General features: G+C 51.7%; 43 protein-coding genes, 4 tRNA genes, 3 rRNA genes, 1 pseudogene and 1 riboswitch (2 of these 52 running past the window's edge). Of the genes and pseudogenes, 30 read left to right on the top strand and 21 right to left on the bottom strand.

Annotated elements, in window-relative coordinates; all coding sequences use genetic code 11:
* From glpX to MNO13_RS23815, 3 genes are all read right to left on the bottom strand, one after another.
* On the bottom strand, nt 1–899 hold the 5' portion of the coding sequence (gene glpX, locus MNO13_RS23825; protein ID WP_064541715.1) for a class II fructose-bisphosphatase. The gene continues 112 nt to the left of window position 1, outside the view; only the first 899 of its 1,011 coding nucleotides appear in the window; the start codon lies at nt 897–899; its stop codon lies off the left edge, out of view.
* Nucleotides 900–1,241: 342 nt separating this feature from the next.
* The gene (gene glpK / locus MNO13_RS23820) at nt 1,242–2,756 is read right to left on the bottom strand and encodes a glycerol kinase GlpK (protein WP_064541712.1); all 1,515 of its coding nucleotides are present in this window, start codon (nt 2,754–2,756) and stop codon (nt 1,242–1,244) included.
* 21 nt (nt 2,757–2,777) lie between these two features.
* The gene (locus MNO13_RS23815; RefSeq protein WP_064541709.1) at nt 2,778–3,629 is read right to left on the bottom strand and encodes an MIP/aquaporin family protein; all 852 of its coding nucleotides are present in this window, start codon (nt 3,627–3,629) and stop codon (nt 2,778–2,780) included.
* Between the two features lie 444 nt (nt 3,630–4,073).
* Between MNO13_RS23815 and zapB the strand changes: the two genes are divergently transcribed.
* Entirely contained in the window at nt 4,074–4,313 is a 240-nt protein-coding gene (gene zapB, locus MNO13_RS23810) for a septal ring assembly protein ZapB (RefSeq protein WP_064541705.1), read from the top strand.
* Between the two features lie 58 nt (nt 4,314–4,371).
* Here the strand turns inward: zapB and rraA are convergent, their stop codons facing one another.
* The 7 genes from rraA to priA form a co-directional block, all read right to left on the bottom strand.
* A complete protein-coding gene (gene rraA / locus MNO13_RS23805) occupies nt 4,372–4,857 on the bottom strand; it encodes a ribonuclease E activity regulator RraA (RefSeq protein WP_064541702.1) in 486 nt (161 codons plus the stop codon).
* A 92-nt stretch (nt 4,858–4,949) separates the two neighbouring features.
* The gene (menA, locus tag MNO13_RS23800) at nt 4,950–5,879 is read right to left on the bottom strand and encodes a 1,4-dihydroxy-2-naphthoate polyprenyltransferase (RefSeq protein ID WP_064541699.1); all 930 of its coding nucleotides are present in this window, start codon (nt 5,877–5,879) and stop codon (nt 4,950–4,952) included.
* A 75-nt stretch (nt 5,880–5,954) separates the two neighbouring features.
* Complete coding sequence (gene hslU / locus MNO13_RS23795; RefSeq protein WP_064541697.1) at nt 5,955–7,289, bottom strand: HslU--HslV peptidase ATPase subunit; 1,335 nt, start codon at nt 7,287–7,289, stop codon at nt 5,955–5,957.
* Between the two features lie 9 nt (nt 7,290–7,298).
* Entirely contained in the window at nt 7,299–7,829 is a 531-nt protein-coding gene (hslV, locus tag MNO13_RS23790) for an ATP-dependent protease subunit HslV (protein WP_064541694.1), read from the bottom strand.
* 215 nt (nt 7,830–8,044) lie between these two features.
* Nucleotides 8,045–9,013, bottom strand: coding sequence for a cell division protein FtsN (gene ftsN / locus MNO13_RS23785; RefSeq protein WP_121814601.1), 969 nt, complete (start codon nt 9,011–9,013; stop codon nt 8,045–8,047).
* A gap of 89 nt (nt 9,014–9,102) precedes the next feature.
* A complete protein-coding gene (gene cytR, locus MNO13_RS23780) occupies nt 9,103–10,137 on the bottom strand; it encodes a DNA-binding transcriptional regulator CytR (RefSeq protein ID WP_237931363.1) in 1,035 nt (344 codons plus the stop codon).
* 165 nt (nt 10,138–10,302) lie between these two features.
* On the bottom strand, nt 10,303–12,498 hold the full coding sequence (gene priA, locus MNO13_RS23775) for a primosomal protein N' (protein WP_133523060.1): 2,196 nt from the start codon (nt 12,496–12,498) through the stop codon (nt 10,303–10,305).
* Between the two features lie 208 nt (nt 12,499–12,706).
* Between priA and rpmE the strand changes: the two genes are divergently transcribed.
* Nucleotides 12,707–12,922 carry a 50S ribosomal protein L31 gene (gene rpmE, locus MNO13_RS23770; RefSeq protein ID WP_034500060.1) on the top strand — a complete coding sequence of 72 codons (216 nt, stop codon included), beginning with the start codon at nt 12,707–12,709 and terminating at the stop codon, nt 12,920–12,922.
* 187 nt (nt 12,923–13,109) lie between these two features.
* Here rpmE and metJ read toward each other — a convergent pair whose 3' ends face one another.
* The gene (gene metJ, locus MNO13_RS23765; RefSeq protein ID WP_034461414.1) at nt 13,110–13,427 is read right to left on the bottom strand and encodes a met regulon transcriptional regulator MetJ; all 318 of its coding nucleotides are present in this window, start codon (nt 13,425–13,427) and stop codon (nt 13,110–13,112) included.
* Between the two features lie 262 nt (nt 13,428–13,689).
* On the opposite strand from metJ, the gene metB reads away from it, so the two are divergent.
* From metB to katG, 4 genes are all read left to right on the top strand, one after another.
* Nucleotides 13,690–14,850, top strand: a complete 1,161-nt coding sequence (gene metB / locus MNO13_RS23760; protein ID WP_064541682.1) for a cystathionine gamma-synthase — start codon at nt 13,690–13,692, stop codon at nt 14,848–14,850.
* 2 nt (nt 14,851–14,852) lie between these two features.
* Nucleotides 14,853–17,285, top strand: coding sequence for a bifunctional aspartate kinase/homoserine dehydrogenase II (locus MNO13_RS23755; RefSeq protein WP_241939376.1), 2,433 nt, complete (start codon nt 14,853–14,855; stop codon nt 17,283–17,285).
* A gap of 227 nt (nt 17,286–17,512) precedes the next feature.
* On the top strand, nt 17,513–18,403 hold the full coding sequence (metF, locus tag MNO13_RS23750; RefSeq protein WP_064541676.1) for a methylenetetrahydrofolate reductase: 891 nt from the start codon (nt 17,513–17,515) through the stop codon (nt 18,401–18,403).
* A gap of 250 nt (nt 18,404–18,653) precedes the next feature.
* Nucleotides 18,654–20,834 (top strand): catalase/peroxidase HPI, encoded by a 2,181-nt coding sequence (gene katG, locus MNO13_RS23745; RefSeq protein WP_241939375.1) that lies wholly within the window; start codon nt 18,654–18,656, stop codon nt 20,832–20,834.
* A 53-nt stretch (nt 20,835–20,887) separates the two neighbouring features.
* On the opposite strand, the gene gldA is transcribed toward katG, so the two are convergent.
* From gldA to argE, 4 genes and pseudogenes are all read right to left on the bottom strand, one after another.
* Complete coding sequence (gene gldA, locus MNO13_RS23740; RefSeq protein ID WP_064541670.1) at nt 20,888–21,991, bottom strand: bifunctional L-1,2-propanediol dehydrogenase/glycerol dehydrogenase; 1,104 nt, start codon at nt 21,989–21,991, stop codon at nt 20,888–20,890.
* A gap of 12 nt (nt 21,992–22,003) precedes the next feature.
* Nucleotides 22,004–22,126 (bottom strand): annotated as a pseudogene (locus tag MNO13_RS23735) (fructose-6-phosphate aldolase); the annotation flags it as partial.
* 90 nt (nt 22,127–22,216) lie between these two features.
* A complete protein-coding gene (gene ppc / locus MNO13_RS23730) occupies nt 22,217–24,868 on the bottom strand; it encodes a phosphoenolpyruvate carboxylase (protein ID WP_064541666.1) in 2,652 nt (883 codons plus the stop codon).
* Nucleotides 24,869–25,106: 238 nt separating this feature from the next.
* Nucleotides 25,107–26,258, bottom strand: a complete 1,152-nt coding sequence (gene argE, locus MNO13_RS23725; RefSeq protein ID WP_064541663.1) for an acetylornithine deacetylase — start codon at nt 26,256–26,258, stop codon at nt 25,107–25,109.
* A gap of 183 nt (nt 26,259–26,441) precedes the next feature.
* On the opposite strand from argE, the gene argC reads away from it, so the two are divergent.
* The 5 genes from argC to oxyR all read left to right on the top strand — a co-directional run bounded on the left by argC (nt 26,442) and on the right by oxyR (nt 32,196).
* Entirely contained in the window at nt 26,442–27,446 is a 1,005-nt protein-coding gene (gene argC, locus MNO13_RS23720; RefSeq protein ID WP_121814597.1) for an N-acetyl-gamma-glutamyl-phosphate reductase, read from the top strand.
* 12 nt (nt 27,447–27,458) lie between these two features.
* Nucleotides 27,459–28,235, top strand: coding sequence for an acetylglutamate kinase (gene argB / locus MNO13_RS23715; RefSeq protein ID WP_241939374.1), 777 nt, complete (start codon nt 27,459–27,461; stop codon nt 28,233–28,235).
* Between the two features lie 18 nt (nt 28,236–28,253).
* Nucleotides 28,254–29,471, top strand: coding sequence for an argininosuccinate synthase (locus MNO13_RS23710; protein WP_064541654.1), 1,218 nt, complete (start codon nt 28,254–28,256; stop codon nt 29,469–29,471).
* A gap of 157 nt (nt 29,472–29,628) precedes the next feature.
* Nucleotides 29,629–31,002, top strand: coding sequence for an argininosuccinate lyase (argH, locus tag MNO13_RS23705; RefSeq protein WP_241939373.1), 1,374 nt, complete (start codon nt 29,629–29,631; stop codon nt 31,000–31,002).
* Between the two features lie 267 nt (nt 31,003–31,269).
* Nucleotides 31,270–32,196, top strand: a complete 927-nt coding sequence (oxyR, locus tag MNO13_RS23700) for a DNA-binding transcriptional regulator OxyR (RefSeq protein WP_241939372.1) — start codon at nt 31,270–31,272, stop codon at nt 32,194–32,196.
* On the opposite strand, the gene sthA is transcribed toward oxyR, so the two are convergent.
* The gene (sthA, locus tag MNO13_RS23695; protein WP_064541645.1) at nt 32,170–33,570 is read right to left on the bottom strand and encodes a Si-specific NAD(P)(+) transhydrogenase; all 1,401 of its coding nucleotides are present in this window, start codon (nt 33,568–33,570) and stop codon (nt 32,170–32,172) included. The two genes, oxyR and sthA, sit on opposite strands and share 27 nt — an antisense overlap.
* A gap of 193 nt (nt 33,571–33,763) precedes the next feature.
* Here sthA and fabR point away from each other — a divergent pair, with 193 nt between their 5' ends.
* Both fabR and MNO13_RS23685 read left to right on the top strand, forming a co-directional pair.
* Complete coding sequence (gene fabR, locus MNO13_RS23690) at nt 33,764–34,408, top strand: HTH-type transcriptional repressor FabR (RefSeq protein WP_074388501.1); 645 nt, start codon at nt 33,764–33,766, stop codon at nt 34,406–34,408.
* A 14-nt stretch (nt 34,409–34,422) separates the two neighbouring features.
* The gene (locus MNO13_RS23685) at nt 34,423–34,779 is read left to right on the top strand and encodes a YijD family membrane protein (protein WP_064541639.1); all 357 of its coding nucleotides are present in this window, start codon (nt 34,423–34,425) and stop codon (nt 34,777–34,779) included.
* A 44-nt stretch (nt 34,780–34,823) separates the two neighbouring features.
* Here MNO13_RS23685 and trmA read toward each other — a convergent pair whose 3' ends face one another.
* The gene (gene trmA, locus MNO13_RS23680) at nt 34,824–35,924 is read right to left on the bottom strand and encodes a tRNA (uridine(54)-C5)-methyltransferase TrmA (protein ID WP_241939371.1); all 1,101 of its coding nucleotides are present in this window, start codon (nt 35,922–35,924) and stop codon (nt 34,824–34,826) included.
* Between the two features lie 109 nt (nt 35,925–36,033).
* Nucleotides 36,034–36,224, top strand: a riboswitch (cobalamin riboswitch).
* 69 nt (nt 36,225–36,293) lie between these two features.
* Here trmA and btuB point away from each other — a divergent pair.
* From btuB to MNO13_RS23635, 9 genes are all read left to right on the top strand, one after another.
* Nucleotides 36,294–38,165: a TonB-dependent vitamin B12 receptor BtuB gene (gene btuB, locus MNO13_RS23675; RefSeq protein WP_241940098.1), complete on the top strand. Its 1,872-nt coding sequence runs from the start codon at nt 36,294–36,296 to the stop codon at nt 38,163–38,165.
* A complete protein-coding gene (gene murI, locus MNO13_RS23670) occupies nt 38,110–38,976 on the top strand; it encodes a glutamate racemase (protein WP_121814594.1) in 867 nt (288 codons plus the stop codon). Before btuB ends, murI begins: the two co-directional genes overlap by 56 nt.
* A 384-nt stretch (nt 38,977–39,360) precedes the next feature.
* A 16S ribosomal RNA gene (locus tag MNO13_RS23665) occupies nt 39,361–40,900 on the top strand.
* A gap of 69 nt (nt 40,901–40,969) precedes the next feature.
* Nucleotides 40,970–41,046, top strand: a tRNA-Ile gene (locus MNO13_RS23660).
* 114 nt (nt 41,047–41,160) lie between these two features.
* Nucleotides 41,161–41,236: transfer RNA gene (locus tag MNO13_RS23655), tRNA-Ala, on the top strand.
* Between the two features lie 206 nt (nt 41,237–41,442).
* A 23S ribosomal RNA gene (locus tag MNO13_RS23650) occupies nt 41,443–44,351 on the top strand.
* Between the two features lie 113 nt (nt 44,352–44,464).
* Nucleotides 44,465–44,580, top strand: a 5S ribosomal RNA gene (gene rrf / locus MNO13_RS23645).
* Together the 16S, 23S and 5S rRNA genes with 4 tRNA genes alongside form the textbook arrangement of a ribosomal RNA operon.
* A gap of 60 nt (nt 44,581–44,640) precedes the next feature.
* A tRNA-Asp gene (locus tag MNO13_RS23640) sits at nt 44,641–44,717 on the top strand.
* A gap of 55 nt (nt 44,718–44,772) precedes the next feature.
* A tRNA-Trp gene (locus MNO13_RS23635) sits at nt 44,773–44,848 on the top strand.
* Between the two features lie 80 nt (nt 44,849–44,928).
* Here MNO13_RS23635 and hdfR read toward each other — a convergent pair.
* Complete coding sequence (gene hdfR / locus MNO13_RS23630) at nt 44,929–45,753, bottom strand: HTH-type transcriptional regulator HdfR (RefSeq protein ID WP_064541629.1); 825 nt, start codon at nt 45,751–45,753, stop codon at nt 44,929–44,931.
* Between the two features lie 119 nt (nt 45,754–45,872).
* Here hdfR and MNO13_RS23625 point away from each other — a divergent pair, with 119 nt between their 5' ends.
* Entirely contained in the window at nt 45,873–46,211 is a 339-nt protein-coding gene (locus tag MNO13_RS23625) for a MaoP family protein (RefSeq protein WP_064541626.1), read from the top strand.
* 25 nt (nt 46,212–46,236) lie between these two features.
* Here MNO13_RS23625 and MNO13_RS23620 read toward each other — a convergent pair whose 3' ends face one another.
* Entirely contained in the window at nt 46,237–47,757 is a 1,521-nt protein-coding gene (locus MNO13_RS23620) for a YifB family Mg chelatase-like AAA ATPase (protein WP_133523151.1), read from the bottom strand.
* Between the two features lie 354 nt (nt 47,758–48,111).
* On the opposite strand from MNO13_RS23620, the gene ilvL reads away from it, so the two are divergent.
* The 6 genes from ilvL to ilvA all read left to right on the top strand — a co-directional run bounded on the left by ilvL (nt 48,112) and on the right by ilvA (nt 54,661).
* Nucleotides 48,112–48,210 (top strand): ilv operon leader peptide, encoded by a 99-nt coding sequence (ilvL, locus tag MNO13_RS23615; protein ID WP_072009493.1) that lies wholly within the window; start codon nt 48,112–48,114, stop codon nt 48,208–48,210.
* Nucleotides 48,211–48,349: 139 nt separating this feature from the next.
* Complete coding sequence (gene ilvG / locus MNO13_RS23610; RefSeq protein ID WP_121814590.1) at nt 48,350–49,996, top strand: acetolactate synthase 2 catalytic subunit; 1,647 nt, start codon at nt 48,350–48,352, stop codon at nt 49,994–49,996.
* A complete protein-coding gene (gene ilvM, locus MNO13_RS23605; protein WP_064515142.1) occupies nt 49,993–50,250 on the top strand; it encodes an acetolactate synthase 2 small subunit in 258 nt (85 codons plus the stop codon). Before ilvG ends, ilvM begins: the two co-directional genes overlap by 4 nt.
* Nucleotides 50,251–50,269: 19 nt before the next feature.
* Nucleotides 50,270–51,202 (top strand): branched-chain amino acid transaminase, encoded by a 933-nt coding sequence (locus MNO13_RS23600; protein ID WP_064541618.1) that lies wholly within the window; start codon nt 50,270–50,272, stop codon nt 51,200–51,202.
* Between the two features lie 61 nt (nt 51,203–51,263).
* The gene (gene ilvD, locus MNO13_RS23595; RefSeq protein WP_064541615.1) at nt 51,264–53,114 is read left to right on the top strand and encodes a dihydroxy-acid dehydratase; all 1,851 of its coding nucleotides are present in this window, start codon (nt 51,264–51,266) and stop codon (nt 53,112–53,114) included.
* Between the two features lie 2 nt (nt 53,115–53,116).
* Nucleotides 53,117–54,661 carry a threonine ammonia-lyase, biosynthetic gene (ilvA, locus tag MNO13_RS23590; protein WP_064541612.1) on the top strand — a complete coding sequence of 515 codons (1,545 nt, stop codon included), beginning with the start codon at nt 53,117–53,119 and terminating at the stop codon, nt 54,659–54,661.
* Here ilvA and ilvY read toward each other — a convergent pair.
* A complete protein-coding gene (ilvY, locus tag MNO13_RS23585; RefSeq protein ID WP_064541609.1) occupies nt 54,658–55,551 on the bottom strand; it encodes an HTH-type transcriptional activator IlvY in 894 nt (297 codons plus the stop codon). The two genes, ilvA and ilvY, sit on opposite strands and share 4 nt — an antisense overlap.
* A 166-nt stretch (nt 55,552–55,717) precedes the next feature.
* On the opposite strand from ilvY, the gene ilvC reads away from it, so the two are divergent.
* Nucleotides 55,718–57,193: a ketol-acid reductoisomerase gene (gene ilvC / locus MNO13_RS23580; RefSeq protein WP_064541606.1), complete on the top strand. Its 1,476-nt coding sequence runs from the start codon at nt 55,718–55,720 to the stop codon at nt 57,191–57,193.
* Between the two features lie 60 nt (nt 57,194–57,253).
* Here the strand turns inward: ilvC and MNO13_RS23575 are convergent, their stop codons facing one another.
* A protein-coding gene (locus MNO13_RS23575) for a HEAT repeat domain-containing protein (RefSeq protein WP_064541603.1) crosses the window boundary here: on the bottom strand, nt 57,254–57,671 show its 3' end. The gene runs 935 nt beyond the window's last position; 418 of the gene's 1,353 nt are visible here — the last part of the coding sequence; its start codon lies beyond the right edge, outside the window; it ends in the stop codon at nt 57,254–57,256.

Here is a 57,671-nt window from a genome sequence, read left to right as displayed (position 1 = left end):
ATATTCCCTTTACGGGTGATCCCATCCAGCAAATCGCCTTTGGTGATACCAGTTGCCGAGAAAATAACGTTGTCGTTGCGCGCCATGTCATCGAGCTTCAACACCAGGCCTGCTTCAATGCCCATTGCTGTGCAGCGGGCTATCTCTTGCTCACCGATTCGACGGTTTTCTTCGTTGTCACCTTTTACGTGGTGACGAGCCAACAGGCGGCCATGCATATCGCCGTCCAGCGCGCGGATAACCGCCGCAGAAATCACGCCTTCAGGTGCGCCGCCAATACCGTACATCACATCGACTTCGCTATCCGGCATGCAGGTCAAAATAGATGCTGCAACATCGCCATCAGGAATCGCAAACACGCGCACCCCAAGCTTTTGCATTTCGGCAATGACTTCATCGTGGCGAGGTTTAGCAAGAATGGTGACGGTGAGTTCACTGAGCGGTTTATTGAGCGCTACGGCGACGTTATAGAGGTTTTCTGCCAGCGGAAGATTCAGGTCGATAATGCCTTTAGCGCCAGGGCCGACAATCAGCTTTTCCATGTACATGTCGGGAGCGTTCAGGAAGCTGCCTTTGTCACCAACGGCCAATACTGCCAGCGCGTTTGCCTGGCCCATGGCGGTCATGCGTGTGCCTTCAATCGGGTCAACGGCGATATCTACTGCGTCGCCCTGGCCGGTACCGACTCTTTCACCAATGTACAACATGGGTGCTTCGTCGATTTCCCCTTCGCCAATCACAATCTGGCCGTCAATATTGACCTGATTAAGCACAATACGCATCGCGTGAACGGCAGCACCGTCAGCCGTATTTTTGTCGCCACGCCCCAACCATTTATAACCAGCCAACGCTGCGGCTTCAGTTACGCGGGAAAATTCTATCGCCAGTTCTCGTCTCATTGCACACTCATTTAGCAAGCCCAATTGCGACGGAGTTTAGCACAGGCGGGGTAGGGTGATCCCCTCTCCTGGTGGGCTGTCTCTTAGTCACATCTTTGAGGACTGGTTCCTGCCGAGCCGGAGAAGGCTCCGTTCACCAGGTGACAGCATGTTTATGTCGCGATTGATTTGCCGGGCGCCTGGATTATCAAGGGGTTGGCGTTAACCCCTTGATACGTTAACCGTTTGCGGGACTTACAACTCACGGGTGAACGGAAAACCTGCGAGGCTTACAGATCTTACCCTGACAAAATTGCCAGGGTGAGTTGTGTATAAGAGACAGCTCCCGGTGGGTGAGGGCAATTAACTTTCTTCGTGATCTTCCCAGGCCAGCGCACGCTTAACGGCTTTTTTCCAGCCAGCGTAACGGTAATTACGTTCGGTCGTTTCGATACCCGGACGGAACTCTTTTTCGATAACCGCTTTCTCGCTGACTTCGTCCAGGTTCTGCCAGAAGCCAACGGCCAGGCCTGCCAGATAAGCGGCGCCCAATGCTGTCACTTCACGAACTTCAGGGCGTTCAACACGAGTCCCCAAAATGTCCGCCTGGAACTGCATCAGGAAGTTATTCGCCACCGCACCGCCATCAACACGCAAAGCGTGTAAGCGAATATCAGCGTCAGCCTGCATCGCTTCCAGCACATCGCGTGTTTGGTAAGCGATGGACTCAAGTGTGGCGCGGATAATGTGGTTTGCGTTCACGCCGCGAGTCAGGCCGAAGATTGCGCCTCGAGCATACGGGTCCCAGTAAGGCGCGCCCAGGCCAGTAAATGCCGGGACGACATACACGCCGTTGGTGTCTTTTACTTTGGTGGCAAAGTATTCGGAATCCGTCGCGTCGCTGATCAGTTTCATCTCGTCGCGCAGCCACTGGATAGAAGCGCCACCCATGAATACTGCACCTTCCAGCGCATAATTCACTTCACCGCGTGGGCCGCAAGCAATCGTGGTCAGCAAACCGTGAGTGGATTTAACGGCCTGCGTGCCGGTGTTCATCAACATGAAGCAGCCGGTACCGTAGGTGTTTTTCGCCATCCCTTCTTTTACGCACAACTGACCGAAGAGTGCAGCCTGCTGGTCACCGGCGATCCCGGCGATAGGAATACGCGTACCACCTTTACCACCAATGTTGGTCTGGCCATACACTTCTGAGGATTTACGCACTTCTGGCAGCATAGCGCGCGGAATATCCAGCGCTTCCAGCATGCGATCATCCCAGGTCAGATCGTGGATGTTAAACAGCATGGTTCGTGAGGCGTTGGTGTAATCAGTAACGTGCACGCGTCCCTGAGTCATCTTCCAGATTAACCAGGTATCGACAGTACCAAACAGTAATTCACCACGGCGAGCGCGCTCACGCGAGCCTTCAACGTGATCAAGAATCCACTTTACTTTGGTACCGGAGAAGTACGGGTCAACCACCAGGCCGGTTGCCGATTTGATGTACTCTTCCAGGCCGTCGCGCTTGAGTTGCTCGCAGATTTCTGCGGTACGGCGGCACTGCCAGACGATGGCGTTGTAAATCGGTTTACCGGTCTCTTTTTCCCAGACAATCGCGGTTTCACGTTGGTTGGTGATACCAATGGCGGCAATTTGGTCTGAGTTGATGTCTGCTTTCGCCAGCACTTCGACTAGTGTGGAGCTTTGAGTTGCCCAAATCTCCATCGGGTCATGTTCTACCCATCCTGCTTTTGGGTAGATTTGCTGAAATTCGCGCTGCGAAACGCTAACGACGTTGGCATCGTGATCCAGGACGACGGCGCGAGAGCTGGTGGTTCCTTGATCGAGTGCGACAATGTATTTTTTTTCGTGAGTCATAATTTTGTCCTGAAGTCAGTCTTACAAAGAAGCATTTTGTTGTTTGGCGGCGCTGGATTTTTCTTCCTCTGCCACGCAAACATCACAAGGTAAATGGCGACCAATCAGCTTACGGTAACCAAAGGCACCTAACGCCGCGCCTACAATCGGGCCAAACACCGGTACCAGGAAGTAAGGAATATCACGGCCACCGGTAAAGGCGACGTCACCCCAGCCTGCTAACCAGGCGAAAAGTTTCGGGCCAAAGTCACGCGCTGGGTTCATGGCAAAACCGGTCAATGGTCCCATTGATGCGCCGATAACCGCAATCAACAAGCCAATCAGCAGCGGGGCTAACGGGCCACGAGGGACACCGTTGCCATCGTCCGTCAGCGCCAGGATAACGCCCATCAAAATGGCGGTAATCACCATCTCTACGGCAAACGCCTGTACCAGATTAATGTGTGGGTTTGGATAGGTTGAGAAGATCCCCGCCAAATCCAGGCTTTCTACGCTGCCGCGCACCATGTGATGCGTCTGCTCGTAATCGAGGAATAAATTGTAATACAGGCCATACACCAAAGCTGCGGCACAGAACGCACCTGCAACCTGCGACACAATAAATGGCACCACTTTGCGTTTTTCAAAACAGGCGAAAAGCCATAATGCGATGGTCACCGCAGGATTGAGATGCGCGCCGGAAACCCCTGCGGTCAGGTAGATAGCCATCGCCACCCCTAACCCCCAGATGACGCTAATTTCCCACTGCCCGAAGCTTGCGCCCGCCACTTTTAAGGCGGCTACACATCCTACACCAAAGAAAATCAACAACGCGGTACCCATAAACTCGGCGATGCACTGACCTTTCAAGGTTGATGGAGCTGTCTGACTCATAATAGGGTCCTGAAGGCAAAATTAATGTTTATTGTTTGTTCGGGCATTCCCTGCCGCGCAGGTGCCATGTAGGCGTTGTGTTAATTTATCGTTAACGAACATAAACGAGAAATATCGAGCTTTAAATTTGTGTGTCACGTCATAAAAATGAGCGATTTCGCGCCAATTTGTGCGCATTATCACCCAGGGAAGATAACTTCGACATTCATAACCGCAATTAATGCGTTAACAAATAGTGATTTTAAGACATGCCGCCATTCGGTATATGCCGAAAAACGTTATGTTACGCAAAGAGCGCTTCAACTCGCTGGACACGGCTACTCACGCTACTTACAATCGAGACACGCTGCGTGGTGCGCATATATTCATAAGGTGTCTTCGGGGAATATCCGGGACGGGGATTTAGACATCCATCAACGCCTTGCAATTCAGGAGAGGTTCGAAATGTCATTTGAAGTGTTTGAGAAACTGGAAGCAAAAGTACAGCAGGCGATTGATACCATTACCCTGCTGCAGATGGAAATCGAAGAACTGAAAGAGAGCAACACCAACCTGTCTCAGCAAGTTCAGCAGTCTCAGAGCAATCATGAAGAATTAGTACGCGAAAACAATTCTCTGAAAGAACAACAGCACGTGTGGCAGGATCGTCTGCACGCCCTGCTGGGTAAAATGGAAGAAGTGTAAGACCACAGCTTCAATAAAAACGGGCGCCCCAGGGCGCCCGTTTTGTTATTCGATTTTGTTACTCAATATCGAGGGGATCTTCGGAAAGGATAATGCCGGTGTTATCGGCATACAGATGGTCGCCGGAGAAGAATGTCACGCCGCCAAAGTTAACGCGCACGTCACTTTCGCCAACGCCAACACCAGCAGAGCCAACAGGAATGGCGGCAATTGCCTGAATACCAATATCCAGTTCCTCCAGGTCATCAACCTGACGCACGGCACCATATACCACAATGCCTTCCCACTCATTTTGAGCCGCCAGACGGGCAAGTTCTGCGTCAATCAAAGCACGGCGTACAGAGCCGCCGCCATCGATCACCAAAACACGTCCACGGCCATTTTGTTCGAGCAGATCATACAACAATCCGTTGTCCTCGAAACATTTCACCGTGATGATTTGCCCGCCAAAGGACGACCGCCCACCGAAATTGGAAAACAGCGGTTCAACGACGTTGACATCTTCCTGATAGATGTCGCAAAGCTCGGAAGTATCATATTTCATAGGATTAAGATTCTGTTGCTGCACGAGTTGTCAGTATATCGCTTAATATTAACTGTTGGCAAAATCATCAATTGTTAATTGATATTTGTCAGCTAAAACGAAACCGTGCTGAGCACAACTCCTACCGCAAACAACAAGTTAGTGAGCAATGCGGCTTTCACCGTGCGTACAAGCATCGGGCGCATGGCGACAGGTTCCATTTCATTTAACACATAAAGCGCCTGTTTAATGAGCAACGGCGCGGCCAGGACAAACAACCATCCCCACAAATTTTGCAGCCAGACAAGATTGAATACTGCGAGGCACACCAGCGCCCCAATCAACAGGCAGGCATGATAACGACGTGCCAGCACCGGGCCTAATCGCACCGCCAGCGTGTTTTTACCGTTTTCCCGGTCGCTGTCGATATCGCGTAAATTATTGATGTTGAGCACCGCTGTTGCGAGCAATCCGCACGCCGTGGCGGGTAAAAAGACCAAAGGTGCCAGAGTATGCGCCTGCAAGTACCAGGTTCCCGCGACACTCAGCCAGCCAAAAAAGACCAGCACTGAAATATCGCCAAGCCCCATGTATCCATATGGACGTGTACCTACGGTGTAGGTAATTGCGGCGATGATTGCCAGCAAACCCAGCGCCATGAAACCGAGGAAATCGGCCAGTGTGTGGCAGGCGACAGCGACCAATGCCATGCCAGACAAGCAAATTAATACCACGCTAATGATCAGCGCTTTTTTCATTTGCGCCTGGGTAATCACACCTTTCTGCATTCCGCGCAATGGCCCTATTCGGTCTTCTTTATCGCTGCCTTTTACCGCATCGCCGTAGTCATTAGCCAGATTCGAGAGGATTTGCAGTAGCCCCGCAGTCAGCAACGCCAGTAACGCAATAGCCGGATTAAACACGCCTTGCCAAAAAGCCAACGCAGAACCACAAACGATAGAGGCAAAAGCCAGCGGTAAAGTGCGGGGGCGCAAGCTTTCAAGCCAGGCCTGAGTGGTGCTTACAGAGTGCGATTCGCTCATAGTTCTCTCTGTTAGATATAAAAAATGGAGGGCATAAGCCCTCCATTTGTAATGAAGAAAATACGTTGAGCGCGATTATAGGATAAAACGGCTCAAGTCTTCATCTGCTACCAACTCATCCAGATGTTTACTAACATATTCGGCATCGATCAGAATGGATTGGCCGCTCAGATCGCTGGCATCATAAGAGATGTCTTCAACCAGGCGCTCCAGCACCGTGTGTAGACGACGCGCACCGATGTTTTCGGTGGATTCGTTCACCTGCCATGCGGCCTCAGCAATACGGCGAATACCATCTGCGGTAAAGTCGATAGTCACGCCTTCAGTGCCCATCAGCGCTTTGTATTGCACAGTGATAGACGCGTTAGGCTCGGTCAGAATGCGTTCGAAATCTTCAACCGTCAGTGCCTGCAATTCCACACGAATTGGCAGACGCCCCTGCAATTCAGGGATCAGGTCTGACGGGCTTGCCACCTGGAATGCACCAGATGCAATAAACAGAATGTGGTCAGTTTTGACCATACCGTGTTTAGTAGAAACGGTGCAGCCTTCAACCAGTGGCAGCAAGTCACGCTGAACGCCTTCACGAGAAACATCCGGGCCGGAGCTGTTGCCACCGCGCTTACAGATTTTGTCGATCTCATCGATAAACACGATGCCGTGTTGCTCAACCGCATCAATCGCGTCTTGCTTCAGCTCTTCTGGATTCACAAGCTTCGCAGCTTCTTCTTCAATCAGAAGTTTCATCGCGTCTTTGATTTTCAACTTGCGTGGCTTTTGCTTCTGGCCACCCAGGTTTTGGAACATAGACTGCAACTGGTTGGTCATTTCTTCCATGCCAGGAGGAGCCATGATCTCAACACCCATCGGTGCTGCAGCCAGATCGATTTCAATTTCTTTATCGTCTAACTGGCCTTCACGCAATTTCTTACGGAAAGACTGGCGAGCCGCAGAAGGTTCTTGTGGCGCTTCAGCCTGGCCCCAGTTGTTTTTAGCTGGTGGCAGCAGAACATCAAGGATGCGCTCTTCGGCCATTTCTTCGGCGCGGAATCGGTTCTTTTCAATGGACTGCAAACGCACCATTTTCATCGCAGAATCAGTTAGATCGCGGATGATAGAATCCACTTCTTTACCAACATAACCAACTTCGGTGAATTTGGTGGCTTCAACTTTGATGAACGGCGCGTTGGCGAGTTTCGCCAGACGACGAGCAATTTCGGTTTTACCGACACCGGTTGGGCCGATCATCAGAATGTTTTTTGGCGTAACTTCATGGCGCAGCTCTTCATCAAGCTGCATACGGCGCCAGCGGTTGCGCAGCGCAATCGCCACGGAACGCTTGGCATTGTCCTGGCCAATGATGTGTTTGTTCAGTTCGCTGACAATTTCGCGTGGGGTCATTTCAGACATGGGGATTCCTTACGCCTTAGACGCTAATTCTTCAATAGTATGGAAATGGTTGGTGTAGATACAGATATCACCGGCGATCCCCAGCGATTTCTCTACGATGTCACGAGCACCCAGTTCGGTGTTATCAAGCAGTGCACGCGCTGCGGCCTGTGCATAAGGGCCACCTGAACCAATCGCAATCAGATCATCTTCTGGCTGGATAACATCACCATTACCGGTAATGATCAGCGAGGCATTTTCATCGGCGACAGCCAATAGCGCTTCGAGCTTGCGCAGCATACGGTCGGTACGCCAGTCTTTTGCCAGTTCAACCGCCGCTTTCACCAGGTGGCCCTGGTGCATTTCTAGCTTGCGCTCAAACAGTTCGAATAGGGTGAAGGCATCCGCAGTGCCGCCAGCAAAACCGGCAATCACTTTGTCGTTATACAAACGACGCACTTTTTTAACGTTGCCTTTCATTACGGTGTTGCCGAGCGTGGCCTGACCATCACCACCGATTACGACATGGCCGTTACGGCGCACACTTACTATTGTTGTCACGAGCAGACCCCTTATTGCATCAGCTGTACCCTTCATAATTCAAGTTGTAGGTGCGTTGGCTTCTTTCAGTCACCCGAATCACTTACTTGAGTAAGCTCATCGGGATTCCTTCTTTTGCCGCCTTCCTTCAACCCGAATTATTTAGGGTAGAAATATGATCCCCAAAATATGTTCGGGGCTGAATGCAATTATAGATGGGGGGGATTTTGGGGGTTTCAACCCCCGGAGCCAAGACGAATACAGTTAGAGTGACCCGCCATCTTCAGACGGTTGATCGTACCATCGGCATTCTCTTTACCTTTGATTGGCCCAATCACCACACGATTCCAGCCATTATTGGTGGTAATGCGCGAATCAAAACCTTCGAAAGCCAACTGCGCACGGACGGTTTCCGCCTGCTCACTGCCTTTAAAGGAACCACACTGTACCATCCAGCGTTTTTCGTCTTTCGGCTTTTCCTGTGGTGCCGGAGCGGGTTTGACCGCTTCGATCGGTGCTGCCGGTTGAGCCGCTTTGGGTTGTGTCGTTGTTGTCGCTGCACGCTGCTGGGTATGCGGCGGGGTTTGCAACAAATCTTGATACGGCTGCTGCGTTGACGTCGTCGTTCGCGGTTGCTGCTGCACTGGACGTGGCTGCTGCGTTACCGGCTGCGGCTGCACAGCTCTTGGTTGCGGTGCAACTTGTTGAGCGGTGAACTGTTGCTGTTGAATAGCTTTCTGGCGCTGGAGTGTGTGCTGGCGCTGTTCTGGCGTCTGCTCATTCCATGGCACTTCATTCAACTGAGTCGGCTGCTGGCGCATATCCGCCTGCATTTGCTCCAACAACTGGCGCTGCTCGCTGGTGAGCTGATCTTTATTCTGCACTTCGCCACCGGCAGTCGGCTCAGTAGGGCTACGCACACCGGTCTGGCGATTTTCCAGTTCTTTGATGTAACGCCAGCGTTCTTCCGGTTTAGGTGGCAGGCCGTTACCTGTGACTTTGTGTCCAGGCAGGGTTTCGCTTTCATCTTTCTTATGATGAGTAATGAAGTACAGGGCACCAATAAAGGTCACCAGAACGGCGGCCGCAATGGCGACCATTGTCGGCGAGACAGACGGTAGGCTGCGTTGCTTGCTGCGGGTGCTACTTTTCTTACGCCGCGTACCTGCCGATTGCCCGCGGCGTACATAATCTCGTTGTGCCACTATCGATTCGCTATATTTTTTACGTTTATCAGCCCGCCATGTTACTTAATGGACATCCCTTTGACCAGAATCCAGTGTCCTAAAGCGGTTCATTTTCTACTGCCAGGTGCGCTGGTGGTGCCTCGTTCAATGAGCTCACAATCCAGCAAACGCGAACCACTACTCACGGCTTGCCCGTGAAGCTGATCCAATAGCAACAGCATAGCTTCTCGCCCAATATCGAAACGGGGTTGCGCCACAGTGGTGAGAGGTGGGTCACAGAACTGTGACAGAGCGATGTCATCAAAGCCCATGATTGATAAGTCTTCTGGCACGCGCAAGCCACTGCGCTTGGCCTGAGACAATGCGCCCAGCGCCATAACGTCGCTATGACAGAACACAGCGGTTGGTGGATTTGGTAGTGCCAGTAATTTCGATAACGCCGCCGCACCGGCTTCGTAGGTGAAGTCTCCACGTGCGATGTAATGTGGATCGACCACCGTTCCCGTGCGGCGCAATGCCTGCACGTACCCTTGCAAGCGGTAGTGACAAAGCGGCATCTCTTCAGGGCCAGCAATACAGGCAATTTTTTGATGGCCAAGCTGTTGCAGATAATAAACGGCGTTGAATGCAGCCGTCAGGTTATCAATATGAACGGTTGGCAGTTCCAGTTCAGGCGCAAATTCATTCGCCATCACCATCGGCGGTAAATTGCGTTGCTCTTCGATGCTGGCATCAAAAGGAAGGCGCGAGCCGAGCAATAGCATCCCGTCAATCTGCTTGGTGATAATCAGATTGATGAACGTTTTTTCTTGCTGGTTTTGATGAGCGCAATCACCAATTAACACCAAATAGCCTTGTTCCGCCGCCGTCACTTCAATACCGCGAATGATTTCGCTAAAGAAGGGATCGCAGATATCCGGGACAATAACCAGAATGGTGCGTGATTCATTACGCTTTAAATTTCGCCCCAATGAATGGGGTAAATAACCTACGGCTATAGCCGCTTGTTCCACACGATTACGAGTGCTTTGCGATACTTTATCCGGGTTCATTAACGCCCTGGACACTGTTGCAGTTGAGACTTTCGCCTGCACTGCAACATCTTTCATGGTTGCATTGGCAACCTGATTCTTCAGCTTCAACTTCTTCTCCTCGCGTGCACTTTACAGGTGCTGACAACGTCCCTGGTGTCTGACCATGCTCACATTCTTAGCAGAAATTGAGACCCGTTGGTTACAGTTATTTCATTAAAAGTGTGATGGTTGTTGAATTTTTCGATCCGCTTCGCATATCCGTAGCGCTTTGTGCTACCCGTCTATCGGGTCAACATCCAGCATCCATTTCACTTTGCGTGATTCAGGTAACGTATTAACCAGTTTCAGCGAATGGCTAACCAGCCGTTGCAGGCGTGCGCGCGAAGGGTGTTGCAGCAGAATTTGCCAGCGGAAACGGCCCCCGCGTTTGGGCTGTAAACAAGGCACTGGCCCCATTATCCACAGTTGGTCATCCCTTAACGGGCTGGACTCCAGCAGATTTCGTAACTGCTGTAAAAACAGGGGGGCCTGATGGTTATTTTGGTCTTCCGCACGGAACATGATGTGGCTGGTAAACGGTGGCAAGAACACCGTCTGGCGCTCTTTCAAAGCCTGGCTGGCGAAATCGTCATAACCTTTGGTGAGCAATGTTTGTAATAAGGGATGCTCTGGATGGTGCGTTTGTAGCAGGACTTCGCCTGGTTTGCCTGCTCGTCCAGCGCGCCCGGAAACCTGAATATAGAGCTGGGCAAAGCGTTCTGCTGCGCGGAAATCAGCGGAAAACAGCGCGCCATCAACATCCAGCAAAGCCACCAACGTCACGTCCGGGAAGTGATGCCCTTTCGCTAACATTTGCGTACCAATTAAAATGCGTGCGCCGCCACGATGAACTTCCGCCAGTTGCTGTTCAAGCGCCCCTTTACGGCTGGTGGTATCGCGGTCGATACGCGAAATCGGCACGCCCGGGAATTCCGGCGCAAGACTGTGCTCAAGTTGCTCCGTCCCCATGCCGACCGGAACCAGATTAGTGGAACCACAACTCGGGCATTGCTGAGGAACCGGTCTTTGGCTGTCGCAATGGTGGCAGCGCAAATGGCGCTGGCCCTGGTGGTAGGTGTAATAGTGATCGCAACGTGGGCATTCCGCTATCCAGCCGCATTCATGGCACAGCAGGGCGGGTGCAAATCCACGACGGTTAAGGAACAGAATCACCTGGTTATCAGCCTTCAAATGCTGGCCGATTTTCTTGATAAGCGCAGGTGCCAGGCCGGATTTCAGCGGTTGTCCTTTTAAATCCACCACTTGTTGCGTTGCCGGGCGTGCATTACCGGCGCGCTTTGTCAGGCGCAACTGCCGATATTTCCCCAAATGCACGTTGTGCAACGTTTCCAGAGCGGGGGTCGCGGAGCCAAGGATAATGGGAATATCCTCCGCATGTGCGCGATACACCGCTAAATCGCGTGCGTGATAGCGCCAGCCTTCTTGCTGTTTGTAGGAGCTGTCATGTTCTTCATCAATCACGATCACGCCGAGCCGGCAAAACGGCGTAAACAGCGACGAGCGTGTGCCAATCACAATCGCGGCCTCGCCACTGCGCGCTTTTAGCCACACGGCAAGACGTTCGCTGTCGTTAAGCCCGGAGTGCAGAACTTCTACCGGTGCGTTAAAACGCTCACGGAAACGGGCAATAGTTTGTGGCGTTAAGCCAATTTCCGGCACCAGAACCAGCGCCTGCTTGCCTTGTGCCAGCACATTTTCGAGCACGCTGAGATACACTTCCGTTTTGCCTGAACCGGTAATACCCGCCAGAAGCCAGACTGCAAAGCTTTCGGCTGAGCTGTGAATCGCACCGATTGCAGTGGCTTGCTCGGTGTTCAGGCGTAAACGTTCACCTTCGACGGAATAGCTATCGCGCCAGTCTTGCGTTGAAGGCGCGGCACTTTTCAGGCCGCATAAACCTTTAGCGCGCAGCGCTTGTAGCCCTGTTTCGCTGATTTCCAGCTCGCTCACCTGATGCCGCCAGATGATATTTTGTCGAACTGCCGCCAAAGCCTGTTGCTGCTTAGGTGCACGTTTCAGGCTATTAAGATCGGTGGCTTTACCTTCTTCAGTGGCAAACCAGTACCACAACGGCGCGTGGTGTGCGGGTTTCCCCTGGCGCAGCAAAATGGGCAGCGCGTGGAAAAGCACATCGCCAAGCGGATGGTGATAATACTCAGCAGCCCACAGCAGAACGCGCCACAGTGAAACAGGAAACAACGAAGCGCCATCCAGAACTTCAGCAACAGGTTTTAGTTCATTAATCGGCAATTCGCTGTGTTCACTAACGGCGACAACAATCCCGACAGCCTGGCGTTTACCAAACGGCACCATGACGCGACAGCCTGATTCCACCTGCATTCCATCAGGAACGAAATAGTCAAAAGTACGGGCAAGGGGAACCGGCAAAGCGACGTGGGCGACAGGCATGAATGCATCCAGGCTGATAAAAATGACGAGATAGTGTACACTGTGTGTTCCAGAAAATGCGGATCAGTTTGCATCCATTCGCGGGGTTCTGTATGATTCGCCGCCTTTGATGCGCAGTTTTTGGTATCAAAAAACCTAATTTATCAACTTCGCGTGGTGTCTGGCGTTAGGGCTGGAAGAGCGACGCGGCCTTATACAGAGGTTTTCCATGAAAAAGAATATTCACCCGAACTACGCAGAAATTACTGCAAACTGCTCATGTGGTAATTCTATCAAGATTCGCTCTACCGTGGGTCATGATCTGAACCTGGACGTCTGTGGCGAATGCCACCCGTTCTACACTGGCAAGCAGCGTGATGTTGCTACCGGTGGCCGCGTTGACCGCTTCAACAAGCGTTTCAGCGTTCCAGGCGCGAAGAAGTAATTCGCCGACGGTAAGAGAAAGGCGCCTAACGGCGCCTTTTTTGTTATTCCCGTCATCATTCAAGCCGTAGGGGTGTTGGCTGCACTCACTCACCCCAGTCACTTACTTCAGTAAGCTCCCGGGGATTTGCTCCCTTGCCGCCTACCTACGACTCGAATGCTATAGGGAATAAGGATAATTTCTGTAACTAGTATTCCCAGGTCTCTGGATCAATCCCCAACTCGCGCATGATCACCTTCGCTGCTTCAGGAATCTCATCACTACGTTCTTTACGCAGGTCCGCATCGTTTGGCAGCGGTTGGCCAGTAAACGCATGCAGAAATGCTTCACATAGCAGCTCACTGTTGGTTGCGTGACGCAGGTTATTCACCTGGCGACGGGTACGCTCATCGGTGAGGATTTTTAACACCTTCAGAGGAATGGAAACCGTAATTTTCTTTACTTGCTCACTCTTCTTCCCGTGCTCAGCGTAAGGGCTGATATATTCGCCGCTCCATTCAGCCATGAGATACTTAATCCTCTTATCAATATAAATGTGCTTCAATCGGACAACACACGACAGAAGCGATTTTCTGGACGTAGTGTACAGCGTTTATTGATCCGCGGTCTGCGGCGCTATCACCCTAAAGCGTATAATTTTAACGGCTATTGCGCGTTTGCTCAATCTATACGCAAAGAAGTTTAGATGTCCAGATGTATTGACGTCTAACTCGGCAGTGTTTACTCTGGTCTCTGACTTTTATTCGACCAGCAAGGATTCGAGAGCCATGACGCGTAAACAGGCAACTATCGCAGTACGTAGCGGTTTGAACGATGACGAGCAATACGGCTGCGTTGTACCCCCTATCCATCTTTCCAGTACTTATAATTTCACCGGATTTAATGAACCGCGCGCGCATGATTACTCGCGCCGTGGCAATCCTACGCGTGATGTCGTACAGCGTGCGCTGGCCGAACTGGAAGGTGGTGCGGGCGCAGTGCTGACAAATACCGGCATGTCAGCAATCCATCTGGTGACGACTGTTTACCTGAAGCCTGGCGATCTGCTGGTGGCTCCGCATGACTGTTACGGCGGCAGTTATCGTCTGTTTGACAGCCTGGCAAAACGCGGCGCATACCGTGTTTTGTTTGTCGATCAAGGTGATGAAGCTGCTTTAGCGGCAGCACTTAACGAAAACCCAAAACTCGTGCTGGTCGAAAGCCCAAGTAATCCCTTGTTACGAGTGGTAGATATTGCGAAAATCTGCGCCGCCGCGCGTGAAGCGGGGGCAATCAGTGTAGTGGATAACACTTTCCTGAGCCCGGCGTTGCAAAACCCGCTGGCATTGGGCGCAGATCTGGTTCTGCACTCTTGTACTAAATACCTGAATGGTCACTCAGATGTGGTTGCCGGTGTGGTGATTGCGAAAGACGCGGAAACCGTCACCGAGCTTGCCTGGTGGGCAAACAACATTGGCGTAACCGGCAGTGCTTTCGATAGCTACTTGCTGCTGCGTGGCCTGCGTACACTTTCACCACGTATGGAAGTGGCGCAACGAAATGCCCAGGCGATTGTCGATTTCCTGCAAACGCAACCGCTGGTGAAAAAGCTGTATCATCCTTCGCTGCCAGAAAACCAGGGCCATGAAATTGCTGCTCGTCAGCAAAAAGGTTTTGGCGCGATGCTGAGTTTTGAATTTAATGGCGACGAGCAAACGCTGCGTCGATTCCTGAGTAGCCTGACTCTCTTCACGTTAGCGGAATCGCTGGGTGGAGTAGAAAGTTTGATTTCACACGCGGCGACGATGACCCATGCGGGCATGGCGCCAGAAGCGCGTGCAGCAGCAGGGATTTCAGAAACCTTGCTGCGTATTTCGACTGGCATTGAAGATAGTGAAGATTTAATTGCTGACCTGGAAAATGCGTTCCGGGTTGCAGCCGAGGGGTAAGCATGAGTGTTTCAGCACCAGCAGCGGCGCCGGTTCGCCAACTGCATAAATTTGGTGGCAGTAGTCTGGCAGATGTGAAGTGTTACCTGCGCGTTGCAGGGATCATGGCCGAGTATTCTCATCCTGGCGACATGATGGTGGTTTCCGCCGCCGGTAGCACGACCAACCAGTTGATTAACTGGCTAAAATTGAGCCAAAGCGATCGTCTTTCTGCTCATCAGGTTCAACAAGCGCTGCGTCGTTATCAGAGCGAGTTGATTAGCGGCCTTGTGGCTCCTGAGGTTGCTGATGCTCTGATCGGTGCATTCATTCAGGATCTTGAGCGTCTGGCGGCTTTGCTGGATGGCAAAATGACTGACGCAGTGTATGCCGAAGTCGTAGGTCATGGTGAAATTTGGTCTGCACGCCTGATGTCTGCGGTGCTGAATCAGTTAGGTCACCCGGCTGCATGGCTGGATGCGCGTGAATTTATGCGCGCTGAACGTGCTGCTCAACCACAAGTTAACGAAGGCTTATCCTGGCCTTTGCTGCAAGAACTTATGGCGCAACATCCGCATAAGCGCCTCGTCGTTACCGGCTTTATTTGCCGTAATGATGCGGGTGAAACCGTGCTGCTTGGCCGTAATGGTTCTGACTATTCCGCCACTCAAATTGGTGCATTGGCTGGGGTTTCCCGCGTGACCATCTGGAGTGACGTTGCCGGGGTTTACAGCGCTGACCCACGTAAAGTGAAAGATGCGTGCTTGCTGCCTCTTTTGCGCCTGGATGAAGCGAGTGAGCTGGCTCGCCTGGCCGCTCCTGTCCTACACGCCCGTACCTTGCAGCCTGTTTCCGGTAGCGATATCGACCTGCAATTACGTTGCAGCTATTCACCAGAACAAGGTTCAACACGTATCGAGCGTGTGCTGGCTTCCGGTACTGGCGCACGTATCGTCACCAGCCACGATGATGTCTGCCTGATTGAACTGCAGGTTTCCCCGCAGCAAGATTTTAAGCTGGCACACAAAGAGCTGGATACGTTGTTAAAACGTGCCCAGATTCGCCCGCTGTCGGTTGGCGTTCATCCCGATCGTAACCTGCTGCAACTTTGCTATACCTCAGAAGTTGCCGGCAGCGTGTTAGAAACGCTCACGAAAGCCAACCTGCCGGGCGAATTACGTCTGCGTGAAAGCCTGGCGCTGGTGGCGATGGTGGGCGCAGGCGTATGTCGTAACCCGCTGCATAGCCACCGCTTCTGGCAGCAGTTGAAAGACCAGCCTGTTGAGTTTATCTGGCAGTCTGAAGACGGAATTAGTTTGGTTGCGGTACTGCGTGTTGGCCCAACTGAAAATCTCATCAAAGGTCTGCATAAGTCCCTGTTCCGCGCTGAAAAACGTGTTGGTCTGGTGCTTTTCGGTAAAGGGAATATTGGTTCTCGCTGGCTGGAATTGTTCGCCCGCGAGCAAGAAACTATTTCTGCTCGTACCGGTTTTGAATTCGTTCTGGCGGGTGTTGTAGATAGCCGCCGCAGTTTGCTGAATTACGAAGGGCTGGATGCCAGCCGCGCGCTCGCTTTCTTTAACGACGAAGCGGTAGAGCAGGATGAAGAATCCCTGTTCCAGTGGATGCGTTCGCATCCGTATGACGACTTGGTGGTTCTGGATGTGACGGCGAGTGAGCAATTGGCCGATCAGTATCTTGATTTCGCCAGCCACGGTTTCCACGTGATCAGCGCCAATAAACTGGCCGGTGCCAGCAACAGCCAGAAGTACCGTGAAATTCGCAACGCCTTTACCAAGACAGGCCGCCACTGGTTGTATAACGCCACCGTGGGTGCAGGTTTGCCGGTCAACCATACCGTTCGTGACCTGCGTGAAAGCGGCGACTCAATTCTTGCCATCAGCGGTATTTTCTCCGGTACGCTCTCCTGGCTGTTCCTGCAATTCGATGGCACGGTGCCGTTTACCGATTTGGTGGACCAGGCCTGGCAGCAAGGGTTGACTGAACCAGACCCGCGCGTTGATCTTTCCGGTAAAGACGTGATGCGCAAGCTGGTGATTCTTGCCCGTGAAGCAGGTTATGACATCGAGCCAGATCAGGTGCGCGTTGAATCGCTGGTAACAAACGGTAGTGAAACTGGTTCAATTGACCATTTCTTTGAAAATGGCGATGAGCTGAACGAACAGATGGTTCAGCGTTTTGAAGCGGCTCAGGAAATGGGTCTGGTGTTACGTTACGTGGCGCGTTTCGATGCCAATGGTAAAGCGCGTGTCGGCGTGGAGGCGGTGCGCCCTGAGCACCCGTTGGCTTCGCTGCTGCCGTGCGATAACGTCTTCGCCATCGAAAGCCGCTGGTATCGCGATAACCCGCTGGTGATTCGTGGGCCTGGCGCTGGTCGGGATGTGACGGCTGGCGCTATTCAGTCGGATCTCAACCGTTTGGCGCAGTTGCTGTAAACGGTGCAGTGACAGAAATACCGAGGCCAGCTTTAGCTGGCCTTTTTTCATCCTCCCCCTCGAACATGAATAAATTTCAACTTGAGTGAGAAATCCTCATTTCTTGTGTTGAATTTTCTGTTGACGACGTCACGCTTTTCCTTCATCTTGCTATCTGGACGTCTAAACGTCTGGATAGCAACAAAACACAACATCACATAATAAAATGCGATTAATGAGGTAAGGGTATGAGCTTTTTTCACGCCAACCAGCGGGAAGCACTGAATCAGAGTCTGGCCGAAGTCGCCGGGCAAATTAACGTTTCCTTTGAATTTTTCCCGCCGCGCACCAGTGAAATGGAACAAACCCTGTGGAGCTCAATTGATCGACTCAGCAGCCTGAAGCCAAAATTTGTCTCCGTGACTTACGGCGCAAACTCGGGCGAACGTGACCGCACGCATAGCATCATCAAAGGCATTAAAGACCGCACCGGTCTGGAAGCGGCACCGCACCTGACTTGTATTGATGCAACGCGCGATGAACTGCGTGCTATCGCGCAGGATTACTGGAATAACGGTATCCGTCATATCGTGGCTCTGCGCGGTGATTTACCGCCAGGCGGCGGCAAACCGGATATGTACGCTTCTGACCTGGTGACGTTACTTAAAGATGTCGGTGACTTTGATATTTCTGTCGCAGCTTACCCGGAAGTTCATCCTGAAGCGAAAAGTGCGCAGGCTGATCTTATCAACCTGAAGCGCAAGATTGATGCCGGTGCAAACCGCGCTATTACTCAGTTCTTCTTCGATGTAGAAAGTTATCTGCGCTTCCGCGACCGCTGCGCCGCTGCGGGTATCGACGTTGAAATCGTGCCGGGTATTCTGCCGGTCAGTAACTACAAGCAGGCACACAAATTTGCCACCATGACCAATGTGCGCGTTCCGCACTGGATGGCGCAAATGTTTGAAGGCCTGGATGACGACGCGGAAACTCGCAAAATGGTCGGTGCTAATATTGCGATGGATATGGTGAAAATTCTCAGCCGTGAAGGCGTGAAAGACTTCCACTTCTATACGCTAAACCGCGCAGAGATGAGTTACGCAATTTGCCACACGCTGGGTGTTCGCCCGACTATCTGATTGAAGAAAATGGCCCGCAAGGGCCATGACTTTCTCCGCAGTAAACTCACATCCATTCTCCTGATTTCCTTCGAACTTTTAATTCTTAATTTTGAAAGTTTATGGGGTTGTCGACGTTTTGTTAAAAAAACTTTTGCTACCTTGCCTCTGGTCAGAAGGTAATAACTATCAAATCTGTAGTTTTTTTCATCTATAACTTATCTGCAGAGATGTATATCCTGGTACTACAACAGTGAAAGGGAGCAGGAAGATGAGCACGAACGAAAACGATCATAATACGTTGTCAGCAGGAAAGTGCCCGTTTCATCAGGGCAGTCAGGATGTAAGCGCAGGAGCGGGTACAAGCACTCGTGACTGGTGGCCAAAACAACTCCGTGTTGACCTCCTCAATCAGCACTCTAACCGTTCAAACCCCCTGGGCGAAGATTTTGACTACCGCAAAGAATTCAGCAAACTTGATTATTCTGCTCTGAAAGGCGACCTCAAAGCCCTGTTAACCGATTCTCAGCCATGGTGGCCTGCTGATTGGGGCAGCTATGCCGGGCTGTTCATTCGTATGGCCTGGCATGGTGCTGGCACCTATCGCTCAGTCGATGGTCGTGGTGGCGCAGGCCGTGGTCAGCAGCGTTTTGCTCCTCTTAATTCCTGGCCGGATAACGTTAGCCTTGATAAAGCCCGTCGCCTGCTGTGGCCTATCAAACAGAAATATGGTCAGAAAATATCCTGGGCCGATCTTTATGTGCTAGCGGGGAACGTGGCGCTGGAAAACTCCGGTTTCCGTACCTTCGGTTTTGGCGCTGGACGTGAAGACGTTTGGGAGCCAGACCTTGATGTGAACTGGGGTAATGAAAAAGCCTGGCTTGAGCATCGTGATCCTGAAGCGCTCGCCAAACGCCCATTGGCCGCGACCGAAATGGGGCTGATTTATGTTAACCCGGAAGGGCCAAATGCCAGTGGTGAACCGCTCTCCGCGGCCGCTGCCATTCGTGCGACTTTTGGCAATATGGGGATGAACGACGAAGAGACTGTCGCGCTTATCGCGGGTGGTCATACGCTGGGTAAAACCCACGGTGCGGCGGAAGCAACCCATGTAGGAGTCGATCCGGAAGCCGCGCCAATTGAAGCGCAGGGTTTAGGCTGGACGAGCAGCCACGGCTCAGGCGCAGGTGCTGATGCGATTACTTCTGGCCTGGAAGTCGTCTGGTCACAAACGCCAACGCAGTGGAGTAACTACTTCTTCGAGAACCTGTTCAAATTTGAATGGGTACAGACGCGCAGCCCGGCTGGTGCCATTCAGTTTGAAGCTGTAAATGCGCCAGAAATCATTCCTGATCCTTTTGATCCCTCGAAAAAACGTAAGCCAACAATGTTGGTTACCGACCTGACGCTGCGTTTTGACCCTGAATTCGAGAAAATTTCACGTCGTTTCCTTAATGATCCTCAGGCATTCAATGAAGCCTTTGCCCGCGCATGGTTCAAGCTGACTCACCGCGATATGGGGCCAGTAGCGCGTTATATCGGCCCGGAAGTGCCAAGAGAAGAACTGATTTGGCAGGATCCGTTGCCGAAAGCGACATTCAGCCCAACACCAGCAGATATCGACCACCTGAAAGCAGAAATTGCCCGTTCCGGTTTGTCAGTGAGTGAACTGGTGTCTGTCGCCTGGGCATCGGCCTCTACTTTCCGTGGCGGCGATAAACGTGGCGGTGCTAATGGTGCGCGCCTGGCACTGGCACCTCAGCGTAGCTGGGATGTGAATGCGACGGCAGCGCGTGCTCTGCCAGCGCTGGAAGCGATTCAGAAAGCCTCTGGTAAAGTATCTTTGGCCGATATCATTGTACTGGCCGGTGTGGTGGGTGTTGAGCAGGCAGCGGAAGCGGCTGGCATCAGCGTACGTGTTCCGTTTATTCCGGGTCGTGTGGACGCCAGCCAGGATCAGACCGATATCGAGATGTTCAACCTGCTTGAGCCAGCGGCAGACGGGTTCCGTAACTACCGTGCTCGCGTGGATGCGGCGACAACAGAATCCCTGCTGATTGATAAAGCACAGCAACTGACGCTGACCGCACCAGAACTCACCGTGCTGGTAGGTGGTTTGCGTGCGCTGGGTGCGAATTTTGATGGCGGTAAACAAGGTGTATTCACCGATCGTCTTGGCGTGCTCAGTAACGATTTCTTTGTCAACCTGCTGGATATGCGCACCGAATGGAAAGCGACCGATGACTCTTCTGAGTTGTTTGAAGGCCGCGATCGTCAGTCGGGTGAGGTGAAACATCTGGCGACTCGTGCAGACCTGGTCTTTGGTTCCAATGCGGTTCTGCGTGCGCTGGCGGAAGTGTATGCCAGTGGCGATGCTAAAGAGAAGTTTGTGAAAGACTTTGTTGCAGCCTGGGTGAAAGTGATGAATCTGGATCGCTTTGACCTGCAATAATCTGCTATCTGACATGAAAATCCCCGCGTAAGTGCGGGGATTTTTTATGGGTATTATTCCCAGGCTTCTAACAGGCGCTGACCGTACTGGTCAGCAACTAACAGCGCGGCAATGGCTTGATCAACTGTCACACCGCCAGGCATATTGTGGATAGTTTCGCCTTCTGCACAGGCAGCTCTCGCAACAATGCGCATTTTTTCTGCAACTTCAGTTTTGATATCCAGCTGTGCCAGCGTGAGCGGTAAACCCACCGAGTGACACAGTGCGGCAACGGTTTCGAACTCTTCTTGCGAGGCGTTTTCCAGCACTAACTGGGTCAGCGTACCGAAAGCCACTTTTTCGCCATGATAGAAATGATGCGCATCTGGAATTGCGGTCAAACCGTTATGAATTGCATGAGCCGCCGCGAGGCCGCCGCTTTCAAAACCGACGCCGCTCAAATAGGTGTTGGCTTCGATGACGCGTTCCAGTGCTGGCGTAACAACATGCTGCTCTGCTGCAAGCATCGCTTTTTCACCCTCTTCGAGCAGTGTGTTGTAGCACAATTCTGCCAGAGCAAGCGCGGCATGAGTGCAACGGCCACCCGCCATAGTCGTGGCACCGCTGCGGGAACAGGCGCGGGCTTCAAACCAGGTCGCCAGAGCATCACCAATCCCTGCAGCCAGTAAACGAGCTGGCGCACCGGCGACGATTTTAGTGTCGACAATAACCATTTCTGGGTTGTTGGGGAGCAGCAGATAACGGTCGAATTCGCCGGTATCGGTATAAATAACGGAAAGGGCGCTACATGGAGCGTCTGTGGAGGCAATGGTCGGAGCTATCGCGACCGGAACATCTATAAAGTGCGCCAGTGCTTTTGCGGTATCGAGCGTTTTTCCGCCACCGATACCCAGTATTGCACTGCACTGCATTTTTTCTGCCACGGCGCGTAAACGATTTATTTCATTTTGCGAACATTCACCGCCAAATGGCGCGACTTCTAGCGCTAATCCGGCATCCTTCATGCTTTTGCTTAATGCTTCCTGCGCAAAACCTAATACAAATTTATCACCCACGACCAGCCAACGTTCGGCCAGTGGGCTCAGATATTCTCCTAGTCTTGTAATGACATCGGCACCCTGGATGTATTTACTCGGTGATTGAATGATGCGATCCATACTTTATTTCCCTTATAAGTGGATAGGGTCAAGTCCGTGAGTCGAGTCTTGCCCGAACTTCACTACTACTGACTCTACCGTAGGGGTGTTGAGTATTTGTTGAGCTACATCTAACGGCAGGGTGATCGTTTCGCAGACTGGCAGTTAATATCGTGGGTGGCACCGCATAGGGGTAAAAACAAAAACCCCGCTTGCGCGGGGTTTGAAAACTGCCTGATTTCGGGCTTAACCCGTGTTACGCATACCTGCCGCAACACCGGCAATGGTCACCATCAGCGCCTGTTCTACCTGCGCATTTGGTTCCTCACCTTTCTCTTCCAGTTGACGAGAACGGTGCAGCAATTCAGCCTGCAATACGTTCAACGGATCGGTGTAGATGTTACGTAACTGGATAGATTCGGCGATCCACGGCAAGTCGGCCATCAGATGGGAATCGTTGGCGATATCCAGCACCACTTTGATATCCGCTTCCAGTTGGTCGCGTAGCTGTTTACCTAGCTTCCACAGTTCCGGTTTCACCAGACGTTGGTCGTAGTATTCCGCCAACCACAAGTCAGCTTTGGCAAATACCATTTCCAGCATCCCAAGGCGTGTCGAGAAGAATGGCCAGTCGCGGCACATCGTTTCCAGCACATCTTGTTTGCCATCTTCGACAACTTTTTGTAACGCGGCACCCGCGCCCAACCAGGCTGGAAGCATCAGACGGTTCTGCGTCCAGGCGAAAATCCACGGAATGGCTCGCAGAGACTCAACGCCACCGTTAGGTTTACGTTTCGCAGGGCGTGAACCCAGCGGCAGTTTACCTAGTTCCAGCTCTGGTGTTGCTGAACGGAAATACGGCACGAAGTCTTCGTTTTCGCGGATATACCCACGATACATATCACAGGAGGTCGCAGACAGATCCTCCATGATATGTTTCCACTCTTTCTTCGGCTCTGGCGGCGGCAGCAGGTTAGCTTCAAGAATCGCACTGGTGTAGAGCGACAGGCTGCTGATAGTGATTTCCGGCAGACCGTATTTGAAGCGAATCATCTCGCCTTGTTCAGTCACGCGCAGGCCGCCTTTCAGGCTGCCCGGAGGTTGAGAAAGCAGAGCTGCATGCGCTGGCGCACCGCCACGACCAATAGAACCGCCGCGTCCGTGGAACAGCGTCAGGGTAATTCCGGCTTTCTCGCAGGTTTTGATCAGCGCATCTTGTGCCTGATACTGCGCCCAGGATGCCGCCATCACGCCTGCGTCTTTTGCCGAGTCAGAATAGCCAATCATGACCATCTGTTTGCCCTGAATAAAGCCGCGATACCAGTCGATATTCAGCAACTGAGTCATTACGTCGTCGGCGTTGTTCAGGTCGTCGAGGGTTTCGAACAGTGGAGCCACAGGCAGCGCGAAAGTGCAGCCCGCTTCTTTGAGTAACAGGTGAACCGCCAGCACGTCCGACGGCGTTTTTGCCATCGAAATCACGTAAGCCGCGATTGAACCACGTGGAGCTTCGGCAATGACTTTGCAGGTATCCAGCACTTCGCGAGTTTCTTCGCTCGGTTCCCACTGGCGCGGCAAAAGTGGACGCTTAGAGTTCAATTCACGGATCAAGAAGGCTTGTTTGTCCGCCTCGGACCAGCTTTCGTAATCACCAATGCCCAGGTAGCGAGTCATCTCGCCCAGCGCTTCGGTATGGCGAGTACTTTCCTGGCGGACATCAATGCGCACCAACGGAACGCCGAAGCATTTCACGCGGCGCAAGGTGTCGAGTAACTGACCGTTAGCGATAATGCCCATACCGCAAGCTTGTAGCGACTGGTAACACGCGTAGAGCGGATCCCAAAGCTGTTCGTTTTGCGTCAGTAAACCTTCTGGTTTTGGCAGATGCTGGCCTTTCAGGCGTGCTTCCAGCCAGGCTTGAGTCACCATTAATTGCTGACGAATACCTTTCATGATGCAACGGTACGGCTCTTGTGCGGCGTCCGGGCCTGCAAGTTCGCTCAGTTCAGGCGTGCATTCCACCATCGAAAGCTCAGAAATCAGCACCTGAATATCGCGCAGGAACAGGTCGGTGGCTTTCCAGCGGCTGAGCAACAGCACGTGGCGGGTAATATCGGCGGTCACGTTCGGGTTGCCGTCGCGGTCGCCGCCCATCCAGGAGGTGAATCGTACCGGGACGAAATCGACCGGCAGTTTGTAATTCAGATTGTCTTCGAGTTGCTCGTTCAGTTCGCGCAGGTAGTTAGGAACCCCTTCCCACAGGCTGTTTTCAACTACCGCAAAACCCCATTTCGCTTCATCTACAGGGGACGGGCGGTATTTACGGATTTCATCGGTGTGCCAGGCCTGTGCCACCAGTTGGCGCAGACGGCGCATAATCTGGTTACGTTCGTAATCGGCAATGTCGCTATGGTCGAGTTGTTTCAGGCAGCTGTTTACTTCAACCAGCTTGTGAATCAGGGTGCGGCGGGTGATTTCGGTTGGGTGTGCGGTCAGAACTAATTCTAATGACAGCGATTCAACAGCATCACGAACGGCATCTTCGCTAATATCCGGCTGATTTTTTAATTTTTGGAGTGTCTTAGCGATAACTTCGGGATTGCTGGCGGCTTCGCCATTAGCGGAAATACTGTGATATTGCTCGGCGGTGTTGGCCAGGTTCAGGAACTGGCTGAATGCACGGGCTACAGGGAGTAGTTCGTCATTAGACAGGTTCTGTAACGTGGTGAGCAACTCTTGACGGTTCGCTTCATTGCCCGCTCGTGACGATTTCGACAACTTACGGATTGTTTCTACCCGGTCAAGGATGTTTTCACCTAATGCATCTTTGATGGTATCCCCGAGCAACTTGCCGAGCATACTGACATTACTTCGCAAAGCGGAATATTGTTCGTTCATTGTAGTCCCACACACCCCATCTTTTTATGTAACTTAATTTCACCCGTGAAGGTTCAACACCGTCTTTATAAAGCCACGTAAGTTATCATTCGTCAATTGCTACGAAATCGTTTCAGCAAACGAATAAATGGCGCTAATTCATGAAATTTAATTACTAACTTCGTGGATAAGCGTTTCTTATGAGGATCCGCTAAAAAGCAGCCGAAAAAGGGGGCAAAACCCCCTGAATCGCTATTTTTCAATGCCAGCAAAAATGATGCACAACCTGTGTAATGAGTTTGCGAGTTGGCTCGATAAACCGTGTTTCGAGGTATTCGTCCGGCTGGTGTGCCTGGTTTATAGAACCTGGCCCCAGAACCAGCGTCGGGCAAATGGTCTGAATAAATGGCGCTTCGGTGCAGTAGTTCACCACTTCTGTTTGCGCGCCCAATAATTTTTCGACCACTTGTACTAGCTGGTGGTCTTTGGCGCACTCATAGCCCGGAATCGGCGGGTGAAGTTCAGAAACTGTCAGGCGGCCTGGCCATTTCTGGCTTACCGGTTCCAGCGCTTCGTTAAGCAAACCGTTAAGATCATTTAACGTAAGGCCCGGAAGCGGGCGAATATCCATATGCAGTTCACAACAGGCACAAATACGGTTGGCGGCATCGCCACCGCTGATATGGCCGAGGTTTAGCGTTGGATACGGCACGGTGAAGGCATCGTGGTGATAACGCTCTTTCAGCGTGTTTTTCAGCGACATGATGTGGCCGATTGCGTCGTGCATCAGTTCGATAGCGTTCACGCCCCGAGCGGGATCGCTGGAGTGACCGGACTGGCCTAGAATGCGAATCGCGTTAGAGATATGGCCTTTGTGGGCGCGCACTGGCTGCAACGAAGTCGGCTCACCAATAATGGCGCAGTCCGGGCGTATGCTGGTGTTTTCAGAGAAATAGCGTGCGCCCGCCATAGTCGTTTCTTCATCGGCGGTCGCCAGAATATAGAGCGGCTTTTTAAGCGTCGTCACATCCACATCGCGCAGCGCATCGAGAATAAAGGCGAAGAAACCTTTCATATCGGCAGTGCCGAGGCCGTACAGTTTATTTTCATGTTCGGTCAGCGTGAACGGATCGCGTGTCCAGCGGCCATCGTCGAACGGAACGGTATCCGTGTGACCCGCCAGCAACAACCCACCGGCACCGGTACCGGTGCTCGCCAGCATATTGAATTTATTACGTGTACCTGGTACGGGTTGTATTTCGACATTAAAGCCAAGATCGCGGAACCAGCCCGCCAGCAAATTGATTAAAGACTGATTGCTCTGATCCAACGCACTGTCGGTAGCGCTGATGGAAGGGGTGGCGATCAATGCGCGGTAAATCTCGATAAAAGGAGGTAATTTCATCTTCACTGTTGACAGGCCTTAGCTCAGGTTGGTATACATAATCATGCAGTAATATTGAATAAAAATACATTATTACCTGCCGCGATGGAACCCCTGGTTCCGGTGGATTGAACCACGTCGTTGTACGTTGGGTGATGGCTTTCAGCTGACACCTTTAGCAGACACAACCTAAGAAGGTGTACAGCCGAGATGTTGAATACGCTGATTGTTGGTGCCAGCGGTTATGCAGGCGCAGAGCTTGTGACCTATTTGAATCGCCATCCTCATATGAACATAACCGCTTTGACGGTTTCAGCGCAAAGTAATGACGCAGGAAAATTGATATCTGATTTGCATCCGCAATTAAAAGGTATCGTGGACATGCCGTTACTGCCAATGTCGGATATCAGCGAATTTACCGATGGTGTGGATGTTGTTTTTCTTGCCACAGCCCATGAAGTCAGCCATGACCTGGCACCGCAGTTTCTTGCGAAAGGCTGCGTTGTCATTGACTTGTCCGGTGCATTCCGCGTCAACGATGCTAAGTTTTATCAACTCTATTACGGCTTTACGCATCAGCACCCTGAATTGCTGGAGCAGGCGGTTTATGGCCTCGCGGAATGGCAGAGCGACAGAATAAAAGAAACCAGTTTAATTTCTGTGCCAGGCTGCTATCCAACGGCCTCCCAACTGGCGTTAAAACCTCTGATTGAAGCGGGTTTGCTGGATTTAAACCAGTGGCCGGTGATTAACGCAACCAGCGGTGTGAGCGGTGCAGGGCGCAAAGCGGCGATCTCTAACAGTTTCTGCGAAGTGAGCCTGCAACCGTATGGCATTTTTAATCATCGCCATCATCCAGAAATTGTCACGCATCTCGGGACTCCAGTGATTTTCACTCCACACTTGGGCAATTTCCCGCGCGGGATTTTGGCGACCATTACTTGCCGCCTGAAAGCCGGGGTGACCCAGCAGCAAGTCGCCGAGGTGTTTAATCAGGCTTATCAAGATAAACCGTTAGTGCGCCTGTATGACAAAGGCGTGCCAGCACTGAAAAACGTGGTTGGCCTGCCGTTCTGCGATATTGGTTTCGCAGTGCAGGGCGAGCATCTGATTGTCGTCGCGACCGAAGATAACCTTCTGAAAGGCGCGTCGGCCCAGGCTGTGCAGTGCCTGAATATTCGTTTTGGCTTTGCCGAAACGCAGTCTCTTATTTAATCGGCTGGGTGAATGATGAATCCATTAATTATCAAATTAGGCGGCGTACTGCTGGATAGCGAAGAAGCGCTGGGGCGCTTGTTTACCGCGCTGGTGAACTATCGTCAGGCCCATCAACGTCCGCTGGTAATTGTTCACGGTGGTGGCTGTGTGGTTGATGAGCTGATGAAAAAGCTCTCCTTACCGGTGACCAAGAAAAACGGCCTACGTGTTACGCCTGCTGACCAGATTGACATTATTACCGGTGCGCTGGCGGGTACGGCGAACAAAACGTTGTTGGCGTGGGCCAAAAAACATGACATCAATGGTGTCGGTCTTTGCCTCGGCGATGGCGACAGCGTCACGGTGACCAAACTCGATGAAGCATTGGGCCATGTCGGCCTTGCAAAGCCAGGTTCAGCTAAGCTGATTACCACGCTGCTGGATTCCGGTTTCCTGCCGATTGTTAGCTCTATTGGCGTTACCGCTGAAGGCGAGCTGATGAACGTCAATGCCGATCAGGCCGCTACGGCACTGGCTGCCACGCTCGGCGCGGATCTCATTCTGCTGTCAGACGTCAGCGGTATTCTGGATGGCAAAGGGCAACGTATTGCGGAAATGACGGCGGCAAAAGCCGAGCAGTTGATCGCTCAAGGCATTATTACCGACGGCATGATTGTTAAGGTTAACGCGGCGCTGGATGCAGCACGTACGCTGGGTCGCCCGGTGGATATTGCGTCATGGCGTCACGCGGAGCAGTTACCTTCTTTATTTAACGGCGTGGCCATTGGCACCCGTATTCTGGCTTAGTTTTGAAAGGATAAGACAATGCAAAATCACGGCATCAAAAAAATCGTTCTCGCTTATTCTGGCGGCCTTGATACTTCAGCCATCATTCCATGGCTGAAAGAAAACTACGGCGGCTGTGAAGTGGTCGCTTGTGTGGTGGATATCGGCCAGGATCGTGAAGACCTGAAAGGTGTTGAGCAAAAAGCACTGCGCTCTGGCGCAACTGAGTGTTATGTCGTTGATGCGCGTGAAGAATTCATCAGCGATTACGTCTATCCAGTATTGCAGACTGGCGCACTGTACGAAGGCAGCTACCTGCTGGGTACGTCTATGGCGCGTCCGCTGATTGCGAAAGCACTGGTTGATGTCGCCACTAAAGTGGGCGCCGATGCGCTGTGCCACGGTGCGACCGGCAAAGGTAACGACCAGGTCCGTTTCGAATCCACCTGGGCTGCACTGGCTCCACATCTGAAAGTGGTTGCACCATGGCGTGAGTGGGATCTGCGTTCCCGTGAAGCGTTGCTGGATTACCTGAAAGAGCGTGATATTCCGACCACCGCGTCACTTGAGAAAATCTACAGCCGTGATGAAAACGCATGGCACATCTCGACTGAAGGCGGCGTGCTGGAAAGCCCATGGAATGCACCAAACAAAGATTGCTGGGTGTGGACTGTTGACCCTAAAGAAGCGCCAGACCAGGCAGAGCAAGTGACGGTTACTGTTAAGCAAGGCAAAGTGGTTGCGGTTAACGGCGAAACCATGACGCCTTATCAGTGCCTGGAAACGCTGAATAAGATTGGCTCTAAACACGGCATTGGCCGTATCGATATCGTAGAAAACCGTCTGGTGGGGATTAAATCCCGTGGCTGCTACGAAACCCCAGGAGGCACCATTATGATGGCGGCACTGCGTGGTGTTGAGCAGTTGGTTCTGGATCGCGATAGCTTCAAATGGCGTGAGCAACTGGGCCTGGAAATGTCTTACGTGGTTTACGATGGCCGTTGGTTCGCGCCGTTGCGTAAATCTTTGCAGGCATCAGCTGAATCGCTGGCAGCAGAAGTGAACGGCGAAGTGGTGCTGGAGCTGTATAAAGGCCAGGTTACCGCGACGCAGAAAAAATCTCCTGACAGCCTGTACAGCGAAGAGTTCGCGACCTTTGGTGAAGACGAAGTGTATGACCATAGCCACGCGGGCGGCTTTATCCGTCTGTTCTCGCTGTCGTCACGTATTCGTGCACTGAACGAACTGAAGAAGTAATCAATAGCCTCCCTCTCCTGGGGGAGAGGGCCGGGGTGAGGGCGTCTGTAGTCAAAATTTCCCCTCACCCTAACCCTCTCCCTTAGGAGAGGGGATCAGAATGGTTTAACTCTTCTCATTCAGAGAAGGGAACAAAAGAATTTAATGGAGCATCAATATGGCACTTTGGGGTGGACGTTTTACTCAGGCAGCAGATCAGCGGTTCAAATCGTTCAATGACTCATTACGTTTTGACTACCGACTGGCTGAGCAAGACATTGTCGGTTCTGTTGCCTGGTCCAAAGCGCTGGTTACCGTTGGTGTTCTGACCGTTGCTGAACAACAGGAGCTTGAGCAAGCGCTTAATTTCCTGCTTGAAGAAGTGCAGGCGAATCCGCAAGCCATTCTTGAGAGCGATGCGGAAGATATTCATAGCTGGGTGGAAGGGAAGCTCATCGATAAAGTTGGTGCGTTGGGCAAGAAACTCCACACGGGCCGTAGCCGTAATGACCAGGTCGCCACCGACCTTAAACTGTGGTGCAAAATGCAAATCAGCGAATTGCTGGGGGCGACTCGCCAATTGCAACAGGCGCTGATTGAAACCGCTGAAAACAATCAAGATGCCGTGATGCCGGGTTACACGCACTTGCAACGTGCGCAGCCAGTGACGTTTGCGCACTGGTGCCTGGCTTATGTTGAAATGCTGGCGCGTGACGAAAGCCGTTTACAGAGCACGCTCGAACGCCTGGACGTTAGCCCTTTGGGTAGCGGCGCACTGGCAGGCACGGCTTATGAAATCGACCGTGATCAACTGGCGGGCTGGTTAGGTTTTACCTCGGCCACCCGTAACAGCCTCGATAGCGTGTCCGATCGTGACCACGTCCTGGAACTGCTTTCTGACGCGTCTATCGGCATGGTTCACTTATCGCGTTTTGCTGAAGACCTGATTTTCTTCAACACAGGTGAAGCGGGCTTTGTTGAGTTATCTGACCGCGTGACATCAGGTTCTTCCCTGATGCCGCAGAAGAAAAACCCAGATGCGCTGGAGCTTATTCGTGGCAAATGTGGCCGTGTGCAGGGTGCGCTGACTGGCATGATGATGACCCTGAAAGGTCTGCCGCTGGCGTACAACAAAGACATGCAGGAAGACAAAGAGGGCTTGTTTGACGCGCTTGATACCTGGCTCGATTGCCTGCATATGTCCGTGTTGGTTCTGGATGGCATTCAGGTGAAGCGCCCACGTTGTAAAGAAGCTGCCGAGCAGGGTTATGCCAACGCAACTGAACTGGCTGATTACCTGGTCGCGAAAGGGGTTCCTTTCCGTGAAGCGCACCACATTGTGGGTGAGGCCGTAGTGGAAGCGATTCGTCAGGGCAAGGCGCTGGAAGCTTTGTCGCTCGCCGATTTGCAAAAATTCAGTGCGACGATTGGTGACGATGTTTACCCGATTCTGTCTTTGCAATCTTGCCTGGATAAACGTTCAGCCAAAGGCGGCGTGTCTCCGAAACAGGTAGCACAGGCGATTGTCGACGCGAAACAGCGTCTGGTTTAACGTTATCTGCAAGATAAGAAGAGCCTGGCCTTGTGCCGGGCTTGTTTGTTTATAAGGGATAAAAAAAGAGCGGACATAATGTCCGCTAAATGATTCACGTTGGCTTCAGTAGGTCATTCGGAGAACTGAGTTCTCACAACACATTCCAGAGTCGTAGATGGTTTGTGCTGTTGATGGCTATTATTGAACATCAATGGTTGATAGGGATAATCGTTCGTTGCTATGATTTCTATCGCCATGGTCTATCATGGCGCCGGAGGATAGAGAATGAATATTCGTGATCTTGAATACCTGGTGGCGTTATCTGAACATCGTCACTTTCGCCGGGCAGCGGATGCCTGCCACGTCAGTCAGCCAACGCTGAGCGGCCAGATTCGTAAACTTGAAGATGAGCTCGGCGTAATGTTGCTTGAGCGCACTAGCCGAAAAGTATTGTTCACTCAGGCAGGTTTACTGCTGGTGGATCAGGCGCGTACTGTGCTGCGCGAAGTTAAAGTCCTGAAAGAGATGGCGAGCCAACAAGGCGAAGCGATGTCCGGGCCGCTACACATTGGTTTGATCCCAACCGTTGGGCCTTATCTGCTGCCGCAGATTATCCCGATGCTGCATAAAACTTTCCCCAAACTAGAAATGTATCTTCACGAAGCGCAAACCCATCAACTGCTTGCGCAGCTTGATAGCGGCAAGCTTGATTGTGCGATTCTGGCTTTGGTGAAAGAGAGCGAAGCGTTTATTGAAGTACCGTTATTCGACGAGCCGATGATGCTGGCGATTTATCAGGATCACCCATGGGCCGATCGCGATCGCGTCCCGTTGTCTGATTTAGCGGGTGAAAAGCTGCTGATGCTGGAAGACGGGCATTGCCTGCGCGATCAGGCGCTGGGTTTCTGTTTTGAAGCGGGTGCAGACGAAGATACGCATTTCCGTGCAACTAGCCTTGAAACGCTGCGTAACATGGTTGCGGCAGGCAGTGGAATTACATTATTACCTGCGCTGGCCGTGCCGAATGAGCGTTGCCGTGATGGTGTCGTCTATCTGCCATGTTATAAACCAGAACCGCGCCGGACTATCGGCCTGGTTTATCGTCCGGGTTCTCCGCTGCGTGGTCGCTATGAGCAACTCGCAGAGGCCATCCGTACACACATGGATGGCCATTTTGAGCCAGCGTTAAAACAAGCGGTTCAAGCCGTTTAGTGCCGCAACCCGATAGGCTTCCGCCATGGTCGGGTAGTTGAAGGTGGTGTTAACAAAGTACTCAATCGTGTTGCCGCCACCTTTCTGCTCCATAATCGCCTGGCCGATGTGAATAATTTCAGCCGCGCGCTCACCGAAGCAGTGAATACCTAAAATCTCTTTTGTCTCGCGATGGAAGAGAATTTTTAGCGTACCCACGTTCATGCCAACAATTTGTGCACGAGCCAGGTGCTTGAACTGAGCCCGTCCTACTTCGTACGGCACTTTCATCGAGGTCAATTGCTGTTCGGTTTTGCCGACGGAGCTGATTTCCGGAATGGTATAAATACCGGTCGGAATATCTTCAATCAGATGAGCAGTTGCTTCGCCTTTGACCATCGCTTGCGCGGCAATTCGCCCCTGATCGTAGGCCGCAGATGCCAGGCTTGGATAACCAATCACATCGCCCACGGCATAAATATGCGGCTGTGCAGTCTGGTACATGCTGTTGACCTTCAACAGACCACGGCCATCCGCTTCCAGCCCGACATTTTCCAGTGACAATGAATCGGTATTACCGGTGCGTCCGTTGGCATAAAGCAGGCAGTCAGCTTTCACTTTTTTGCCTGATTTCAACGAGACAATTACACCATCTTCCACACCTTCGATTTTCTCGAACTCTTCGTTGTGGCGAATAACGACACCGCTATTCCAGAAGTGATAAGAGAGCGAATCGGACATCTCTTGATCGAGAAACGCCAGCAGGCGATCGCGGGTGTTAATCAAATCAACCTTAACGTTCATGCCACGGAAAATCGACGCATACTCGCAACCAATTACCCCAGCACCATAAATAATGACGTGGCGTGGTTCGTGGTGCAGGTTAAGAATGGAATCGCTGTCGTACACGCGTGGGTGGCTGAAATCGACTTCTGGTGGACGATAAGGGCGTGAACCACAGGCGATAATAAATTTATCGGCGGTGATCATTTCTACCGAGCCATCGTGGCATTCCAGCGAGATGGTGTGTTCATCTACAAAACGTGCATCGCCCTGCAGCATCTCGCAGCGGTTGCGCTCGTAGAAGCTCTGGCGCATGCGAGTTTGTTGGTTAATAACGCTGTCGGCGTGATTAAGAATGTCGGCGAAGGAAGAACGGAGAAGATGGGTGTGGTCGCTGTATAAAGGGTTTTGATTAAATTCGATAATGCGGCTGACGGCGTGGCGGAGAGCTTTCGAGGGGATGGTTCCCCAGTGGGTACAACCGCCACCCACATTATGGTAGCGCTCGACGACAGCTACCCTTGCTCCAAGTTTCACCAGCCCCATTGCAGCGCCTTCGCCGCCAGGACCGGAACCAATTACTATTGCGTCATAATCGTAGGTGTGTGACATGGTAAGGCTTACCTGTTCTTATACATAAAAGCAACACGATGGTAACATCAACGCCGGGATAACCCAATTGTCGTTGTGCTTTTTACTGCGTAACGCGAGGAGGGTCGCGTAAACAATCATTCACAATCCTGTATAAAAGCAGTTAAGTTATTCTCTGGTATAGTGCGGGCTCGATTTAAGGGATTCAGGCAACATGATGGGTGTAAGAGCGCAACAAAAAGAAAAAACCAGGCGTTCTCTGGTAGAAGCCGCGTTTAGCCAGTTAAGTGCTGAACGAAGTTTTGCCAGCCTGAGTTTGCGCGAGGTCGCTCGTGAGGCTGGTATTGCGCCAACATCGTTTTATCGCCATTTCCGTGACGTTGATGAGCTTGGGCTGACAATGGTCGACGAGAGTGGACTGATGCTGCGCCAGTTAATGCGCCAGGCCCGCCAAAGAATTGCCAAAGGAGGAAGCGTAATTCGTACCTCCGTCTCAACATTTATGGAATTTATCGGTAATAATCCCAACGCGTTCCGTTTGCTTTTACGTGAGCGTTCTGGAACGTCAGCCGCATTTCGTGCCGCCGTCGCGCGTGAAATTCAGCACTTTATTGCGGAACTTGCTGATTATCTGGAACTCGAAAATCGTATGTCGCGCAGCTTTACTGAAGCGCAGGCAGAAGCGATGGTGACGATTGTTTTTAGTGCTGGTGCCGAAGCGTTAGACGTCGATGCCGATCAGCGTCGTCAGCTTGAAGAGCGTCTGGTACTTCAGTTGCGCATGATTTCCAAAGGTGCGTATTACTGGTATCGCCGGGAGCAAGAAAAAATGGCATTGGCTCAAATATCTGAAGAGTGAATGAAGGAAGGGCAATGAAACAGTTACAAGATAGAGGTACGCTCGGGTTAGCGTTTATTGCAGGCCTTGCGATCAACGGAACGTTTGCCGCAGTGTTCAGCTCGGTTGTGCCGTTTTCCATTTTTCCAATTATCGCGCTGGTGCTGACGGTGTACTGTTTGCATCAACGCTACCAAAACCGCACGATGCCGGTGGGTTTGCCAAGTATCGCAGCGGCTTGTTTCGTGTTGGGCGTGTTGCTGTATAGCGCAGTGGTACGCGCTGAATATCCAGCTATTGGCTCCAACTTCTTGCCAGCGGTACTTTCGGTCGCATTGTTGTTCTGGATTGGTATTAAAATCCGCGCTCGTAAATCCCAGGTGACGGAATAGCAGCCTGCTCTAAAACAAAAACGGACGCCGAGGCGTCCGTTTTGCTATTTGCGTGTTAGCCACACACCGCATTCCATATGGTGCGTGTACGGGAATTGGTCAAATAGCGCCAGCCGTGACACGTTATGGGTTTCGCTTAATGTTTCCAGGTTCTCGCAAAGGGTTTGCGGGTTGCAAGAGATATAAAGGATGCGCGGATACGCCTGCACCATCTTCACGGTGTCAGCATCCAGGCCGCTGCGCGGTGGATCGACGAAAATGGTTTCGCACTGGTAGCTTTTCAGGTCGATACCTTTCAGGCGGTTAAACTCGCGCACGCCATTCATCGCCTGGGTAAAATCTTCCGCGGCCATACGAATGATTTGCACGTTTTCAATTTCATTCGCTTCAATATTGTATTGCGCGGCAGCAACAGACGGCTTGGCGATTTCAGTTGCCAGCACGCGATTAAAGTTACGCGCCAGTGCCAGCGAGAAGTTACCGTTACCGCAATACAGTTCCAGCAGATCGCCTTTTGAACCGTGCGTGGCATCCAGCGCCCATTCCAGCATATGAACATTCATCGCCGCGTTGGGTTGCGTGAAACTGTTTTCCACCTGGCGATAAATCATCTCTTTACCGGCAACAGTCAAACGCTCATCGATGAAATCCTGATCCAGCTCGATTTTGGTTTTGGTCGCACGGCCAATTAAATGAACATTGAAACCCTGAGCCCGCAGATTGTCGCGCAGTGCTTCAGCGTGTTGCTGCCACTCTTCACCCAATTTCCGGTGGTAAAGCATCGAGACAACCGCCTGGTTGCTCATCGTCGTCAGATAATCAATCTGGAAGAGTTTGTGGCGCAGGGCTGGGATGTCACGTACACCGTCGAGCATCGCAGGCATCAATGCATTGATCAGCGAACTAGCTGCCGGGAAGCTGTTGACCCGAATACGTTGTTTGGTCTGGCTTTCAAACATGATGTGGTACAGGTCGTCTTCATCATGCCAGATACGAAATTCAGCACGCATCCGATAGTGGCTGGTTGGCGAACGGAACACCTCCGGCGCTGGTGCTGCAAAAGGGACCATCATGCTTTGCAAGCGGGCGACTTTTTCGGCCAGTTGCGCGTCGTACTGTTCAATTGGGAGATGTTCGGGAGTCATGAGCTGCTACCTGTTAATAAAGTCAAACTACGCGGCGATTGTAGGGAATAGGTTGATGATGTCCAGTGCTGTTGCATTTTGATGTGTCTGGACAATCTTATTAACAAAATCGTAGCATAGCGCTTCCGGCCTTTTTACATGAGTTAAAAGGGAACCCAGTGCAACTCTGGGGCTGACGCGCAGCGGTAAGGAACGGTGGGATGAGCGCCAAGTGCAGACACTGCTAAACAAAGCGGGAAGTCATCATCCAGTAGTCACACACCTCCAAGCCCGAAGACCTGCCGGTATACGTCGCAATCTGCATAACTATCGCGTGCTATCGGTTATGTCTGCGGCATCCTTATTGGAAAGCGGATGCTTATTAAAATGATGGTAAAAAAACTTTCGCTGCTTACGGCTCTGTCCGTAACGGCTTTTTCAGGCTGGGCGCAAGACAGCAATTCTGACGATACTCTGGTGGTAACGGCCAACCGTTTTCAGCAACCCGTCAATACCGTTCTGGCGCCAACTGATATTGTGACCCGGGAAGAGATCGACCAATGGCAGGCAAAATCGATGAACGATGTCATGCGTCGTTTACCTGGCGTCGATATTGCTCAGTATGGTGGTCTTGGGCAGAGTTCTTCAATGTCTGTCCGTGGCACCAGCGCCAGCCATGTATTGGTGCTGGTGGATGGTATTCCGCTTGCCCGCCCTGGCATTTCCAACTCCTCGGATGTTAGCCAAATCCCGATTTCTTTAGTGCAGCGCGTGGAATACATTCGTGGCCCACGTTCCGCGGTTTACGGTTCTGGCGCGATTGGCGGCGTGGTTAACATCATCACGCAGAGCGATGAAGAAAAGTCGCAAATCAATGCGGGTGTGGGTTCGGATAGCTATCAGCAATATGACGGTACCTGGCGCCAGCGTTTTGGCGATACGGTAGCGACAGTGTCTGGCTCATACGAAACCACTAAGGGTTTTAACGTTCAGCCGCATTCTACTTATAGCGGTGATAACGATAGAGATGGTTACCGTAGCAAAAGCTATTGGGCTGGCCTGGAGCATAAGTTTAGCGAGGAGTTTGACGGCTTCTTCCGTACTTATGGCTATTCCAACAACAGCGATTACGATTTAGGTGCGCCTCCTTATACTCCGGCGTATAGCGCAGACGAGCATCAACTCTATAACCAGAACTACGATGCGGGCCTGCGTTTCCATTCCGGGATTTACTCTTCGCAGCTGTTGGCGAGCTATCAAAAAGTGAAGGACTATAACTATAGCAGCGTGTATGGCCGCTATAACGACGGTACGACGCTCGACTATATGACCCAACGCAACGTCCAGTGGGGTAACAACTTTGTTGTCGGGAATGGCTCGATCAGCGCAGGTATTGACTGGCAGCAACAGCGTCTGACTTCTTCTGACACAGTCATGTCTGACAGTTATAACCGTGATAACACGGGCGTCTACTTGAGTGGTCAGCAGCAGTTTGGCGATGTGACCCTGGAAGCTTCAGGTCGTGAAGACCACGACGAGCAATTCGGTTGGCACGGTACATGGCAAACCGCGGCTGGATGGGAATTCGTTGAAGGGTATCGTGCGACAGTTTCTTATGGCACGGGTTTCCTTGCACCTTCCCTCGGGCAACAATATGGCTCCACGCGCTTTGGCATCGACTCCAATCCAAATCTGAAACCAGAAGAATCCAAGCAATGGGAAGCTGGGCTTGAAGGATTAACCGGTCCTGTGGACTGGCGTTTGTCTGCTTATCACTACATGATTGAAAATCTGATTACCTACTACTCCGATCCGGTCACTTATGACGGGTCTTATGACAACATCAAATCTGCGACTATCAAAGGACTGGAATGGGTCGGTAGCGTGGATACTGGCATCTTTACTCATAAGCTAACGTTGCAGTATATGGATCCGCGTGATGACCAGAGTGATGAAGTGCTGGCTCGCCGCGCTAAGCGCCAGGCTAAGTACCAGCTCGACTGGGTGATGTTTAACGTGAATATGGATGTAGCGTGGCAGTATTACGGCAAACGCTACGACAACAACACCTCTGCTTATAACCCGACTCAGCAAATTTTGCCGAGTTATAGCACAGTTGATGTAGCGGCTTCATATCCGGTCACCTCTCATCTCACTGTTCGTGGTAGAATCGCCAACCTGTTCGATAAAGATTACGAGACGGTTTATGGCTATCAAACCCCAGGACGGGAATACTATCTCTCTGGCAGCTATACCTTCTAATACACGTCCCACCGTACTGGTTTTTGACTCCGGTGTCGGTGGGCTTTCTGTGTATGATGAAGTCCGGCAGCTTTTGCCTGACCTGCACTACATTTATGCTTTCGACAACGTAGCATTCCCCTACGGCGAGAAAAGCGAAGAGTTCATTGTTGAACGCGTAGTTGAAATTGTTACTGCGGTTCAGGAACGCTACCCACTCGCACTCGCCATCATCGCCTGTAATACGGCAAGTACCGTCTCACTTCCCGCTCTGCGTGAGAAATTCGCATTCCCTGTGGTGGGCGTCGTTCCTGCTATTAAGCCGGCAGCGCGTTTGACGACTAACGGCGTTGTAGGTTTGCTGGCGACTCGCGGCACTGTTCGCCGCCCCTATACTCACGAACTGGTCGCACGCTTTGCGTCGGAATGCAAAATCGAAATGCTCGGTTCGGCAGAGCTGGTGGAATTAGCGGAAGCCAAGCTGCATGGTCAGCCTGTAGATCTTGAGGAACTACGCAAGATTCTTCGTCCATGGCTGCGAATGAAGGAGCCGCCAGATACCGTGGTATTAGGTTGCACCCATTTCCCTCTATTAGAAGAAGAGTTGCTACAAGTCTTACCCGAAGGCACAAGGCTGATAGATTCCGGTGCTGCGATTGCTCGCCGTACTGTATGGCTTTTAGAGCATGAATCTCCGCATGCAGTATCTTCTGATGAGAATATTGCATTCTGTATGGGGCTGACTCCTGAGATTGCACAATTAACACCCGTTTTGCAGCGTTATGGCTTCCCAAGACTAGAAAAACTGGCTGTTCGTAGCAATTTTGAATAAAAAATCGACGGTTGAAATAAAAATTGAAAATAGGGGTTGTCAGCCTCCAGAAAATCCCTATACTGCGCCTCCACTGACACGGCACAACGGCTTACAAACCGGCCCGTCAGCCAGATGAAAAGCGAAAATAAACGCTTGACTCTGAAAGAGGAAAGCGTAATATACGCCACCTCGAGTTAGCAAGCGAAAGCGCCTGACTCACTGCTCTTTAACAATTTATCAGACAATCTGTGTGGGCACTCGCAGGATTGATATCTCAGATACCTTCGGGTATCAAAAAAATATCAAGTCTTGAAGAGTGACCAAGCAGTAATTCATTTAGTTGAATTATTACGAAAGTTAATTTTTGAGCACCGCTTCACGAGTTGAAGCAAATCAAGCTTTTAATTGAAGAGTTTGATCATGGCTCAGATTGAACGCTGGCGGCAGGCCTAACACATGCAAGTCGAGCGGTAGCACAGGGAGCTTGCTCCTGGGTGACGAGCGGCGGACGGGTGAGTAATGTCTGGGAAACTGCCTGATGGAGGGGGATAACTACTGGAAACGGTAGCTAATACCGCATAACGTCTTCGGACCAAAGAGGGGGACCTTCGGGCCTCTTGCCATCAGATGTGCCCAGATGGGATTAGCTAGTAGGTGAGGTAATGGCTCACCTAGGCGACGATCCCTAGCTGGTCTGAGAGGATGACCAGCCACACTGGAACTGAGACACGGTCCAGACTCCTACGGGAGGCAGCAGTGGGGAATATTGCACAATGGGCGCAAGCCTGATGCAGCCATGCCGCGTGTATGAAGAAGGCCTTCGGGTTGTAAAGTACTTTCAGCGAGGAGGAAGGCGTTAAGGTTAATAACCTTGGCGATTGACGTTACTCGCAGAAGAAGCACCGGCTAACTCCGTGCCAGCAGCCGCGGTAATACGGAGGGTGCAAGCGTTAATCGGAATTACTGGGCGTAAAGCGCACGCAGGCGGTCTGTCAAGTCGGATGTGAAATCCCCGGGCTCAACCTGGGAACTGCATTCGAAACTGGCAGGCTAGAGTCTTGTAGAGGGGGGTAGAATTCCAGGTGTAGCGGTGAAATGCGTAGAGATCTGGAGGAATACCGGTGGCGAAGGCGGCCCCCTGGACAAAGACTGACGCTCAGGTGCGAAAGCGTGGGGAGCAAACAGGATTAGATACCCTGGTAGTCCACGCCGTAAACGATGTCGACTTGGAGGTTGTTCCCTTGAGGAGTGGCTTCCGGAGCTAACGCGTTAAGTCGACCGCCTGGGGAGTACGGCCGCAAGGTTAAAACTCAAATGAATTGACGGGGGCCCGCACAAGCGGTGGAGCATGTGGTTTAATTCGATGCAACGCGAAGAACCTTACCTACTCTTGACATCCAGAGAATTCGGCAGAGATGCCTTAGTGCCTTCGGGAACTCTGAGACAGGTGCTGCATGGCTGTCGTCAGCTCGTGTTGTGAAATGTTGGGTTAAGTCCCGCAACGAGCGCAACCCTTATCCTTTGTTGCCAGCGGTTCGGCCGGGAACTCAAAGGAGACTGCCAGTGATAAACTGGAGGAAGGTGGGGATGACGTCAAGTCATCATGGCCCTTACGAGTAGGGCTACACACGTGCTACAATGGCGCATACAAAGAGAAGCGACCTCGCGAGAGCAAGCGGACCTCATAAAGTGCGTCGTAGTCCGGATCGGAGTCTGCAACTCGACTCCGTGAAGTCGGAATCGCTAGTAATCGTAGATCAGAATGCTACGGTGAATACGTTCCCGGGCCTTGTACACACCGCCCGTCACACCATGGGAGTGGGTTGCAAAAGAAGTAGGTAGCTTAACCTTCGGGAGGGCGCTTACCACTTTGTGATTCATGACTGGGGTGAAGTCGTAACAAGGTAACCGTAGGGGAACCTGCGGTTGGATCACCTCCTTACCTAATAGATACGAACTTGCGTAGTGCTCACACAGATTGTCTGATAGAAAACGAGCAGTAAAACCTTATAGGCTTGTAGCTCAGGTGGTTAGAGCGCACCCCTGATAAGGGTGAGGTCGGTGGTTCAAGTCCACTCAGGCCTACCAAACTTCTCTCCATGCTGTGTTGCGACCCCGCTCACATACTTTAGTATGCTTCGCGGTGACGCGCCTTGCCTGATGAGAAGTTAAAGGTAAATCAAAAGGTTTTACGAAATCGATGGGGCTATAGCTCAGCTGGGAGAGCGCCTGCCTTGCACGCAGGAGGTCAGCGGTTCGATCCCGCTTAGCTCCACCATCATTTCATGCTCACCCAATACTTCTAAGTGTACTGTTTAACAGTGTGCTGAGAAGTATTTGCTCTTTAAAAATCCGGAACAAGCTGAAAATTGAAACGACACACTGTTTCCTTTCTCCGTAATAAGAAAGGAAAATGCGGTGTGTTCGAGTCTCTCAAATTTTCGCAACATCGATTGTGTCTTACGAGACATCTTCGGGTTGTGAGGTTAAGCGACTAAGCGTACACGGTGGATGCCCTGGCAGTCAGAGGCGATGAAGGACGTGCTAATCTGCGATAAGCGTCGGTAAGGTGATATGAACCGTTATAACCGACGATTTCCGAATGGGGAAACCCAGTGCAATTCGTTGCACTATCGTTAAGTGAATACATAGCTTAACGAAGCGAACCGGGGGAACTGAAACATCTAAGTACCCCGAGGAAAAGAAATCAACCGAGATTCCCCCAGTAGCGGCGAGCGAACGGGGAGCAGCCCAGAGTCTGAATCAGTTTGTGTATTAGTGGAAGCGTCTGGAAAGTCGCAGGGTACAGGGTGATACTCCCGTACACAAAAATGCACATGCTGTGAACTCGAAGAGTAGGGCGGGACACGTGGTATCCTGTCTGAATATGGGGGGACCATCCTCCAAGGCTAAATACTCCTGACTGACCGATAGTGAACCAGTACCGTGAGGGAAAGGCGAAAAGAACCCCGGCGAGGGGAGTGAAACAGAACCTGAAACCGTGTACGTACAAGCAGTGGGAGCCTCTTTTATGGGGTGACTGCGTACCTTTTGTATAATGGGTCAGCGACTTATATTCTGTAGCAAGGTTAACCGTATAGGGGAGCCGCAGGGAAACCGAGTCTTAACTGGGCGTTAAGTTGCAGGGTATAGACCCGAAACCCGGTGATCTAGCCATGGGCAGGTTGAAGGTTGGGTAACACTAACTGGAGGACCGAACCGACTAATGTTGAAAAATTAGCGGATGACTTGTGGCTGGGGGTGAAAGGCCAATCAAACCGGGAGATAGCTGGTTCTCCCCGAAAGCTATTTAGGTAGCGCCTCGTGAACTCATCTTCGGGGGTAGAGCACTGTTTCGGCTAGGGGGCCATCCCGGCTTACCAACCCGATGCAAACTCCGAATACCGAAGAATGTTATCACGGGAGACACACGGCGGGTGCTAACGTCCGTCGTGAAGAGGGAAACAACCCAGACCGCCAGCTAAGGTCCCAAAGTCATGGTTAAGTGGGAAACGATGTGGGAAGGCACAGACAGCCAGGATGTTGGCTTAGAAGCAGCCATCATTTAAAGAAAGCGTAATAGCTCACTGGTCGAGTCGGCCTGCGCGGAAGATGTAACGGGGCTAAACCATGCACCGAAGCTGCGGCAGCGACGCTTATGCGTTGTTGGGTAGGGGAGCGTTCTGTAAGCCGTTGAAGCTGGACTGTGAGGTCTGGTGGAGGTATCAGAAGTGCGAATGCTGACATAAGTAACGATAAAGCGGGTGAAAAACCCGCTCGCCGGAAGACCAAGGGTTCCTGTCCAACGTTAATCGGGGCAGGGTGAGTCGACCCCTAAGGCGAGGCCGAAAGGCGTAGTCGATGGGAAACAGGTTAATATTCCTGTACTCGGTGTTACTGCGAAGGGGGGACGGAGAGGGCTATGTTAGCCGGGCGACGGTTGTCCCGGTTTAAGCATGTAGGCGGAGAGTTTAGGTAAATCCGGACTCTTATTCAACGCTGAGGTGTGATGACGAGGCACTACGGTGCTGAAGTAACAAATGCCGCACTTCCAGGAAAAGCCTCTAAGCATCAGGTAACATCAAATCGTACCCCAAACCGACACAGGTGGTCAGGTAGAGAATACCAAGGCGCTTGAGAGAACTCGGGTGAAGGAACTAGGCAAAATGGTGCCGTAACTTCGGGAGAAGGCACGCTGTCGGTAGGTGAAGCGATTTACTCGTGGAGCTGAAGGCAGTCGAAGATACCAGCTGGCTGCAACTGTTTATTAAAAACACAGCACTGTGCAAACACGAAAGTGGACGTATACGGTGTGACGCCTGCCCGGTGCCGGAAGGTTAATTGATGGGGTTAAGCGCAAGCTGAAGCTCTTGATCGAAGCCCCGGTAAACGGCGGCCGTAACTATAACGGTCCTAAGGTAGCGAAATTCCTTGTCGGGTAAGTTCCGACCTGCACGAATGGCGTAATGATGGCCAGGCTGTCTCCACCCGAGACTCAGTGAAATTGAAATCGCTGTGAAGATGCAGTGTACCCGCGGCAAGACGGAAAGACCCCGTGAACCTTTACTATAGCTTGACACTGAACACTGGTCCTTGATGTGTAGGATAGGTGGGAGGCTTTGAAGCGAGGACGCCAGTTCTTGTGGAGCCAACCTTGAAATACCACCCTTTAATGGCTGGTGTTCTAACGTAGACCCGTAATCCGGGTTGCGGACAGTGTCTGGTGGGTAGTTTGACTGGGGCGGTCTCCTCCTAAAGCGTAACGGAGGAGCACGAAGGTTAGCTAATCACGGTCGGACATCGTGAGGTTAGTGCAAAGGCATAAGCTAGCTTGACTGCGAGAGTGACGGCTCGAGCAGGTGCGAAAGCAGGTCTTAGTGATCCGGTGGTTCTGAATGGAAGGGCCATCGCTCAACGGATAAAAGGTACTCCGGGGATAACAGGCTGATACCGCCCAAGAGTTCATATCGACGGCGGTGTTTGGCACCTCGATGTCGGCTCATCACATCCTGGGGCTGAAGTAGGTCCCAAGGGTATGGCTGTTCGCCATTTAAAGTGGTACGCGAGCTGGGTTTAGAACGTCGTGAGACAGTTCGGTCCCTATCTGCCGTGGGCGCTGGAGAATTGAGGGGGGCTGCTCCTAGTACGAGAGGACCGGAGTGGACGCATCACTGGTGTTCGGGTTGTCATGCCAATGGCATTGCCCGGTAGCTAAATGCGGAAAAGATAAGCGCTGAAAGCATCTAAGCGCGAAACTTGCCCCGAGATGAGTTCTCCCTGACCCTTTAAGGGTCCTGAAGGAACGTTGAAGACTACGACGTTGATAGGCTGGGTGTGTAAGCGTAGCGATACGTTGAGCTAACCAGTACTAATGATCCGTGAGGCTTAACCTTACAACACCGAAGGTGTTTTGGTTGAGAGACTAAGCATTTGATTTTCAGCTTGAACCGAGATTTTAAGTCGATGGTTACAGATAAGACTGTGACGGTTGATGAAACAGAATATGCCTGGCGGCACTAGCGCGGTGGTCCCACCTGACCCCATGCCGAACTCAGAAGTGAAACGCCGTAGCGCCGATGGTAGTGTGGGGTCTCCCCATGCGAGAGTAGGGAACTGCCAGGCTCCAAATTCAAAGCAGTAAAAGCCAGACTGTGACATCTGGTGGTAGTAAAGAAATTCGGTGGAGCGGTAGTTCAGTCGGTTAGAATACCTGCCTGTCACGCAGGGGGTCGCGGGTTCGAGTCCCGTCCGTTCCGCCACTTATTAAAAATATTATGCCTGCTAAATTAGCGGGCTTAATAATAAGCGTTCTTTAGGGGCGTAGCTCAGTTGGTAGAGCACCGGTCTCCAAAACCGGGTGTCGCGAGTTCGAGTCTCTCCGCCCCTGCCATATAATGATCCTTTGCTTCGGCAAAGGATTTTTTTTGTCTAAAATTCCTCAAAATTCTTCCCCAAAACTACAAAAGCGCATTACTGCGCTGTGAGTGGTGTCTTTAATAACTCTTTGATTATGCTTTGCTTATCGCTATTTTGTAACCAAATCGCATACAGTGGCCGCGAGAGCGTAATTGTATCGGATAACTGGTAAATCCCTTCGCGAGTTTTAGCCCATTCCACAGGTAAAAATGAACATCCATTGAGCTGTGGTAATAGCTTATAAGCTATTTGAGCTGAACTGGTCGTCAGTACTGGAATATCATCATTACTGATGAGCCCCGTTTCGTGCTGTTGGAAGTCAGGCCCCCATTCCAGACGTAAATATGTTAATCCTGCAGTAGAGTTTTGTGCAGAAGCGGAAAATAGTGCCAGGCTGAAATGTCCCAATAATTGGCTGGAAAATTCGTCCATTTTTGGTGATTCTGTTGTGATCAGTAGGTCAAGTTGTCGTTCATGTAACTGTTTAACCAACGATTGTCGTTGGGAAATACGAGCTTCAAATTGCATGTCTTTATGCTCTTGATAGAGCGCCACTAGCCATTCTGAGAGCATACATTCCCAAAGCGATGCACTAGCACCAATCGTGAGCTCATTGTGCTGAGAGGTGTGGGAAACCTCTTTTTTGGCAGCAAGCCAAATACTCATGAGATTTTCTGCATAAGGCAGCAAACGTTCACCCGCCGTGGTAAGACGAATATTATTACGATGGCGAGTAAAAAGATTTACACCAAGCTGATTCTCTAATTGGCGAATTCTAAAGCTGACAGCTGATTGCGTTAGATAAAGAGCTTCCGCTGCTCGCCCAAAATGCCGCGTTCTGCTCACTTCGAGGAACGTTTTTAGTAATTCAGTATCCACGACCCACTCCCAAAAAAAATTTGTCGTTATGATTTAAATGTTTTGTTTGACGCTCTGTCAAGCGTAACTAATACTCCGCGCCATAAATAGCTAGACCAAGAGAATTAGGAGCGTGCAGGATGGCGGAAAGCTTTACGACGACTAATCGGTTTTTCGACAATAAACATTATCCGCGTGGGTTCGCTCGCCATGGTGATTTCACCATCAAAGAAGCCCAGCTGTTAGAACGTCATGGTTACGCGTTCAATGAGCTGGATCTTGGCAAGCGTGAACCTGGTACTGAAGAAGAAGTTCTATTTGTTGCGGTATGCCGTGGTGAACGTGAGCCAGTGACAGAAGCTGAGCGTGTGTGGAGCAAGTATATGACGCGAATCAAGCGTCCTAAGCGTTTCCATACTCTCTCTGGTGGCAAGCCACAGGCGGATGCGGTCGAAGATTACACCGACAGCGATGACTAAAAAAATGGGGCTAAAGCCCCATTTTTTATCCTATAAGCTTCTGTAAGTGAATCAGTAAACGGTCAATTGCGCGATAGCTTAGGGCTTCCAAAATATGTTCCCTCGTTATTTGTTCACACTCCTCAATATCAGCAATCGTTCGAGCGACCTTCAATAAGCGGTGCCATGCACGTACCGACAAACCCAGCTTAATCAGAGTTTCTTCCAGCCATACGGCATCATTATGTTCAATGGCACAATGTTTACGAATCTCATGGTTATCGAGCCTTGCATTGAGCTTTTTCTGACGATCAAATTGCCGTTGCTGCGTAGAAATGACCCGAGCTCTTACATCCGCACTACTTTCACTGCTTAATGCAGGATTACTTAACATGCCGGGTGGCGGGAGAGGGATCTCGACTGATAAATCAAAGCGGTCGAGAAATGGCCCTGAAAGTCGGCTGAGGTAGCGCAGCGTTTGCTCGGGTGTGCAGCGATTATGTTTGCCTTGATAATGACCCGTCGGGCTGGGATTCATGGCCGCCAGTAGTTGGAAATGGGCGGGATAACTAATTTTGGCGCGAGTGCGAGAGATGTGAATCTCACCTGATTCTATTGGCTCACGTAATGCATCGAGCACTCGTCGTTCAAATTCCGGAAGTTCATCGAGAAACAGCACACCGTTGTGTGCCAGTGAAATCTCGCCGGGTCTGGGTATCGAGCCTCCACCAACCATCGCAGCCAATGAAGCACTATGATGAGGCGCTCTGAACGGACGCTGGCGCCACTTTTGCTGTAACGCATGTGGATTGACCAGGCTAATAATGGCTGCACTCTCCAGGGCTTCGCTGTCGCTTAATGGTGGAAGTATGGTATTCAGGCGGCTGACCAGCATTGTTTTACCCGTGCCAGGGGGCCCAATCAGCAGTAGGTTATGTCCACCAGCAGCGGTGATCTCAAGCGCCCGCTTACCTTGAGCTTGGCCAAAGATTTCATTGAGGTCATGCTGGGATTCAACGTACTGCTGTTGTAGTTTATCTGGTGCTGAGAGTTCGCCTTTACCTTCCAGAAATGCGCAAACTTCAGTGAGATGCTTTGCAATAAGGCAGCCGGGCTGCTCAATCAAACTAAGTTCTGCGGCATTCTCATCAGCAACAATAATCTTCTTCCCTGATTTTAAAGCCTCCATTGCGGATGAAATAGCCCCTGGCACGCCACGTAGCGCACCAGTAAGCGCCAGCTCACCTACGAACTCATATTGATCCAACTTATCGATAGAGAGTTGCTCAGACGCTGCCAGCAGCGCCAGAGCGATAGGTAAGTCATACCTGCCACCATCTTTAGGAAGATCCGCTGGCGCAAGATTGATTGTGATTTTACGGGCCGGAAAGGTATAGCCGCTATTGATGATGGCACTCCGCACCCGGTCACGCGCTTCACGGACCGTAGTTTCCGGTAAACCCACCAGAGTTAAGCCAGGCAATCCCTGGCTGATATGGACCTCTACGGTTACTTGTGGCGCCGCGATACCTAAAGCAGCTCTTGTATTCACAACTGCCAATGACATAGTTAGTTCCTCTAAGTGAACTTCATCCTGTCAGTTTGCGAATTTTGTCTAAAGAGCTGAAACGAGGTTCTTCGGGATGTCTTCCAGGCTTTCGGCTGGGATTTCTTTTTTGGAAATTATTCTGCGATATATCTCGCAAAAGATTTAATTTCTGATGGTTACTTCGCGAAAGGAGATACGAATTTATTCTGGATGAAATATTTTCACTATCTCGTTATTTGCTGAAAACAAAAAGTTTTTCCTCATCCTGATTTTTAAAGCACGATATGTATCATAAAAAAATCTTGTGCTTCCTCCAGACCCTGTGATAACTCTGTAGACATTACTTCGAACAAGTAGACAGAATAAACAAACATGAAAGCCCTTCTACAAGTGATTAGCCTGGTCGTGATTAGCGTGGTGGTGATTATTATCCCACCGTGCGGGGCTGCACTTGGAGAAAGAAAGGCTTAAAAATCAAGCCTGAATCGAAAAGAACCCCCGCACCGAAAGGTCCGGGGGTTTTTTGTTGGGCAAAGAAATTCGGAGAGAAACAGATGATGCGTTACAGAATAAAATGCTGTTTCTCCGATAATGAGACGGGGAACTAACTATGAATGGTGCGCAGTGGGTGGTACATGCGTTGCGAGCGCAGGGGGTAGAGACAGTTTTCGGCTATCCAGGTGGTGCAATAATGCCAGTCTACGATGCGTTGTATGACGGTGGGGTCGAACATTTACTCTGTCGCCATGAACAAGGCGCAGCAATGGCAGCCATTGGTTACGCACGTTCTACAGGAAAAACAGGGGTTTGCATCGCCACTTCCGGGCCTGGCGCAACCAACCTGATAACTGGCCTTGCCGATGCGCTGTTAGACTCCGTTCCAGTCGTCGCGATCACAGGCCAGGTTGCCGCTCCGTTCATCGGCACTGATGCGTTCCAGGAAGTGGATGTTTTAGGATTGTCCCTCGCATGCACCAAACACAGTTTCCTCGTTGAATCTTTTGACGATTTACCTCGCGTTCTTGCCGAAGCTTTCGAGATAGCAAACTCCGGTCGCCCAGGCCCTGTGTTGGTGGATATCCCTAAGGACATTCAGTTAGCGCAAGGTGATCTGGAGCCGTGGTTATCGACTGTTGAAGATGATTTCGAAATGCCGCATGCCGAACTGCAACAAGCTCGTGAAATGATAGCGAATGCCCACAAGCCGATGTTGTATGTCGGTGGTGGGGTCGGCATGGCACAGGCCGTTCCCGCGCTGCGTGAATTTATTGCGGCTACCAATATGCCTTCTACCGTCACGCTGAAAGGTCTGGGTGCGGTTCCGGCGGACCATCCGTTTTACACCGGCATGTTAGGCATGCATGGCACCAAAGCGGCGAACCTTGCGGTGCAAGAGTGCGACTTGCTGATTGCCGTCGGCGCGCGTTTTGACGACCGTGTTACCGGCAAACTGAATACCTTTGCTCCGCACGCGAAAGTAATTCACATGGATATCGACCCGGCAGAGTTAAGCAAATTGCGCCAGGCGCACGTTGGGTTGCAGGGGGATTTAGTCCAGTTATTACAGGCACTGCAACAGCCGCTGAATATCGCGGACTGGCAGCAAGAAGTGGCCAACTTACGTGCCGAAAACCCGTGGCGATATGATCACCCCGGTGAGGCCATTTTTGCTCCGTTATTGCTGAAACAGATCTCCGATCGCAAGCCGCAGGAGTGCGTGGTAACCACTGATGTGGGCCAGCATCAAATGTGGACGGCTCAACATATGTCATTCACTCGCCCTGAAAACTTCATCACGTCTAGCGGTTTGGGGACGATGGGTTTTGGTTTGCCGGCAGCGGTTGGTGCGCAGGTTGCCCGCCCGAACGATACGGTTATCTGTATCTCGGGTGACGGCTCATTCATGATGAACGTTCAGGAACTGGGCACGGTAAAACGAAAACAGTTGCCGTTGAAAATCGTTTTGCTGGATAACCAACGTTTAGGAATGGTTCGCCAGTGGCAGCAAATGTTTTTCTCAGAACGTTACAGCGAAACCAACCTCTCCGATAACCCTGATTTCCTCATGCTGGCCAGCGCCTTTGGTATCCCAGGCCAACACATCACTCGTAAAGACCAGGTAGAAGCTGCCATCGAAACGATGTTGAACAGCGATGGCCCGTACATGCTTCACGTCTCAATTGATGAGTACGAAAACGTCTGGCCGTTGGTGCCACCAGGTGCCAGTAACTCACAAATGCTGGAGAAATTATCATGATGCAACATCAGCTCGCAGTAACGGCTCGTTTTCGTCCAGAAACGCTGGAGCGCGTGTTACGCGTGGTGCGTCATCGTGGTTTTCAGGTGTGTTCTATGAACATGGTCACGGTGGGGAACACCGACGACATTAATATTGAATTGACCGTTGCCAGCCTGCGCCCAGTCGAATTACTGTTTAGTCAATTAAGCAAACTGGTTGACGTTGGTCGCGTCGAAATCCAGCAACAAACAACACAACAAATCCGCGCCTGAGCGCAGAAGGAAGAGAACAATGACAACGAAGAAAGCTGATTACATTTGGTTCAATGGTGAGATGACGCCGTGGGGCGAGGCAAAGGTCCATGTAATGTCCCATGCGCTGCATTACGGCACATCGGTATTTGAAGGTATCCGTTGCTATGAGTCTCACATTGGCCCAGTGGTGTTCCGCCATCGTGAACACATGCAGCGTTTGCGTGATTCAGCAAAAATCTATCGTTTCCCTGTATCACAAAGTGTTGATGAGCTGATGGAAGCTTGCCGTTCAGTTATCCGTAAAAACAACCTGACCAGCGCGTATATCCGCCCTTTAGTGTTTGTTGGTGATGTCGGTATGGGCGTGAACCCGCCAGACGGCTATACCACTGATGTGATCATCGCAGCCTTCCCATGGGGTGCATACCTCGGCGCAGAAGCGCTGGAACAAGGGATCGACGCGATGGTTTCCTCCTGGAACCGTGTGGCACCAAATACCATTCCAACGGCGGCGAAAGCGGGCGGTAACTACCTTTCTTCCTTGCTGGTTGGCAGTGAAGCACGTCGTCACGGTTATCAGGAAGGCATCGCGCTGGACGTGAACGGCTACCTGTCAGAAGGCGCGGGTGAAAACCTGTTTGAAGTGAAAGACGGCATCCTGTTTACCCCGCCATTTACCTCTTCCGCGCTGCCAGGCATTACCCGTGACGCCATCATTACACTGGCGAAAGACCTGGGTATTGAAGTGCGTGAGCAAGTGCTGTCTCGCGAATCCCTGTATCTGGCAGACGAAGTGTTCATGTCGGGCACTGCCGCAGAAATCACTCCAGTGCGAAGTGTCGACCGCATTCAAGTGGGTGAAGGCCGTTGTGGCCCGGTCACCAAACGCATTCAACAGGCATTCTTTGGCCTGTTCACTGGCGAAACAGAAGATAAATGGGGCTGGTTAGATCAGGTCAACCCTAAGTAAAAATATAACCAGGCGGATGGCGATTACCGTCCGCTCGACAGACAGACTGGAGTAAATAAGCATGCCTAAGTACCGTTCAGCCACCACCACCCACGGCCGTAATATGGCGGGTGCCCGCGCTTTGTGGCGCGCAACCGGGATGACCGATGATGATTTCGGCAAGCCAATTATCGCGGTAGTGAACTCCTTTACTCAGTTCGTGCCGGGCCACGTCCACCTGCGCGATTTGGGCAAGCTGGTTGCCGAACAAATCGAAGCTTCCGGCGGCGTGGCTAAAGAATTCAACACTATCGCCGTTGATGATGGCATAGCCATGGGCCACGGCGGCATGCTTTATTCTCTGCCGTCACGCGAGCTTATCGCTGACTCCGTGGAATACATGGTGAACGCGCACTGCGCTGACGCGATGGTTTGTATCTCCAACTGCGACAAAATCACCCCAGGGATGTTGATGGCTTCTTTGCGCCTGAACATTCCGGTTATTTTTGTTTCCGGCGGCCCGATGGAAGCCGGGAAAACCAAACTGTCTGACCAAATCATCAAGCTCGACCTGGTTGATGCGATGATTCAGGGCGCTGACCCGAAAGTGAGTGACGAGCAAAGCGAGCAGGTTGAACGCTCTGCTTGCCCAACTTGCGGCTCGTGTTCCGGTATGTTCACCGCGAACTCGATGAACTGCCTGACCGAAGCGCTGGGCCTGTCTCAGCCGGGTAACGGTTCTCTGCTGGCAACGCACTCCGATCGTAAAGAGTTGTTCCTGAATGCCGGTAAACGCATCGTCGCCCTGACCAAACGTTATTACGAGCAGGATGATGAAAGTGCATTGCCACGTAGCATCGCCAGCAAAGAAGCGTTTGAGAACGCCATGACGCTGGATGTGGCAATGGGTGGCTCAACGAATACCGTTCTGCACTTACTGGCAGCGGCTCAGGAAGCAGAACTCGATTTCACCATGACGGATATCGACCAGCTTTCTCGCAAAGTACCTCAGCTGTGTAAAGTCGCGCCGAGCACCCAGAAATACCATATGGAAGACGTGCACCGCGCGGGTGGCGTAATCGGTATTTTGGGCGAGCTGGATCGCGGCGGATTATTGCATCGCAATGTGAAAAACGTTCTCGGTCTGACTCTGACGCAAACGCTGGAACAGTACGATGTCATGCTGACCAAAGACGAAAGCGTGAAAAGCATGTTCTCAGCAGGTCCGGCGGGCATTCGTACCACAAAAGCTTTCTCGCAATCCTGCCGTTGGGATTCTCTGGACGTTGACCGCCAAAACGGTTGTATCCGTTCCAAAGAAAATGCCTACAGCCAGGAAGGTGGTTTGGCGGTGTTGTACGGCAACTTCGCCGAAAATGGCTGCATCGTGAAAACTGCGGGTGTGGACGATGAAAGCCTGGTATTCCGCGGCCCTGCGAAAGTCTACGAAAGCCAGGATGATGCGGTTGAGGCTATCCTTGGCGGCAAAGTCATCGCGGGCGACGTGGTCGTTATTCGCTACGAAGGGCCAAAAGGCGGGCCGGGCATGCAAGAAATGCTCTACCCAACGACCTTCCTGAAATCTATGGGGCTGGGCAAAGCCTGTGCGCTGGTCACTGATGGTCGTTTCTCCGGCGGGACTTCTGGACTTTCTATCGGTCACGTTTCGCCTGAAGCGGCAAGCGGCGGCAATATTGCGCTGATTGAAGATGGCGATATGATTGCGATTGATATCCCGAATCGTGGTATCCAACTGCAATTGAGCGATCAGGAAATGGCCGCTCGTCGTGAAGCGCAAGAAGCCCGCGGTGACAAAGCCTGGACGCCACGTGCGCGTGAACGCCAGGTCTCCTTCGCTCTGCGCGCTTACGCAATGCTTGCCACCAGTGCCGATAAGGGCGCGGTGCGCGATAAAAGTAAGCTTGGAGGCTAATGATGGCCGAATCGCAACCGCTACCTGACGCCCCTTGCGGGGCGGAATATCTGCGAGCCGTTCTGCGCGCTCCGGTTTACGAAGTCGCGCAGGTCACACCGTTGCAGAAGATGGAAAAACTGTCGTCACGTCTGGATAACGTCATTCTGGTGAAACGTGAAGACCGCCAGCCCGTGCACAGTTTCAAACTGCGCGGTGCATACGCCATGATTGCGGGACTGAACAGCGAGCAGAAAGCCAGCGGCGTGATTACGGCTTCGGCTGGCAACCACGCTCAGGGTGTCGCGCTTTCCTCAACGCGTTTAGGCATCAAGTCGTTGATCGTCATGCCAGTCACTACGGCAGATATCAAAGTGGATGCCGTCAGGGCGTTTGGCGGTGAAGTGCTTTTGCATGGCGCAAACTTTGATGAAGCGAAAGCGCGTGCTATCGAGCTTTCGCAGCAACAAGGTTTCACTTACGTTCCTCCGTTTGACCACCCGGCAGTCATCGCCGGGCAGGGCACGCTGGCGCTCGAACTCCTGCAACAAGACGCCCATATCGACCGCATATTCGTACCGGTTGGCGGCGGTGGCCTGGCGGCTGGCGTGGCAGTGCTGATCAAACAGTTGATGCCACAAATCAAAGTCATCGCCGTGGAAGCGGAAGATTCAGCCTGCCTGAAAGCGGCTTTGGATGCGGGCAAGCCGGTTGATTTGGCGCGTGTCGGTTTGTTTGCTGAAGGTGTCGCGGTTAAGCGTATCGGCGATGAAACGTTCCGTCTTTGCCAGGAATACCTCGACGACATTATCACGGTGGATAGCGATGCTATCTGCGCTGCGATGAAAGACTTGTTCGAAGATGTTCGTGCAGTTGCTGAACCGTCTGGCGCTCTGGCTCTGGCGGGGATGAAAAAATACATCCAGCAACACCAGATTCGTGGTGAACGCCTCGCGCACGTATTATCAGGTGCGAACGTTAACTTCCACGGCCTGCGTTATGTTTCCGAGCGTTGCGAGCTGGGTGAACAACGTGAAGCGCTGTTGGCGGTCACCATTCCTGAAGAGAAAGGCAGCTTCCTGAAATTCTGCCAGGTACTGGGTGGGCGCTCAGTTACCGAGTTTAACTATCGCTATTCCAGTTCGGCGGAAGCCTGCATTTTCGTTGGCGTTCGTTTGACGCGTGGCCTCGAAGAGCGGCATGAAATCATCGAATTGCTTAACGAAGGTGGTTACGGCGTTGTCGATTTGTCTGATGACGAAATGGCGAAACTGCACGTGCGTTACATGGTGGGCGGGCGTCCGTCGAAACCCCTGCGAGAGCGTCTGTACAGTTTCGAATTCCCTGAGTCGCCAGGCGCTTTGCTGAAATTCCTGCAAACGCTCGGCACGCACTGGAATATTTCCCTGTTCCATTACCGCAGCCACGGCACGGATTATGGCCGCGTGCTGGCGGCGTTCGAACTGGGCGACAATGAGCCAGATTTCGAAACCCGTCTCAATGAACTGGGCTACGACTGCCACGATGAAACCAGTAACCCAGCGTTCCGTTTCTTCCTTGCAGGTTAATGGCTTCCGGGCAGTAATTTCCAGAACGCATGCACAAGCGGCTCATTGAGCCGCTTTTTTTGTACGCAAACGCCCAGCTCAAACGGTGTGGTCTCATCGTTTCGTTCCAGCACCTGCACGCGGTTTCGTACCGGTTCCGGGCTGTTTTCCAGCACGATTTCAGGAATCAGCGCCACGCCACAACCCAGCGCCACCATTGAAACCATTGCCTCATGCCCTGCCACCGTCGCGTAAATAAACGGGTTGCTGATTTTCTGACGGCGGAACCACAACTCAATACGGCGGCGTACCGGGCCTTGATCCGGTAAAATAAATGGCACTTTTGCCCAGTCGGGATCCGGTTGATTTACCTGCGCTCGAACCGGGCACGGCAGCGCGGGCGCAATAAGCGCCACAGATAAATTATCCAGAATCGAAAAGGCAACGCCTGGCGGCAATGTCTCCGGTTTACCCGCAATAGCGATATCGGCTTCGTTAGAATCCACTTTTTCTACTGCATCGGCTGCATCGCCGGTGGTCAGTTTGATCTCCACGTTGGGATGCTCAGCACGGAATCTGTCGAGAATTGGCGGTAAATGACTGTAGGCGGCGGTGACGGAGCAAAAAAGATGTAACTCGCCGGTGAGCGACGGCCCTTCCTGCCCGATGGTGTGGCGCATTTGCTGATACTGCAACAGCGTGTGCTGGGCGAACTGTTTCAGTTGCTCTCCGGCCTCGGTCAGCGTAACGGTGCGGTTATCGCGTAAAAACAAGGGTTGACCTAAATCCTCTTCGAGGCGCTGGATCTGGCGCGAAAGCGTCGACGGGCTGACGTGCATCGCGCGTGCGCTCCTGCCGAAATGGCGACTTTCAGCAAGGTGGATAAATATTTTCAGGTCGCGTAAATCCATGGTCATCAGCCCTTGTTTCTACGTTGCATAAATTGCAACGTCACGTTGTTAATATATCAATTTAAGCAACGCATTTCCTGTCATATAGTGAGTTCATTATCGCAAGCAAGACACGGCTGGCGAACCTTATAAAAGCACAACACAACGACTACGGAGTACCACCACGATGGCTAATTATTTCAACACTTTGAACCTGCGTCAGCAGTTGGCGCAACTGGGTAAATGTCGTTTCATGGCGCGTGCAGAATTCGCTGATGAAGCAAGCTACCTCAAAGGCAAAAAAGTCGTCATCGTCGGTTGTGGCGCACAAGGCTTGAACCAGGGTCTGAACATGCGCGACTCCGGTCTGGATGTTGCTTATGCTCTGCGTGCTGAAGCTATCGCTGAGAAACGCGCTTCATGGCGTAAAGCGACCGAAAACGGTTTTAAAGTTGGCACTTACGAAGAACTGATCCCGCAAGCCGACCTGGTCGTTAACCTGACGCCAGACAAACAGCACTCTGCGGTTGTTAAGGCAGTTCAGCCAATGATGAAAGATGGTGCTGCGCTGGGTTATTCCCACGGTTTCAACGTGGTTGAAGTGGGCGAGCAAATCCGTAAAGACATCACCGTTGTGATGGTTGCGCCAAAATGCCCGGGCACTGAAGTTCGTGAAGAATACAAACGTGGTTTCGGCGTACCGACTCTGATTGCGGTTCACCCGGAAAACGATCCGAAAGGCGAAGGCATGGCAATTGCTAAAGCCTGGGCTGCTGCAACGGGCGGTCACCGTGCAGGCGTTCTGGAATCTTCCTTCGTCGCCGAAGTGAAATCTGACCTGATGGGTGAGCAAACTATTCTGTGCGGCATGCTGCAGGCCGGTTCCCTGCTGTGCTTCGATAAGCTGGTGGAAGAAGGCACTGACCCGGCATACGCAGAAAAACTGATTCAGTTCGGCTGGGAAACCATCACCGAAGCGCTGAAACAAGGCGGCATCACGCTGATGATGGACCGCTTGTCTAACCCGGCGAAAGTCCGTGCTTATGCGCTGTCTGAACAACTGAAAACCATCATGGCTCCATTGTTCCAGAAACACATGGACGACATCATTTCCGGCGAGTTCTCATCCGGCATGATGGCTGACTGGGCAAATGACGATAAGAACCTGCTGACCTGGCGTGAAGAGACCGGCAAAACTGCGTTTGAAACCGCTGCACAGTTTGACGGTAAAATTTCCGAGCAGGAATACTTCGACAAAGGCGTTCTGATGATCGCGATGGTGAAAGCGGGCGTTGAGCTGGCATTCGAAACCATGGTTGATGCGGGCATTATCGAAGAGTCTGCTTACTACGAATCACTGCACGAACTGCCGCTGATTGCGAACACCATCGCTCGTAAGCGCCTGTACGAAATGAACGTGGTTATCTCTGACACGGCTGAATACGGCAACTACCTGTTCTCTTACGCAGCAGTGCCATTGCTGAAAGAGTTCATGACAACTCTGCAAGCGGGTGATTTGGGCAAAGAAATCCCGGCGGGTGCGGTTGATAACGCGCAACTGCGTGACGTTAACGAAGCGATTCGTAACCACGAAATCGAAACCGTTGGCAAGAAACTGCGCGGCTATATGAAAGATATGAAGCGTATTGCTGTAGCGGGTTAAGTTGGCTGGTTAATATTCTCTCTAAAAAAAATCCCTGGTGAAAACACCGGGGATTTTTCTTTACTGGCTACCGATGAACTGCATTATACAACCCCTGTCTTTATGGGTAATTGCGGGGTGTTTTTCAATTAAAAGCAGTAATTCCCTCTTTTGCGATTCGGAGGGTTGTGCGGTGAATCTATTAAGCTGCAAAGTCCAACGGGCGACGGCTTCTGGCGTGAATTCGTTCGCTTTAATGTTGGTGTGAGAGAGCAGCAAAATCAGTTGATTCCATTCGTTAAAGCGGCGGGCTAGTGCAAAACAAAGTTCTGCGTGTTTCACCGTTGGCGCAGCCTCAAGGCTTTGCTGAATATCTGCCATGGTTAGGTAGAGCTTTAATTTAACAAATGTTTTAACCACCATTCTCGCGATTGTATACGATGGGTAAGTGAATGCTTTTAAAAGATATTCACGGGCGTCTTCCTGCAAGTTTCGCACT

The sequence above is a fragment of the Buttiauxella ferragutiae genome (assembly GCF_022637515.1).
GTDB classification, from domain to species: Bacteria; Pseudomonadota; Gammaproteobacteria; order Enterobacterales; family Enterobacteriaceae; genus Buttiauxella; species Buttiauxella ferragutiae.
Note: the sequence above shows the minus strand (reverse complement) of the source record. Positions and strands in the feature narration are given on the sequence as shown.

Coding starts and splice junctions, on each gene's coding strand:
- glpK (WP_064541712.1), bottom strand. CDS start 2,756: ATGACTCACGAAAAAAAATACATTGTCGCACTCGATCAAGGAACCACC.
- MNO13_RS23815 (WP_064541709.1), bottom strand. CDS start 3,629: ATGAGTCAGACAGCTCCATCAACCTTGAAAGGTCAGTGCATCGCCGAG.
- zapB (WP_064541705.1), top strand. CDS start 4,074: ATGTCATTTGAAGTGTTTGAGAAACTGGAAGCAAAAGTACAGCAGGCG.
- rraA (WP_064541702.1), bottom strand. CDS start 4,857: ATGAAATATGATACTTCCGAGCTTTGCGACATCTATCAGGAAGATGTC.
- menA (WP_064541699.1), bottom strand. CDS start 5,879: ATGAGCGAATCGCACTCTGTAAGCACCACTCAGGCCTGGCTTGAAAGC.
- hslU (WP_064541697.1), bottom strand. CDS start 7,289: ATGTCTGAAATGACCCCACGCGAAATTGTCAGCGAACTGAACAAACAC.
- priA (WP_133523060.1), bottom strand. CDS start 12,498: ATGCCTGTCGCCCACGTCGCTTTGCCGGTTCCCCTTGCCCGTACTTTT.
- rpmE (WP_034500060.1), top strand. CDS start 12,707: ATGAAAAAGAATATTCACCCGAACTACGCAGAAATTACTGCAAACTGC.
- metJ (WP_034461414.1), bottom strand. CDS start 13,427: ATGGCTGAATGGAGCGGCGAATATATCAGCCCTTACGCTGAGCACGGG.
- metB (WP_064541682.1), top strand. CDS start 13,690: ATGACGCGTAAACAGGCAACTATCGCAGTACGTAGCGGTTTGAACGAT.
- MNO13_RS23755 (WP_241939376.1), top strand. CDS start 14,853: ATGAGTGTTTCAGCACCAGCAGCGGCGCCGGTTCGCCAACTGCATAAA.
- metF (WP_064541676.1), top strand. CDS start 17,513: ATGAGCTTTTTTCACGCCAACCAGCGGGAAGCACTGAATCAGAGTCTG.
- katG (WP_241939375.1), top strand. CDS start 18,654: ATGAGCACGAACGAAAACGATCATAATACGTTGTCAGCAGGAAAGTGC.
- gldA (WP_064541670.1), bottom strand. CDS start 21,991: ATGGATCGCATCATTCAATCACCGAGTAAATACATCCAGGGTGCCGAT.
- ppc (WP_064541666.1), bottom strand. CDS start 24,868: ATGAACGAACAATATTCCGCTTTGCGAAGTAATGTCAGTATGCTCGGC.
- argC (WP_121814597.1), top strand. CDS start 26,442: ATGTTGAATACGCTGATTGTTGGTGCCAGCGGTTATGCAGGCGCAGAG.
- argB (WP_241939374.1), top strand. CDS start 27,459: ATGATGAATCCATTAATTATCAAATTAGGCGGCGTACTGCTGGATAGC.
- MNO13_RS23710 (WP_064541654.1), top strand. CDS start 28,254: ATGCAAAATCACGGCATCAAAAAAATCGTTCTCGCTTATTCTGGCGGC.
- argH (WP_241939373.1), top strand. CDS start 29,629: ATGGCACTTTGGGGTGGACGTTTTACTCAGGCAGCAGATCAGCGGTTC.
- oxyR (WP_241939372.1), top strand. CDS start 31,270: ATGAATATTCGTGATCTTGAATACCTGGTGGCGTTATCTGAACATCGT.
- sthA (WP_064541645.1), bottom strand. CDS start 33,570: ATGTCACACACCTACGATTATGACGCAATAGTAATTGGTTCCGGTCCT.
- fabR (WP_074388501.1), top strand. CDS start 33,764: ATGATGGGTGTAAGAGCGCAACAAAAAGAAAAAACCAGGCGTTCTCTG.
- MNO13_RS23685 (WP_064541639.1), top strand. CDS start 34,423: ATGAAACAGTTACAAGATAGAGGTACGCTCGGGTTAGCGTTTATTGCA.
- trmA (WP_241939371.1), bottom strand. CDS start 35,924: ATGACTCCCGAACATCTCCCAATTGAACAGTACGACGCGCAACTGGCC.
- btuB (WP_241940098.1), top strand. CDS start 36,294: ATGGTAAAAAAACTTTCGCTGCTTACGGCTCTGTCCGTAACGGCTTTT.
- murI (WP_121814594.1), top strand. CDS start 38,110: ATGGCTATCAAACCCCAGGACGGGAATACTATCTCTCTGGCAGCTATA.
- MNO13_RS23625 (WP_064541626.1), top strand. CDS start 45,873: ATGGCGGAAAGCTTTACGACGACTAATCGGTTTTTCGACAATAAACAT.
- MNO13_RS23620 (WP_133523151.1), bottom strand. CDS start 47,757: ATGTCATTGGCAGTTGTGAATACAAGAGCTGCTTTAGGTATCGCGGCG.
- ilvL (WP_072009493.1), top strand. CDS start 48,112: ATGAAAGCCCTTCTACAAGTGATTAGCCTGGTCGTGATTAGCGTGGTG.
- ilvG (WP_121814590.1), top strand. CDS start 48,350: ATGAATGGTGCGCAGTGGGTGGTACATGCGTTGCGAGCGCAGGGGGTA.
- ilvM (WP_064515142.1), top strand. CDS start 49,993: ATGATGCAACATCAGCTCGCAGTAACGGCTCGTTTTCGTCCAGAAACG.
- MNO13_RS23600 (WP_064541618.1), top strand. CDS start 50,270: ATGACAACGAAGAAAGCTGATTACATTTGGTTCAATGGTGAGATGACG.
- ilvD (WP_064541615.1), top strand. CDS start 51,264: ATGCCTAAGTACCGTTCAGCCACCACCACCCACGGCCGTAATATGGCG.
- ilvA (WP_064541612.1), top strand. CDS start 53,117: ATGGCCGAATCGCAACCGCTACCTGACGCCCCTTGCGGGGCGGAATAT.
- ilvY (WP_064541609.1), bottom strand. CDS start 55,551: ATGGATTTACGCGACCTGAAAATATTTATCCACCTTGCTGAAAGTCGC.
- ilvC (WP_064541606.1), top strand. CDS start 55,718: ATGGCTAATTATTTCAACACTTTGAACCTGCGTCAGCAGTTGGCGCAA.